41 protein-coding genes and 1 pseudogene are annotated in these 42,110 nt (G+C 73.9%); 28 read left to right on the forward strand and 14 right to left on the reverse strand.

Annotated elements, in window-relative coordinates:
- Window positions 1–75 precede the first annotated feature (75 nt).
- Window positions 76–894 (reverse strand): universal stress protein, encoded by an 819-nt coding sequence (locus AB0P24_RS40815; protein WP_365803253.1) that lies wholly within the window; start codon window positions 892–894, stop codon window positions 76–78.
- 173 nt (window positions 895–1,067) lie between these two features.
- A complete protein-coding gene (locus tag AB0P24_RS40820) occupies window positions 1,068–1,277 on the reverse strand; it encodes a hypothetical protein (RefSeq protein ID WP_365803255.1) in 210 nt (69 codons plus the stop codon).
- Between the two features lie 333 nt (window positions 1,278–1,610).
- On the opposite strand from AB0P24_RS40820, the gene AB0P24_RS40825 reads away from it, so the two are divergent.
- Window positions 1,611–2,276, forward strand: coding sequence for a CBS domain-containing protein (locus AB0P24_RS40825; protein WP_365803257.1), 666 nt, complete (start codon window positions 1,611–1,613; stop codon window positions 2,274–2,276).
- Between the two features lie 96 nt (window positions 2,277–2,372).
- Here AB0P24_RS40825 and AB0P24_RS40830 read toward each other — a convergent pair whose 3' ends face one another.
- Both AB0P24_RS40830 and AB0P24_RS40835 read right to left on the reverse strand, forming a co-directional pair.
- Window positions 2,373–3,002: a hypothetical protein gene (locus AB0P24_RS40830; protein WP_365803259.1), complete on the reverse strand. Its 630-nt coding sequence runs from the start codon at window positions 3,000–3,002 to the stop codon at window positions 2,373–2,375.
- Complete coding sequence (locus tag AB0P24_RS40835) at window positions 2,999–3,157, reverse strand: hypothetical protein (RefSeq protein WP_365803262.1); 159 nt, start codon at window positions 3,155–3,157, stop codon at window positions 2,999–3,001. Before AB0P24_RS40835 ends, AB0P24_RS40830 begins: the two co-directional genes overlap by 4 nt.
- A 296-nt stretch (window positions 3,158–3,453) precedes the next feature.
- Between AB0P24_RS40835 and AB0P24_RS40840 the strand changes: the two genes are divergently transcribed.
- Together AB0P24_RS40840 and AB0P24_RS40845 are read left to right on the forward strand one after the other, a co-directional pair.
- A complete protein-coding gene (locus AB0P24_RS40840; RefSeq protein WP_365803264.1) occupies window positions 3,454–3,909 on the forward strand; it encodes a pyridoxamine 5'-phosphate oxidase family protein in 456 nt (151 codons plus the stop codon).
- 104 nt (window positions 3,910–4,013) lie between these two features.
- Window positions 4,014–5,162, forward strand: coding sequence for a site-2 protease family protein (locus AB0P24_RS40845; RefSeq protein ID WP_365803266.1), 1,149 nt, complete (start codon window positions 4,014–4,016; stop codon window positions 5,160–5,162).
- A 58-nt stretch (window positions 5,163–5,220) separates the two neighbouring features.
- On the opposite strand, the gene AB0P24_RS40850 is transcribed toward AB0P24_RS40845, so the two are convergent.
- Together AB0P24_RS40850 and AB0P24_RS40855 are read right to left on the reverse strand one after the other, a co-directional pair.
- Complete coding sequence (locus AB0P24_RS40850) at window positions 5,221–6,810, reverse strand: oleate hydratase (RefSeq protein WP_365803268.1); 1,590 nt, start codon at window positions 6,808–6,810, stop codon at window positions 5,221–5,223.
- A 141-nt stretch (window positions 6,811–6,951) separates the two neighbouring features.
- Window positions 6,952–8,007 carry a YbhN family protein gene (locus AB0P24_RS40855; RefSeq protein WP_365803270.1) on the reverse strand — a complete coding sequence of 352 codons (1,056 nt, stop codon included), beginning with the start codon at window positions 8,005–8,007 and terminating at the stop codon, window positions 6,952–6,954.
- Window positions 8,008–8,370: 363 nt separating this feature from the next.
- Here AB0P24_RS40855 and AB0P24_RS40860 point away from each other — a divergent pair, with 363 nt between their 5' ends.
- Window positions 8,371–8,832: an avidin/streptavidin family protein gene (locus AB0P24_RS40860; RefSeq protein WP_365803272.1), complete on the forward strand. Its 462-nt coding sequence runs from the start codon at window positions 8,371–8,373 to the stop codon at window positions 8,830–8,832.
- Between the two features lie 49 nt (window positions 8,833–8,881).
- On the opposite strand, the gene AB0P24_RS40865 is transcribed toward AB0P24_RS40860, so the two are convergent.
- Entirely contained in the window at window positions 8,882–9,934 is a 1,053-nt protein-coding gene (locus AB0P24_RS40865) for a class I fructose-bisphosphate aldolase (protein WP_365803274.1), read from the reverse strand.
- Window positions 9,935–10,204: 270 nt separating this feature from the next.
- Between AB0P24_RS40865 and AB0P24_RS40870 the strand changes: the two genes are divergently transcribed.
- The gene (locus AB0P24_RS40870) at window positions 10,205–11,095 is read left to right on the forward strand and encodes a universal stress protein (RefSeq protein ID WP_365803276.1); all 891 of its coding nucleotides are present in this window, start codon (window positions 10,205–10,207) and stop codon (window positions 11,093–11,095) included.
- Between the two features lie 49 nt (window positions 11,096–11,144).
- Here the strand turns inward: AB0P24_RS40870 and AB0P24_RS40875 are convergent, their stop codons facing one another.
- The gene (locus AB0P24_RS40875; RefSeq protein ID WP_365803278.1) at window positions 11,145–12,170 is read right to left on the reverse strand and encodes a 6-phosphofructokinase; all 1,026 of its coding nucleotides are present in this window, start codon (window positions 12,168–12,170) and stop codon (window positions 11,145–11,147) included.
- 303 nt (window positions 12,171–12,473) lie between these two features.
- On the opposite strand from AB0P24_RS40875, the gene AB0P24_RS40880 reads away from it, so the two are divergent.
- The 15 genes from AB0P24_RS40880 (at window position 12,474) to hypE (ending at window position 26,742) form a co-directional block, all read left to right on the forward strand.
- Window positions 12,474–13,694 (forward strand): PAS domain S-box protein, encoded by a 1,221-nt coding sequence (locus AB0P24_RS40880; RefSeq protein WP_365803280.1) that lies wholly within the window; start codon window positions 12,474–12,476, stop codon window positions 13,692–13,694.
- Between the two features lie 20 nt (window positions 13,695–13,714).
- Complete coding sequence (locus AB0P24_RS40885; protein ID WP_365803332.1) at window positions 13,715–14,071, forward strand: STAS domain-containing protein; 357 nt, start codon at window positions 13,715–13,717, stop codon at window positions 14,069–14,071.
- A 2-nt stretch (window positions 14,072–14,073) separates the two neighbouring features.
- Complete coding sequence (locus tag AB0P24_RS40890; protein ID WP_365803282.1) at window positions 14,074–14,502, forward strand: ATP-binding protein; 429 nt, start codon at window positions 14,074–14,076, stop codon at window positions 14,500–14,502.
- On the forward strand, window positions 14,490–15,506 hold the full coding sequence (locus AB0P24_RS40895; protein WP_365803284.1) for a SpoIIE family protein phosphatase: 1,017 nt from the start codon (window positions 14,490–14,492) through the stop codon (window positions 15,504–15,506). The genes AB0P24_RS40890 and AB0P24_RS40895 overlap by 13 nt, the downstream gene beginning before the upstream one ends.
- Window positions 15,507–15,547: 41 nt before the next feature.
- The gene (locus AB0P24_RS40900) at window positions 15,548–16,723 is read left to right on the forward strand and encodes a PAS domain S-box protein (protein WP_365803286.1); all 1,176 of its coding nucleotides are present in this window, start codon (window positions 15,548–15,550) and stop codon (window positions 16,721–16,723) included.
- A gap of 123 nt (window positions 16,724–16,846) precedes the next feature.
- A complete protein-coding gene (locus tag AB0P24_RS40905) occupies window positions 16,847–17,353 on the forward strand; it encodes a hydrogenase maturation protease (RefSeq protein ID WP_365803289.1) in 507 nt (168 codons plus the stop codon).
- Window positions 17,350–19,638: a carbamoyltransferase HypF gene (hypF, locus tag AB0P24_RS40910; RefSeq protein ID WP_365803291.1), complete on the forward strand. Its 2,289-nt coding sequence runs from the start codon at window positions 17,350–17,352 to the stop codon at window positions 19,636–19,638. Before AB0P24_RS40905 ends, hypF begins: the two co-directional genes overlap by 4 nt.
- A gap of 6 nt (window positions 19,639–19,644) precedes the next feature.
- On the forward strand, window positions 19,645–19,902 hold the full coding sequence (locus AB0P24_RS40915; protein WP_181806650.1) for a HypC/HybG/HupF family hydrogenase formation chaperone: 258 nt from the start codon (window positions 19,645–19,647) through the stop codon (window positions 19,900–19,902).
- Window positions 19,903–20,013: 111 nt separating this feature from the next.
- Window positions 20,014–21,153 (forward strand): 4Fe-4S dicluster domain-containing protein, encoded by a 1,140-nt coding sequence (locus tag AB0P24_RS40920; RefSeq protein ID WP_365803293.1) that lies wholly within the window; start codon window positions 20,014–20,016, stop codon window positions 21,151–21,153.
- Window positions 21,150–21,614: a cyclic nucleotide-binding domain-containing protein gene (locus tag AB0P24_RS40925; RefSeq protein ID WP_365803295.1), complete on the forward strand. Its 465-nt coding sequence runs from the start codon at window positions 21,150–21,152 to the stop codon at window positions 21,612–21,614. Before AB0P24_RS40920 ends, AB0P24_RS40925 begins: the two co-directional genes overlap by 4 nt.
- Complete coding sequence (locus tag AB0P24_RS40930; RefSeq protein WP_365803297.1) at window positions 21,611–22,417, forward strand: FAD/NAD(P)-binding protein; 807 nt, start codon at window positions 21,611–21,613, stop codon at window positions 22,415–22,417. The genes AB0P24_RS40925 and AB0P24_RS40930 overlap by 4 nt, the downstream gene beginning before the upstream one ends.
- Before the next feature lies 1 nt (window position 22,418).
- Entirely contained in the window at window positions 22,419–23,210 is a 792-nt protein-coding gene (locus AB0P24_RS40935) for an oxidoreductase (RefSeq protein ID WP_365803299.1), read from the forward strand.
- Complete coding sequence (locus AB0P24_RS40940; protein ID WP_365803301.1) at window positions 23,207–24,568, forward strand: nickel-dependent hydrogenase large subunit; 1,362 nt, start codon at window positions 23,207–23,209, stop codon at window positions 24,566–24,568. The genes AB0P24_RS40935 and AB0P24_RS40940 overlap by 4 nt, the downstream gene beginning before the upstream one ends.
- A gap of 45 nt (window positions 24,569–24,613) precedes the next feature.
- A complete protein-coding gene (hypD, locus tag AB0P24_RS40945; protein WP_365803303.1) occupies window positions 24,614–25,711 on the forward strand; it encodes a hydrogenase formation protein HypD in 1,098 nt (365 codons plus the stop codon).
- The gene (gene hypE, locus AB0P24_RS40950) at window positions 25,708–26,742 is read left to right on the forward strand and encodes a hydrogenase expression/formation protein HypE (RefSeq protein ID WP_365803305.1); all 1,035 of its coding nucleotides are present in this window, start codon (window positions 25,708–25,710) and stop codon (window positions 26,740–26,742) included. Before hypD ends, hypE begins: the two co-directional genes overlap by 4 nt.
- 43 nt (window positions 26,743–26,785) lie before the next feature.
- On the opposite strand, the gene AB0P24_RS40955 is transcribed toward hypE, so the two are convergent.
- Entirely contained in the window at window positions 26,786–27,790 is a 1,005-nt protein-coding gene (locus AB0P24_RS40955) for a hypothetical protein (RefSeq protein ID WP_365803308.1), read from the reverse strand.
- A 159-nt stretch (window positions 27,791–27,949) separates the two neighbouring features.
- Entirely contained in the window at window positions 27,950–28,681 is a 732-nt protein-coding gene (locus tag AB0P24_RS40960) for a CBS domain-containing protein (RefSeq protein ID WP_365803310.1), read from the reverse strand.
- A gap of 296 nt (window positions 28,682–28,977) precedes the next feature.
- Here AB0P24_RS40960 and AB0P24_RS40965 point away from each other — a divergent pair, with 296 nt between their 5' ends.
- The 7 genes and pseudogenes from AB0P24_RS40965 to AB0P24_RS40995 all read left to right on the forward strand — a co-directional run bounded on the left by AB0P24_RS40965 (window position 28,978) and on the right by AB0P24_RS40995 (window position 36,292).
- A complete protein-coding gene (locus AB0P24_RS40965; RefSeq protein ID WP_365803312.1) occupies window positions 28,978–29,967 on the forward strand; it encodes a nitroreductase family protein in 990 nt (329 codons plus the stop codon).
- A gap of 584 nt (window positions 29,968–30,551) precedes the next feature.
- Window positions 30,552–32,861 (forward strand): heavy metal translocating P-type ATPase, encoded by a 2,310-nt coding sequence (locus tag AB0P24_RS40970; RefSeq protein WP_365803314.1) that lies wholly within the window; start codon window positions 30,552–30,554, stop codon window positions 32,859–32,861.
- 346 nt (window positions 32,862–33,207) lie between these two features.
- Window positions 33,208–33,822, forward strand: a complete 615-nt coding sequence (locus tag AB0P24_RS40975) for a universal stress protein (protein ID WP_365803316.1) — start codon at window positions 33,208–33,210, stop codon at window positions 33,820–33,822.
- A 191-nt stretch (window positions 33,823–34,013) separates the two neighbouring features.
- Window positions 34,014–34,904, forward strand: coding sequence for a universal stress protein (locus AB0P24_RS40980; RefSeq protein WP_365803318.1), 891 nt, complete (start codon window positions 34,014–34,016; stop codon window positions 34,902–34,904).
- A gap of 144 nt (window positions 34,905–35,048) precedes the next feature.
- Window positions 35,049–35,315 (forward strand): annotated as a pseudogene (locus AB0P24_RS40985) (2-oxoacid:acceptor oxidoreductase family protein); the annotation flags it as partial.
- Window positions 35,316–35,487: 172 nt separating this feature from the next.
- A complete protein-coding gene (locus AB0P24_RS40990; RefSeq protein ID WP_365803320.1) occupies window positions 35,488–35,823 on the forward strand; it encodes a hypothetical protein in 336 nt (111 codons plus the stop codon).
- Between the two features lie 292 nt (window positions 35,824–36,115).
- Window positions 36,116–36,292: a ferredoxin gene (locus AB0P24_RS40995; protein WP_365803322.1), complete on the forward strand. Its 177-nt coding sequence runs from the start codon at window positions 36,116–36,118 to the stop codon at window positions 36,290–36,292.
- Between the two features lie 86 nt (window positions 36,293–36,378).
- On the opposite strand, the gene AB0P24_RS41000 is transcribed toward AB0P24_RS40995, so the two are convergent.
- From AB0P24_RS41000 to AB0P24_RS41015, 4 genes are all read right to left on the reverse strand, one after another.
- Complete coding sequence (locus AB0P24_RS41000; RefSeq protein ID WP_365803335.1) at window positions 36,379–37,005, reverse strand: hypothetical protein; 627 nt, start codon at window positions 37,003–37,005, stop codon at window positions 36,379–36,381.
- 170 nt (window positions 37,006–37,175) lie between these two features.
- Window positions 37,176–37,691: a DUF2231 domain-containing protein gene (locus tag AB0P24_RS41005; RefSeq protein ID WP_365803324.1), complete on the reverse strand. Its 516-nt coding sequence runs from the start codon at window positions 37,689–37,691 to the stop codon at window positions 37,176–37,178.
- A gap of 87 nt (window positions 37,692–37,778) precedes the next feature.
- Entirely contained in the window at window positions 37,779–40,166 is a 2,388-nt protein-coding gene (locus tag AB0P24_RS41010) for a glycosyl hydrolase family 65 protein (RefSeq protein ID WP_365803326.1), read from the reverse strand.
- Between the two features lie 61 nt (window positions 40,167–40,227).
- On the reverse strand, window positions 40,228–41,100 hold the full coding sequence (locus AB0P24_RS41015; RefSeq protein ID WP_365803328.1) for a universal stress protein: 873 nt from the start codon (window positions 41,098–41,100) through the stop codon (window positions 40,228–40,230).
- Window positions 41,101–41,331: 231 nt separating this feature from the next.
- On the opposite strand from AB0P24_RS41015, the gene AB0P24_RS41020 reads away from it, so the two are divergent.
- Window positions 41,332–42,042, forward strand: a complete 711-nt coding sequence (locus AB0P24_RS41020) for a CBS domain-containing protein (RefSeq protein WP_365803330.1) — start codon at window positions 41,332–41,334, stop codon at window positions 42,040–42,042.
- Window positions 42,043–42,110 lie beyond the last annotated feature (68 nt).

Consider the following 42,110-nt stretch of genomic DNA (forward strand, 5'->3'; position numbering starts at 1 on the left):
CATCAAGCCGGAACTGCAGAAACTCATCACCGGCCGCGAAACCGGAGCGGGTTTCGCGAAGAAGCTCCAGGCCGATTACGAGAAGGAGCTGTCGCCGACGACGAGCAGGCCCGCCTCGGCCGCGGCCCGGACCAGTACCGTCGAGGCCTTGTCCTCGGCCACCGTCTCCAGCACCTCCACGTCGGGGTACTTGTCGCGCCACACCCGCAGCACGGCCCTGAGGAAGCCCAGCCACTCCTCGGCCTGCCGTGGGTCGTCCACCAGGCCGATCTCACCGGCGCCGAGACTGAGCGGGCCGGGCCGGTGCCAGGCGTGCACCGCGCGCAGCCGGGCGTGCCGGAGCCGGGCCGCCTCGAAGGCGAACTCGATGGTCTCGTCGCAGGCGTCGGCCACGTCGACGGCGAGGACGACGTCCCGGTAGCCCGTGCGGGTCGAGGCGCTGCCGTCGGCCGCCGTAAGGTGTTCGTCCGCCGCGTCCTCGTCCGCACGGATCAGGACGACGGGACGGGTGGCCTCGGCGACCACGCCCAGCGCGACCGAGCCGACCAGGAAGCCGGTGAAGCCGCTCAGCCCGCGCGAGCCCAGCACCAGCAGCTCCGCCTGCTCGGCCTCCTTGACCAGAGCCGAGACGACCGGCCCCTCCACCAGCTCGTCCTGGAGCCGGATGTCCGGGCAGCCGGCACGCACCCACTCCTCGGCCTGCCGCAGCGTCCGCCGGGCCAGGTGGCGCCCCGCGGCGGCGGCGACCGCGCCGTCCTGCCGGCGTGGATGCCAGTCCCAGACGTGCACCAGACGCAGCGGCAGATCACGCCGCAGGGCCTCACGGCCCGCCCACGCGGCGGCGGCCAGACTCTGTTCGGACCCGTCGACTCCGGCGACCAGGCAGGGCACCATGACGACACCTCCTCGTAAGGGTTTCTCCTGCTGCCAGCCTCATGCGGCGAGCCGTCGGCGGGCAGAGGCCGTCAGGGCCTCACCCGGACCGACCGGCCCGCCGGTGCCCCCCTGGCAGCGCGGGGGCACAGGGCCCGCCAGGAACCGGGCCCTTCGGGTCCGGTTCATCCGGTTCAGTGGTGGACGGGGGTCGGCCGGTCGTGCGGCACGCGCGGACGCGGGATCCGTGACGTGGTGCGGTGCGGCCGCCGGCCGCGCAGCCGGGCGGTGAACGCGTCGAACAGCGCGGTGAAGACCGCGGTGAGGATCGCCGTCATGGCCAGCGCCAGCACCAGCAGGACCGAGAAGCGCTCCCAGAACTCCGTTGTGAGGCTCGTGCCCACTGTTCTCGCCCTCCCTTGTCGGGGTCGTTCCCCTCCCTTACAGCCAACTCCGCCGGCCCCGGGGGCGCTTGAGCCGAGCGGTCCGGCCGACGGTGCGGACCGTCCTGACCCGGGGGGCCGACCGGCCCACCTCCTTCCCGCCTCCCGCCGGTCGTCCGCAGGGCCGAGGCCCGCGCCGCCGGCCGACGAGCTGGGCCGCGGGTCTCTCCGGCGTGCGGGGGTACGGGCGGGCCGCCATGGGGCCGAAGAGTCCCTTCGGGATGGTCTGGGCGGCCCTTGGCCCCGGTCCGTACCGGGCCCACGCTGGGACGGGAAGACCCCGAGGAGGCAACCATGCACGGCAGTCCGCACACCGTCGGCGACGTGATGACCCGCGCCGCCGTGGCCGTCGGCCGTGACGTCCCGTTCAAGGACGTCGTCGCGCTGCTGGACCAGTGGAAGATCAGCGCCCTTCCCGTGCTGGAGGGCGAGGGCAGGGTGATCGGTGTCGTGTCCGAGGCCGATCTGCTGCCCAAGGAGGAGTTCCGGGACCGTGATCCGGACCGGTTCGTACAGCGGGAGCGGTCGGCCGACCTGGCCAAGGCCGGCGGCCTGACCGCGAAGGATCTGATGAGCACGCCCGCCGTGACCGTGCACGCCGACGCCACCTTGGCCGAGGCCGCCCGCATCATGGCGCGGCGCCGGGTCAAGCGGCTGCCGGTCGTCGACGGCGTGGGCCTGCTCCAGGGCGTCGTCAGCCGCGCGGACCTGCTCAAGGTGTTCCTCCGCGAGGACGAGGAACTCACCGAGGAGGTTCGCCGGGAGGTCGTCGAGCGGCTGTTCCCCCTGTCGGCCGACCACATCCAGGTCGAGGTCACCGAGGGGGTGGTCACCCTCACCGGATGGGTCGACGGCACGGATCTGGTGCCGGTCGCCGAGCGTCTGGCACGCGCCGTGGAGGGCGTGGTGGACGTGCGCTGCCATCTGTGCCCCGTCCCCGTCCGCAGCGACGCCGGCTGAGACGGCGCCGGGCTCCGGTCCCGCGAGGTGTGCGGGACCGGAGCCCGGTGCGTACCCGCCCAGACCGGTGTCCGGCAGGCAGCCCTTGTGCGCGGGTCAGCCCTTGCCGCCGCTGAAGTTGCGCCACTGGGGGCCGACTCGCCGCCACTCGTCGTCCCATTCGGCGAGACGGCGCCCGAGCAGCCGCCGGCGGACCAGCCAGCCGCCGCCGTAGACCGCGGTCACGGTCAGCTGCCAGACGAGCACACCGGTCGCGACCGTCTCGAAGGTCGACTCCGCCTTGCTCGGCGGAGCGCTGACCAGCTGCTCGCCACGGTTCACCCAGACCTGGACATGGCTGCCGGCGGCGGCCGTGGGGACGGCCTTGGCCCGGCCGGTGCGCACGGTGCCGTCCGCGGCCGTCCACCGGACCGCGACCCATGTCTTGCCGACGTCGTAACCGGCCGTGACGGGCGAGCCCTCCGCCGCGTCCTCGGTCAGCACGGCGGACACCGAACGGGTATCGGCCCGCCGTTCGGCGAACGCGTGATCGACGGTCTGGGCCACGGCCCAGCCGGAGAGCGCTCCGCCGAGAAGGGCTACGGCCCAGACGGCGAGCACGATCCAGGCCTCCACGACGTCGCTGTGCCGCCGCAGCGGATTGCGCCGCCATCGCCACCACCACGACCTGCCCCGCCTCCGGCGGCTGCCGGCGCCTGCCTGCTTCCGGGAGCTGTCGCGGTTCATGACTCGGCACCTCCCCGCGCGGAGACGGCCGGGGTGTTCATCAGCAACCGCCGCATGGCCTCGGCCTCGACCACGCCGTTGAACGCCGCGTCGCGGCGCGGGGCGACGACTTCGCGGGTCATCACGTCGTCCACCACGGACGAGGTGCCGGTCATGGCGGCCTCCAGCGGTCAGATGCCGTACTTCGGCACCTTCAGCCTCAGTCACCCGGCCGCGCCGGGGCATGGGCCGAGCGGCCCCGGGCAGCGGTCCGGATTTCCTCTCCCCGTGCATAAGGGCCGATCGGCCCCCGTCGCGGGACCAACGGCACCTGCGCCGGAGCACGTCCGGGAAGAGAGTTGAGTCAGGAGCGGCGCCGATCCCCCGCGGTGTCGCTCCGTACACCCGACTTCTTCACCTCGACGAGGCACGTCCGCCGCGCCGGGGGACGACTCACCGACGGAACCCCGCCATGGTCAACGACGACAGCGCACCCGCCCGTCTCACAGGTGCGCGCCGGAGCGTCGAGCTCGACAGCTCGGAGGCGCTGCGACTGCTGGGCACGGTGTCGCTGGGGCGGATCGTCTTCACCCGGCAGGCCCTGCCCACCGTCCGGCCGGTCAACCACGTGCTGGTCGACGGCGACATCGTCATCCGTACCCACGAGGGGGCCGCCCTGACCTCCCGCACCCGGCAGGCCGACGGCACCGGGGTGGTGGTCGCCTACGAGGCCGACGTCATCGATCCGGACACCCACCTGGGCTGGAGCGTGGTGGTCACCGGCTTCGCGCACCTGGTGACCGACCCGCGCGAACTCGCCCGCTACGAGTCGCTGCTGCGTCCCTGGCTGGACCGGACCATGGAACACGCGGTGCGCATCCACCCGGACCTGGTGACCGGCATCGCCGTCGTCGGCGACGACGGCTGAGCGGTCACTCGTGCGCTGCGACCGCGACCGGTGCCCCGCAGACCCGGGCACCGCAGCCGTGTGCACAGGGCCGTGAGTCCGTGAGAGACGAGCGAGGCGAGCCGATGGAAGAGACACTGTCACTCGGCCGGATCGCGGGGGTGCGCGTCGGCCTCCACTGGAGCGTGCTGGTCATCGTCGTCCTGGTGACCCTCGCGCTCGCACAGGGCCGCTTCCCCGCCGCCCATCCCGGCCATTCCGCCCTGCTGTACTGGGCGCTGGGGCTGTTGACCGCGGTGGTCTTCCTCGCCTCCCTGCTGGCGCACGAGCTGGCGCACGCGGTGGTCGCCCGCCGCAACGGCGTGCCGGTCGAGGGCATCACCCTGTGGATGCTCGGCGGCGCCGCCCGGCTGAGCGGTGAGGCTCCCACGCCGGCCGCCGAATTCCGTATCGCCGGTGTGGGTCCGCTCACCAGCCTGCTGGCCGGCGGCCTGCTGGCCGGCGCGGCCGTGGGGCTGGAAGCCCTGCACACCTCGGCGCTGCTGGTGGAGGCGGTCGCCTCGCTCGCCGCGATCAACGTCGTACTGGCCGTCTTCAACTCGCTGCCCGCCGCCCCGCTCGACGGCGGCCGGCTGCTGCGGGCGTACCTGTGGCAGCGCACCGGTGACCGGCTGCGGGCCACGCGGGGCGCGTCGGCGGCGGGCCGGGCGCTGGGCTGGTTCATGGTGGTCACCGGGTTCGCCGCGGTTCTCCTGCGCGGTGACCTCTCCGGGCTGTGGGCCGCCCTGCTCGGCTGGTTCCTCGTCGCCGCCGCCACGTCCGAGGCCCGGCAGGCGGAGATCCGGGGGGTCCTGGACGGAGTCCCGGTGAGCCGTGTCATGACCGGCGGCCCGGTCACCGTGCCGGCCGACGCGACGCTCGCCGGTTTCCTGGCCGAGGGACCCTTCGGCCACTACCGGCATTCCACATTCCCCGTCACGGCGGCGGACGGAACGGTGATCGGGCTGCTGACGATCCGGCGCCTGGACTCCACACCGCCCCAGGAGCGGGCGAGGACCACGGTCCGCGAGGCGATGCTCCCCCTGTCCGAGTGCGTCGTCGCCACCCCCGAGGAGCCGGTACTGGACGTGCTCGCCCGCTTGGAGGCGAGCCCGGTCCGCCGCGCCCTGGTCCTCACGGACGGCCGTCCCGCCGGCATCCTCGCCCTGTCCGACATCGCCCGAGCCCTGGCCTGGCCGACCGGGTCCGGCCGGCCGGGGCCGCGGCAGCCGTGAGCGCACCGGTCCGGCCTCGGTGCCGGGAAGCCGGACCGGTGCGGTCCCGGACCGGGGCTCAGGCCAGGGCCGCCTTCAGCACACCGAACGCCGTCCTCGGGTCGGCGAGGGCGTGGTGGATGCCGGGGATCTCGCGGTCGAGGCCGAGCAGGCCGTAGACGGCGTGCATGGCGCCGCGCACGGAGTACTCGACGGTGAAGACGACGTCCTCCGGTATCTCCGTGAACTGGCCGAGGAAGGCGAAGTTCGCCGCGCCGCGCGGAATGACCAGGGGGCGGTCGTGCGGGGTGCGCGGGGCGAACTGGCTGGTGATGTAGGGCAGCATCACCGGGATCACGGTCGTGGTGGCCGCGACCTGTTCCTCGATGTCGGACATGCCGAGGTGGCCGAGGAGTTCGGTGAGGATCTCCCGGCCGGTGGCCTGTGCCATCGGTTTGCCGACGAAGTCGCCGTCGCGGTCGACGAGAAGGCCGTACCCCCACAGGGTGCGGACGTCCTCCGGCTGGCCCTCGAAGTGCGGGGCGTGCGGGACGACGACGGACATCAGCCAGGCGGAGTGCTTGAACGTCATCAGCCCTCCGGTGCCCGGAAGGTTGCCGGACAGCTCCTCGATGCGGTGCAGCAGGAGCGGGCTGCGCAGGGTGAGGGTGAAGGACTCCCACTTGGCCTCGTCGACGTTGCCGTGGAAGACGGCGGGGCGCCCGAAGTCGTCGGCCTTGGCGGCCAGGGTCTCCCACAGCCGCCAGCCGCCGTCGCGCTTGTCGCGGATCAGCTCGGGCGCGGTGTCGTCGTCGCCGTACGCCGCGTCGGCGGTCATGGAGCCGAGGGTGAGGAAGGCGTAGTCGGTGGTCCTGAGGTCGATCGTGTCGGACTGCCCGGCGCGGTCGAGGCGGAGGCGGCGCACCCGCCGGGTGCCGTCCGTGCCGGTGGTGAGGTCGACGTCGGTGACCCGCACGCCGTACTCGAAGCGCACGCCGAGTTCGGTGAGCCAGGTCTGCAGGGGGCGGATGATCGAGTCGTACTGGTTGAGCCGGGTCCGGCGCACGCCCGACAGGGTGTGCATGCGGGGGAACTCCTGCATGAACCGCAGGAAGTAGCGCCGGAGCTCGATGGCGCTGTGCCAGTTCTGGAAGGCGAAGGTGGTGCGCCACATCGCCCAGAAGTTGGTCGCGAAGAAGTGCGGGGAGAAGAACTCGTCGATCCGGCGGGCCCCGATCACCGGTTCGGGGAGCACGAGCAGCCGGGTCAGCTCCATGCGGTCGCGGGTGTCGAGGCCGTAGTCGGAGGCGTCCAGGATCTCGGCGCCCTTGCCGATCAGCCGGGCCCTGGCGTCGGTGGGCCACCGGGCGCTGAACGCGCGGATCTCCTCGCGCACGGACACGGTCTCGTCGGTGAGGGTGGGGATGGTCTCCAGAAGGTTCCACAGGCAGGTGTACGCCTCGTCCTCCAGCATGCGGCCGCCCCGGCTGACGTAGCCGTCGGGTCCGCCCCGGCCGTCCATGGAGCCGCCGGCCACCGGGAGCTCCTCCAGGATGTGGATGTTGTGTCCGGCGAGGCCGCCGTCGCGGACCAGGAAGGCGGCGGCCGCCAGCGAGGCGATGCCGCCGCCGACGAGGTAGGCCCGGGACTGCTGCGGAGCGTCGGTCATGACGTCCCTCCGTTCTGCCGCCCGCGCGCGACGGCGGCCGGCTCGTATCGGGGTCGTCAGTCAACTCGCGGGGCGTCCGCGCGCGCAGGGGCCGGATGTCCCTGTTCGCCCGCCGACGGTCCCCGGCCCGGGGACAGGACGTCACAGACCGCCGCGCGCCGCGTGTGCCTCTTCGAGGGCGAGGCCGACCCAGCAGGTCCAGCCGACGGGTTGCAGCGCCCAGTAGCTGATGATGCGGTAGAGGAACGTCGCGGCGATCGCCTGTGCGGTGGGCAGTCCGCAGACGACGAGCAGGGCCGACAGCGTCGCTTCGGCGATGCCCAGGTTCCCCGGTGTCAGGTGCAGGCTGCCGGCCAGCTGGGTGAGGGCGTAGGAGAGAAGCAGTCCCCGCCAGGGCACCTCGATGCCCAGGGCCGACATCCCGGCGGCCAGGGCGGCCGCATCGAACATCCAGTTCAGGAAGGCGTACCAGAGCGGCCACAGCCAGGGCAGCGGCCGGGGCTGTGCGGCGCGGGCCTGGCGCAGCACTCCGGCGAAGTCCGACTCCGCGCGGCGTACCCGCGGGAACCGCCGGCCGGCGCCCGCCCAGACCCGGCGCAGCAGGCGGCGGAAGCCGCCGTAGCGGGACAGAGCGAGGAGCACGAGCGCGGCGAGGAGAACAGGCAGCAGCGCGTCCACGACGGGGCGTACCAAGGCGCCGGGACCGGCCCGGCCGGCCACCGCCACGCCGAGGGCGAAGACGAGGAAGAGGCCCGCCGCCGACGCCGCGCCCGCGGTCACCAGGACGGCGGCGGCGAGCACCCCGCCCGCACCGCGGCGGGACAGGCGGCGCAACAGCCAGGCGGCCGAGAAGGCCGCGCCGGCCGGCAGCGCACCCGCCATCGCGTTGGCGGCCACGGTGGTACACGTCATCCTGGCCATGCTCCACCGCACGCCCCCCACCCTCAGCAGCCACCGCGGCACGGCCGCGAAACACAGCAGGGACATCACCTCGAGTGCGACGGCGCCGCCGAGGCCGGCCGGCCGTACGCGGGCGACCAGGTGATACGCCTGCGCGATCTCGCTCCGCCGGAAGACGGCGGCCACCACCGCGCCCGCCACGATGAGCGCCGAGCAGAGCCACCAGATCCGGCTCGGCCGGGTGGCTTCGCCCGGCGCCGGTCCGGTGTCCCCGGCTCGGGTCCCCGGCTGCGGCATGGAATCCCTTCGAGGGTCGACGCGAGAGGCGGAGCTGGTCGCGGCAGCGGGACCGGTACGCCGTCGCACCGGGGTCACCCCGCTGCCACGGACCACGATGCCGCCCGGCGCCGACGCCCGCAGCCGGGTACGGCCTGCCGAGCGTCACCGGCCCAGGGACGTCGCGCGGGACTCCTGAGGCCAGGTGGCCGCGGAGACGGTCTCTTCGGCCCTGGTGGCCGGGGAGTGGCACATCTGTACTGGGAGGAGGACGGGGGCGGACGACGCCACCCGCCGCCGGACGCCGGGAGGCACCTCGTGCCCGGCCCGTTGACCGCGGTGCCGAACGCGGCGCCCCGCGTCGCCTCCGAGGAAGGACGAACGATGAGTATCAGCGGAGACTGGTACAACGAGATCGGCTCGCACATGCGGATCACGGTCGACCCGGCCGGGGGTGTCCAGGGCACCTACTTCTCGGCGACCGGTCACGCGGTGGGCGGGTACCCGCTGGTCGGGCGCTACGAGGCGGCTGCGGCCGCGGACCGCGGGACGCCGCTCGGCTGGACGGTGGCCTGGCGCAACGAGCGGACCGACGCCGAGTCGGTGACCAGCTGGAGCGGCCAGTACCACGAGGACGGCGAGGAGCGGATCTGCGCCGCCTGGCTGCTCACGGTGTCCGCGATCGCGGCCAACACCTGGGAGTCCACGGCCGTCGGACAGGACGTCTTCACCCGGCAGCCGCCCTCCCCGGAAGACGCCGAGCGGCGTCTGCGGCATGCCGGGGCCGCCTCCCGCCCGGGCCCGGCCGGTATCGGCACCGGCATCGGCGAGGTGACGCCGGTCTGAGACGTCCGGGACGCCCACTGGGCGCCGGGCCCCCGGCCACGCCTCCACGTCAGGCGACGGTGACACTCTCGTCGAGGTAGACGTCCTGGACGGCGTGCAGGAGCCCGACGCCCTCCGCGGTGGGGCGCTGGAAGGCTTTCCGGCCGGTGATGAGGCCGGTGCCGCCGGCCCGCTTGTTGATCACCGCGGTCCGTACCGCCTGGGCCAGGTCCCCCTGGCCGGCCGAGGCGCCGCCGCTGTTGATCAGGCCGACGCGGCCCATGTAGCAGTTGGCGACCTGCCAGCGCGTGAGGTCGATCGGGTGGTCGGTGGTGAGCCGGTCGTACAGCAGCGGGTGGGTCTTGCCGAAGTCCAGCGCGCGGTAGCCGCCGTTGTTCTCGGCCTGCTTCTGTTTGACGATGTCGGCCTCGATCGTCACGCCGAGGTGGTTGGCCTGGCCGGTGAGGTCGGCGGAGACCGCGTAGTCCACGCCGTCCTTCTTGAACGCGGAGTTGCGCAGGTAGCACCACAGCACCGTGAACATGCCCAGTTCATGGGCCCTGGCGAAGACCTCGCTGGCCTCCCGCAGCTGGCGGTCCGACTGCTCCGAGCCGAAGTAGACCGTGGCGCCGACGCCGATCGCGCCGAGGTCGAAGCACTGCTGGACGTCGCCGAACAGGATCTGGTCGTAGTGGTTCGGGTAGGTGAGCAGCTCGTTGTGGTTGAGCTTGACGATGAAGGGGATCCGGTGCGCGTAGCGCCGCGACACCGCGCCGAGCACGCCGAGTGTGCTGGCCACCGCGTTGCAGCCGCCGTCGATGGCGAGTTCGACGATGTTCGCGGGGTCGAGGTAGCGGGGGTTGGGGGCGAACGCCGATGCCGCGGAGTGCTCGATTCCCTGGTCGACGGGCAGGATCGACACGTATCCGGTGCCGGCCAGCCGGCCGTGGTCGAAGACTGACTGAAGGTTGCGCAGCACCCGGGGCGAGCGGTCGGTCCCGGACACCACCCGGTCGACGAAGTCCGGGCCGGGCAGGACCAGGTCGTCCCGCGGGATTCCCTGGGCGGAGTAGGTCAGCAGGTCCTTCGCCTCGTCGCCCAGCAGCTCTTGGATGTCGGTCATGGTCTCCGCCTCTCCTGTCCCGCGGAATGCCGAGGGAGACGGCCGCACACCTGCGGGCAACGGGACGTGCCACGGTCCGTGCGGCCGTGTCGCGGGTTCCCTGCCCATCATCCGCGCGGGCGGACCGTCCGGCAGAGCCGGTCGGGTCCGTCGTCGGGGCCGAACGGCCCGCGTGCGGGCGAACGTCTCGTCCGCCGGGACTTCCGTGCGCCCCGCGGTGGAACAGTGCAGGAGCGCGTGAACGGGCCCGGCGGGCGAAGGAGGAACACGATGGATCACCCCGTGCTGGCGGGTGTCGACGGATCCGGGCACAGTCTCGCCGCCGCCGAGTGGGCGGCGCGGGAAGCGGTGCTGCGCGATGTTCCCCTGCACCTCGTGCACGCCGCCCCGCCACTGCCCGGCGGTGAGGTTCCCGACCAGGCCCGGGAAACGCTGCGCCGCGTGGGCGAGCGCATCGTCCAGGGCGTGCTCGCCGACCTCGGTGCCCGTCACCCGGAACTGCGGGTGCGCGGCGAACAGAGCGCCGGCGCCCCGGCCGAGGCGCTGCTGTCCCTGGCGCGCGATGCCGGGCTGCTGGTGGTCGGGGCACGGGGCTCGGGCGGCTTCGACGGCCTCGCGGTCGGCTCGGTGGCCCTTCGGGTGGCTGCCGCGGCCGGCTGCCCGGTCGTCGTGGTGCCCAGACGGCGGCTCGGCGGTTTCGGGAACGGCACCCGTCCGGCGGGCGCCGTTCCTCAGGTGGTGGTGGGTTTCGACGCGCATCGCCCGGTCGCGGAGGTGGCGGACTTCGCGTTCGGAGCGGCCCGAAGGCGCGGTGCGGTCCTCCGGGTGGTGCAGTCCTGGGCCTTTCCCGCCGAGGCCGTGTCGCCCCGGACGCTGTTCGTGACCGAGGAGGACCGTGCCACCTGGGAGGACCAGGAGGTTCTGCGGTTGTCCGACGCCCTGCGCGCCCCGCAGGGGAAATGCCCGGAGGTGACGGTCCGCGCGGATGTCGTCCTGTTGCATCCCGCGGAGGCGCTCCTGAACTCCTCCCGCGAAGCCGGCCTGCTGGTCGTGGGCCGCGGTGCCGGCCCGGGCGGCGGCGAGGGCCGGCTGGGACCGGTCACGCACGCCGTACTGCACCACGCCGGCTGCCCGGTGGCGGTCGTACCGCACGGCGGCTGACGCCCACAGGCCCGCGGGCCTGTGGGCCGATCCCGGGGTTCCTCGGCCGTCAGCCGAAGAACACCTCGAACTCGTCGTACAGGGACGGATCGACCACCTTGGTCCGCGTCTCGGCGTCGGGGATCGGCACCCGTACGATCCGGGTGCCGCTCAGGGCGACCATCGTCCCGAAGGCGCCGTCCTTGACCGCGTCGACGGCGTGCAGCCCGAAGCGCGTGGCCAGCCACCGGTCGAAGGCGCTCGGCGTGCCGCCGCGCTGGACGTGGCCGAGCACGGTCGTGCGGGCGTCCGTGCCGGTGCGCTCCGAGATCTCCCGGGCCAGCCAGTCGCCGATCCCGGACAGCCGCACATGGCCGTACTCGTCCAGCGACTGGTCCTTGAGGACCATCTGCCCCTCCTTGGGGACGGCTCCCTCGGCGGTGACGACGATCGGCGCGTAGTGGAACTCGAAGCGGCTCTTCACCCAGGCGCACACCTGATCGATGTCGAACGGCCGTTCCGGGATGAGGATCACGTTGGCCCCGCCCGCGACCCCGGCGTGCAGGGCGATCCATCCGGAGTGCCGCCCCATCACCTCCACCACCAGGGTGCGCATGTGCGACTCGGCGGTGGTGTGCAGGCGGTCGATGGCCTCGGTCGCGATGCCCACGGCCGTGTCGAAGCCGAAGGTGTAGTCGGTGCCGGGCACGTCGTTGTCGATGGTCTTGGGCACGCCGACGATCGGGATTCCCTGGCGGCTCAGCTCGGCGGCGACGCCCAGCGTGTCCTCGCCGCCGATCACGACCAGGGCGTCGATGCCGTGCGCGGCGAGGGTGTCCCGGATGCGGCGCACGCCGTCCTCGTGCTTGAACGGGTTGGTGCGGGACGACCCGAGGATCGTTCCGCCGCGCGGCAGGATCCCCCGCACCTCGGGGACGCCCAGCGGCACCACATGGCCCCGGAGCGCGCCGAGCCAGCCGTCCCGGAGGCCGGCGAACTCGAAACCGTACTCCTGGACGCCCTTGCGGACGACGCTGCGGATCACGGCGTTGAGACCGGGGCAGTCACCGCCGCCGGTCAGTACTCCCACCTTCATGGTCCCCTCCCCCTCTGTGCCTGGGTGAGGTGCGGTGTCGATCGTGAGATCCATTCTGGGCGACAGGGCTCGCGTCGGCGACTCGCGCGAGGAGCAGGCCGGGGCCGTACGGCGACGAGGACCGGCCCCAGGAGCCGTGCGGGCACCACAAAAGCCCAGCGCAAAGGCACGGTGGAGCATGCGGAAGCAGGCCTGACCGGCGGTTCCCGGCGGGTAACATCAGCCGCGCGGTGATCGGGAACACGTGTACGATCATGGGGACCGGTCGGCGGATCGCTGACAGATGAAGGGCGGGGCCTGAGGATGACTGCATCATCGGCGGACGAACAGGATCCGCAGCCGAGACTGCGCGATCTGGAGGCGATGCTGGACGCGCTCGCCGATCACGCCGTGATCAAGCTGGGCCCGGCCGGCGAGGTGGCGCGCTGGAGCCGCGGCGCTCAGGCGCTGACCGGCTACACCGAGGCCGAGGTCCTGGGGCGGTCGGTGTCGGTGCTACAGACGGCGGAGGACCGGGACGCCGGGCTGCTGGCGCAGGAACTGGAAACGGCACGGCAGCACGGCCGACGCGAGTTCGAGGGCTGGCGGGTCACCAAGAGCGGTGAGCGATTCCTGTCCCGCATCACACTGACGCCGATCGTCGGGGACGACGGTTCGGTGACCGGGTTCGTCAAGGTCCTGCGGGACGTCACCGAGTCGGCGCGGGCCGAGTCGCTGTTCCACGGGCTGCTGGAGTCGGCCCCGGACGCCATGGTGATCGTGGGGCCGGACGCGCGGATCGTCCTGGTCAACCGGCAGGCCGAGGCGCTGTTCGGCTTCGAGCGCGACGAACTGATCGGCCAGGAGATCGAGGTGCTCGTCCCGACGCGCTTCCGCCGCAACCATGTCGGCCACCGCACCGGGTTCCTCGCCGCCCCCCAGGTGCGGCCGATGGGCGCCGGTCTGGAGCTGTGGGGGCTGCGGCGGGACGGCAGCGAGTTCCCCGTGGAGATCAGCCTGAGTCCGCTGGAGACCGCCGAGGGCCGGCTGGTCGCCGCCGCGATCCGGGACGTGACCGAGCGCCGGGAGACCGAGCAGCGGCTGCAGCGCCAGCGCGACGAGATCCTGGAGCTGTCCACGCCGGTGATCCAGGTGTGGGACAAGATCCTGGTGCTGCCGATCATCGGCACGCTGGACACCCTGCGCGCCACCCGCCTGACCGAGGGACTGCTCGACAGCATCGCCCGGTCCCAGGCCGAGGTCGCCATCCTGGACATCAGCGGCGTACCCACCATCGACACCCAGGTGGCCCAGCATCTGCTGAAGACGGTGCAGGCGGCCGCGCTGATGGGCACGGTGAGCATCATGAGCGGGGTCCGCCCGGAGACCGCTCAGTCCATGGTGCACCTGGGCATCGACATGGGCCGGCTGCGCTCCCGCGGCACCCTCCAGGACGCGCTGCAACTGGCACTCGCCGTGCTGGCCGAGCGGTCCGGGACGGCACAGACGGCCGCGCGGGCGCTGACGTCCGGGGAGCCGCGGTGAACGAGGACGTGGTGCCGGTCATGCGGATCGGCGACACACTGCTGGTGGCGCTCCAGGGCGACCTGGACGACACCACCGTGATCAGGATCGAGGAACAGCTCACCCGGGAGGTCTCCCGTACGGCCGCGACCGGCATGCTCATCGACGTCAGCCGGCTGAGCATGGTCGACTCCTTCATCGCCCGGGTCCTGGCCCGCATCGTGGCCATGGTCCGGCTGCTCGGGGCGCAGGCGGCGGTGGTCGGGATCCAGCCCGCCGTCGCCATCACCCTGGTCGAACTCGGCGTTCCCATGGGCCACCTGGACACCGCGCTCAACGCCGAGCAGGGCCTGGCCCTGCTGGAGCGGCTGCGCCGCGGCGACACCGGTATGGAATGACCATGCCGACGGAGACGGAAACGGGCCGCGGGCCGGCCGTGTTCGACATCGTCGACGAGTCCGACCTGATCCGCGTCCGCAAGGTGCTGCGCACCGAGGCGGAGGCGGCGGGGCTCAACCTCGTCGACACGACCAAGCTGATCACCGCGGGCAGCGAACTGGCCCGCAACATCCTCAACTACGCCACCGGCCGCCGCGGGCGGGTCCGCGTCGAGCAGGTGTACCGCCAGGGCAAGCTCGGGGTACGGGCCACGTTCGCCGACGACGGCCCGGGGATCGACGACATCGAGCTGGCCATGACCGACGGCTTCAGCACCCGCGGCAGCATGGGGCTGGGGCTGCCGGGCGCGCGCCGGCTCGTGGACGAGCTGACCCTGACGTCCGCGACCGGATCGGGCACGACCGTGGTGATCGTGAAATGGCAGCGGTGAGCGAGGCCGCGCACCGGCTCTGCGCCGTCGGGCCCGAGGAGGACGTGGGCGCGCTGCGCCGCACGGTGGCCCGGCTGGCGGTCGGCCAGACCGGGCTGCGTCCGGGCACGGCCGAGCTGGTGGCCACCGAACTGGGCACCAACCTGGTCCGGCACGCCCACCCCGGCGGTTATGTGCTCGTCCGCAAGGCCGGGGACGGGATCGAGCTGATCTCCGTCGACCGCGGTCCCGGGATGCCGGTTGGAGCCCTCGCTCCCGCCGCCGTGGCCGCTCCCCCCGTCCGCGGGCGCGGGCTGAACGCGGGACTGAGCGTCGTACGCCGGCACGCCGCCGAGTTCGACTGCTACTCCTCCAGGCGCGGTACGGTCGTCTACGCCCGGCTCGGCACCGGCCACGCGTACCCGGCCGGCAGCTGGCGGTTCGGCGCCGTGAACGTCCCCCTCGGCGGCGACGGCGAGTCCGGGGACGCCTGGGCCGTCGCGCCGGGCGGCAGGCCGGCCGCCATGGTGGTCGACGGCCTCGGGCACGGTCCGGCCGCCGCCGTCGCGGCCCGCGCCGCGGTCACCGTGTTCGGGCGTGACCCGGCCGCCGCCCCGGACACCCTGGTCAAGCGCGCCCACGAGGCGATGCGGGGCACCCGGGGTGGTGTGCTGGGCACCTGTCTGATCGATCCCGAGCGCGGCGAACTCACCTACTCGGCGGTCGGCAACATCACCGGACGCGTTGTCACCGCGGGCCGCAGCGTCCATCTGCTGGACCGCCCCGGAACCCTCGGCACCCACCTCCCGCCGCCCACCATCCGCTCCCAGCACTGCCCGTGGGAACCCGGCAGCGTCCTCGTCCTGGCCAGCGACGGGATCCGGTCCGGCTGGCACCTCGACGAGCACCCACGTCTGCTGGAACACCACCCGGCCGTGGTGGCCGCGGTCCTGCACCGCGACCACGGCCGGCCCACTGACGACGCCACCGTGCTCGTGGTCCGCACCGGCGGCGGCACGGCATGATGGAACAGCCTCAACCCACCTCAGGCGAAGGACGGTCAGCCATGGGAGATCCCGGCGACCTCCGCCAGCTCGACGGCCCCCACGACACCCCCCCGCAGACCGCTTCGGCAGGTCAGGCTGACCTGATCGACGAGCTGCGCCAGGAGCTGGAGGACACCAACCGGGGCCTGATCGCCCTGCACACCGAGCTGGAGGACGCCCGGCTGGCCGAGGCCCGGCTGGCGGCCATCGTCGCCTCCTCCGACGACGCCATGCTCTCCCTGGACCCCGATCTGCGCGTGCGGACGTGGAATCCGGGCGCCCGCCGCCTGCTGGGCCACACCGAGGAACAGATCGCCGGGCAGGCGGTAGGCACCCTCATGTCGGCCGCGGCACGCGCCGAGTTCGACACGGCGGTGGAGCAGATCCGCTCCGGTGGGCGTGCCGAGTCCCACCAGTGCCGCTGGCGCCGCGCGGACGGCACGGAAGTCGACGTCGCCGTCACCGTGTCGGCGCAGCGGGATGCCGACGGGGCGCTGGTCGGATACTGCGCCACGGCCCGGGACATCACCCACCAGCTCGCCGCCCAGGCCGAGTTGGCCTCGGCCCGGGCCGACCGGGAGGTGATGGCCGAACGCGACCGTATCGCCCGTGATCTGCACGACATGGTCATCCAGCGGGTCTTCGGCGCCGGGCTCGCCCTACAGAGCACCGCCGCCCGGCTACAGGGACCCGATGCCGACCGGCTGCACACCGTCATCGACGAACTCGACGCCACCATTCGCGAGTTGCGCACCACCATCTTCGATCTCCACCAGCCCGCGCAGAAGGCGGCCAGCCTGCGCGCCCAGGTCCTCGACGAGGCCGCGGCCGCCCAGCCCCGGCTCGGCTTCGCCCCGGCCGTCGCGTTCGAGGGCCCGGTGGACGCGTCCCTCCCGGACGCGACCGCCGCCCATCTGCTGGCCGTGCTGCGCGAGGGCCTGTCCAACGCGGCCCGGCACGCCCAGGCCTCCGCCGTCACCGTCTTCGTCCGTGCCGACGCCGATCTGCTGCTGGAGGTCACCGACGACGGCCGCGGGATCGACCCGGCCGTCACCCGCAGCAGCGGGCTCACGAACCTGCGCCGCCGCGCCGAGAAGCTCGGCGGTACGTTCGCCGTCGGCAGCGCCCCGGCAGGCGGCACCCGCCTGCGCTGGCGCATCCCCCTGGCCGGCGCCGACCCGGCGGCCACGACCTGACGCGACGCGGCCGCACCGCGGGGGCGGCCCCGGGGCCGCCGGTACCGGGCAGGGCGCACCGGCCCCTCGGATGGGTCGTTCGGCCCCTGTGAGACCCTCGCGGCGCGCCGCAGTGTGGGGACCATGAGGGAACGCACGCGCGTCACCGTGGTCGGCGTCGGGAACGAGTTCCGGCACGACGACGGCGTGGGCTGGGCCGTGGTCGCCGGGCTGCGGGAGCGGGCCGGCGAGCGGTCGCTGCCGTCCGGCACCCGGCTCGCCACGAGCGACGGCGATCCCGGGCGGCTGATCGCGCTCTGGGAGGACGCCGGTCTCGCCGTGGTCGTGGACGCCGCCCACGCGCACCCGGGCTCACCCGGGCGGGTGCACCGGCTCGAACTCGATTCCGGGCACGTGGCGCCGCCGTCGGCCACCAGCACCCACGGTCTGGGGCTGGGCGAGGCGGTCGAACTCGCGCGCGTCCTGGGCCTGCTGCCGGAGCGTCTGGTCGTGTACGCCGTGGAGGGCGCCGACGGTTCGTTCGGCACCGGCCTGTCGCCCGCCGTCGCGGCGGCGGTGCCCGGCCTCGTCGAAGCGGTCGAGGGCGAGATCGCCCGTCACCTGGGCCAGGTGTCCGGGGGGCGGTCATGACCGTGCGGCACTTCCGGGTCGAGGGGATCGTCCAGGGCGTGGGCTTCCGGCCCTTCGTCTACCGCACCGCGGCCGAACTGGGGCTGGACGGCTGGGTGGCGAACGTCAACGGGCACGTCGAGGGCGAGGTCGCCGGTCCGCCGGGCGCCGTCGACGTCTTCGCCGCCCGCCTGCGCCACGACGCGCCGGCGCTCGCGCTGGTCCGCGCAGTGCGGCTGACGGAGAGCACCCGTCACGCGCCGTACACCCCGGGCTTCCGGGTCCGGCACAGCCCGCCGGCCGCCCACGACACGGCCCCGCGGGAGATTCCGCCCGACGCGGCGATCTGCGCCGCCTGTCTGCGCGACCTCCGTGACCCCGCCGACCGCCGCTACCGGTATCCGTTCGTCAACTGCACCGACTGCGGTCCCCGGGCCACGATCATCGAGGACCTGCCCTACGACCGGATCCGTACCACCATGCGCCGCTTCCCGATGTGCGGGAGGTGCGCGGTGGAGTACGCCGACCCGGGCGACCGGCGCTTCCACGCCGAGCCCGTGGCCTGCCCCGTCTGCGGCCCCTGCCTGGCCTGGGAGGACCTGCGCGGTGAGGAGGCGCTGCGCGCGGCGGTCAAGACCGTCGCCGACGGCGGGATCGTCGCGCTCAAGGGACTCGGCGGCTACCAGCTGGTGTGCGACGCGCGCGATCCACGCGCCGTGGCCGAGCTGCGGCGCCGCAAGCGCCGTCCGGCGAAGCCCTTCGCCGTGATGGTGAAGGACGTGCGGGAGGCGGCCCGGCTGGCGCGGATCGGTGCCACGGCCCGGAAGGCCCTCACCTCTCCGGAACGCCCCGTCGTCCTGCTCGCCCGCCTCCCCTGGCACGGCACCCCGCCCCTGGCCGACGGCGTGCATCCGGGCCTGCCCCGGGCCGGTCTGTTCCTGCCCACCACCGGCCTGCACCACCTCCTCCTCGACGACCTGGACCGCCCGCTCGTGGTCACCAGCGGCAACCTCGGCGACGAGCCCATCGCCGTCGACGACGACGCCGCCCGCCGGGACCTGGCCGGTGTCGCCGACGGCTTCCTGACCCACGACCGGCCGATCCGGGCCCGCTACGACGACTCCGTGGTGCAGTTCGCGGGCCGGACCCGGATCACCGTCCGCCGCGCCCGCGGCCTGGCCCCGGCCCCGCTGCCGCTCGCCGTACGGGAACCGGTGGCCGGGGCGGGCGCACACCTGAAGCACACGTTCACGCTGGCCGCCGACGGCCGGGCCCACCTCGGCCCGCACACCGGCGACCTCTCCGGCCTGGCGGTCTTCGAGGCGTTCCGGGCGTCGTACGACCATCTCAGGCACCTCACCGGCATCAGGCCACAGGTCCTCGCGCACGACCTCCATCCCGGCTACCTGTCCACGCAGTGGGCGGCGCGGCAGCCGCTGCCCCGGATCGCGGTGCAGCACCACCACGCGCACGTGGCCGCCTGCGCGGCCGAGCACGGGGTGCGCGGGCCGTTCACCGGGGTGGCCTACGACGGGCTGGGCCTCGGCGACGACGGCACCCTGTGGGGCGGCGAGATCCTCGTCGCCACACTGAGCGGCTACCGCCGCGTGGGCAGGTTCGCGACCGCGCCGCTGCCCGGCGGCGACGCGGCGGTGCGCCATCCGTCCCGTACGGCCCTCGGGCACCTGTTCGGCGCCGAGACGCCGTGCTGCCCGCGCCCGGACCCCCGGCTCGTCCGCGGCTTCACCGACCGCCTCGACGCGGCCGAGGTCGCCGCCGTGCGCGCCATGGTCGCGCGGAACGTCAACTGCCCGCGGGCCTCCAGCGCGGGGCGGCTCTTCGACACCGTGGCCGCGCTACTCGGCCTCGCCGACCGGGTCTCCTACGAGGGCGAGGCGGCCGTACTCCTCGAAGCCGTGGCGGGCGAGGAACACGCGGTGCCGCTCGCCCACCGCCTGGTCCGCGCGGGCGGGTTGTGGGTGTACGACAGCACGGCCACCCTCACCGACCTGCTGGAGCGGCGGCTGAGCGGGGAGCCGGTGCCCCGGCTGGCCGCCGCCTTCCACCTGACCCTCGCGATCGTCACCGCCGGACTCGTCGCCCGGGCCGTGGCCGACGGCGCGCCCCGCACGGTGTGCCTGGGCGGCGGCTGCTTCGTCAACCGCCGGCTGCTGACCGAGGTGAGACGCCGGCTGCACGCGCAGGGGCTTCGGGTGCTGGTCGGCGAGCAGGTACCGGTCGGGGACGGCGGCATCAGCTACGGCCAGGCGGCGGTCGCGGCCGCGCGGCTGGCCGGGGAGAGGTGAGTCCGCATGTGCCTGGGCATCCCGGGACGCGTCCTGGAGATCCACGACGACGCCGGTCTGCGCATGGCCACCGTCGACTTCGGCGGCGTCCGGCGCGAGGTCTGTCTCAGCTGCACGCCCGACGCGGACGTCGGCTCGTACGTGATCGTGCACGTCGGCTTCGCGATCACCCGGGTGGACGAGGCCGAGGCACGCCGAACGCTGGACGTGCTGCGTGCCATGGCCGGGGCGGTGGAAGGAGAGCTGGGTGAGCCGCTCCCCTGACGGTCCTGACCGGCCTCTGCCGAGGGCCGGTCGGCCCCTGCCGCGGCCGCCGTGGGAGCCGGAAGCTGACGGTGGACGACTCCGGCACCGCCGCCGACGAGGAGGACCGACATGACCGTCTCCGCGCCCTGCGCCGTCATCGACAAGGAGGGGCTGGACGCGCTCGTCGCGGCTCTGGTGGCCGAGGGCCGGACGGTCGTCGGGCCCACGGTGCGTGACAACGCGATCGTGCTCGCCGAACTGACGTCCGCGGACCGGCTGCCGTACGGCTGGGGAGTCGAGCTCGACGCGGGCCGCTACCGGCTCGTGCCCCGCGAGGACGGCGCGGCCTTCGCGCACAGCAGCGGACCGCAGTCCTGGAAGTCCTTCCTGCACCCGGCCCGCGAGCGGCTGTGGAGCGCCGACCGGACACCGCAGGGCGGCCTGTCCTTCACGGCCGACGACGCCGAGCCGCCGTCGTACGCCTTCCTCGGCGTGCGCCCCTGTGACCTGCGGGCCATCGCGATCCAGGACCGGGTGCTGACCGGCGGGCGGTTCGAGGACTCCGGATACGGCCGGCGCAGGCGGCGGGCGCTGCTGATCGCCGCCGAGTGCACCGAGCCCGGCGCGACCTGCTTCTGCGTCTCCGCCGGCGGCGGGCCCGCGGCCGGCCCCGGGTACGACCTGGCACTCACCGAGGTCGTGGACGGCTACGGCCACCGCTTCCTGGTGCGCGTCGGCAGCGAGGAGGGCGCCCGGCTGCTGGCCGAGGTGCCGCACCGCTCCGCCGACCAGGTCACCGAGGCCACCGCCTGCGGCGCGGTGGACGCCGCCCGGAGCCGCATGGGCCGCGCCCTGCCAACGGTGGACCTGCGGACGCTGCTGGGCGCGAGCCTGGAGGCCGAGCGCTGGGACGATGTCGCCGCCCGCTGCCTGACCTGCGGCAACTGCACGATGGTGTGCCCGACCTGCTTCTGCACGACGACCGAGGAGGTCACCGACCTCACCGGCGACCACACCGAGCGCTGGCAGCGCTGGGACTCCTGCTTCGACCTGGACTTCTCCTACCTGCACGAGGGTTCGGTCCGCTCCTCGGGGCGGTCCCGCTACCGGCAGTGGCTCACCCACAAACTGGGCACCTGGCACGACCAGTTCGGCAGTTCCGGATGCGTCGGCTGCGGACGGTGCATCGCCTGGTGCCCGGCCGGCATCGACATCACCGAGGAAGTCGCCGCGCTGCACACCGAACTCGGGACGGAGACGGAGCGATGACCCCCTCGATCACCCTGCGCGTGGAGCACGCGCTGCCGGCCGAACATCGCGACCGGCTGCTGCGCCTGGCCCGCGAGGTCGATCTCAAGCCGGGCACCCGGCTCTTCGAGGAGGGCCGCGACGCCGACCGCTTCTGGATCGTCCGCGACGGCACGGTCGCCCTCGACCTGCACGTTCCCGGCCGTCGCACCCCCGTGATCGAGACCCTCGGCACGGGCGACCTGGTCGGCTGGTCCTGGCTGTTCGAGCCGTACGTCTGGCAGCTGGGCGCGCAGGCGGTGACCCGGGTGCGGGCGTACGAGTTCGACGCGGTCGCCGTCCGGCTGATGTGCGACGGCGACGCCGAGTTCGGCCGCGACCTGTGCCGCTGGGTGGGCCGGGTGGTCTCCCACCGGCTGAACGCGGCCCGCGCCCGGCTCGTCGATCTGTACGGTGCCACCCCGGCGGGCGGTACGCCATGACCGCCGTGCCGGTGCCCTACCGCGTGGTCGAGCGCCGCCGGGAGACCGCGGACTCGGTCACCCTGCGCCTGGAGCCGGTCGGCGAGGCGCTCGCCGAGTTCGCTCCGGGGCAGTTCGCGATGGTGCACTGCTTCGGCCGCGGCGAGATCCCCCTCTCGGTGAGCTCCGTCCAGGCCACGGGCGGTCTCGCGCACACGGTCCGCGGCGTGGGCGCCGTCTCCGACGGGCTGTGCGAGACCCGCGCCGGAGACGTCCTCGGACTGCGCGGGCCGTACGGCACCGGCTGGGAGCTGGAGCGGGCCCGCGGCCGGGACGTGCTGGTGGTGGCCGGCGGCATCGGGTTCGCCCCGCTGCGGCCGCTGATCCTGCGCGCGCTGGCCGAACCGGAGGCCTACGGCCGGGTCAGCGTGGTCGTGGGCGCGCGCACCCCCGCCGACCTGCTCGCCCGCCAGGAGCTGGAGCGGTGGCGGACGGCGTACACCGGGGTGACCGTGGACTGGCCGGACACCACGTGGCGCGGGGACGTCGGGGTGGTCACCCAGGTGATCGGCCGGGCGCCCTTCGACCCCGGCAACGGCTGGGCGTTCGTGTGCGGACCCGAGCCGATGATCCGGGCCACCGCCCGCGATCTCGCCCAGCTCGGAGTCCCCCCGGAGCGCGTCCGGGTCTCGCTGGAACGCAACATGCGCTGCGCCACCGGGCACTGCGGGCACTGCCAGCTCGGTCCGGTGCTGGTGTGCCGCGACGGGCCGGTCGTCGGCTGGGACATGGCCGAACCCCTGCTGTCGGTGAGGGAGTTGTGACATGAGCGAGCAGCCCGAGCGGCCCACGCCCACGCTCGCCGTCTTCAAGCTGGCCTCCTGCGACGGCTGTCAGCTCACCCTGCTGGACTGCGAGGACGAACTCCTCGCGCTGGCGGGCGCGGTGGAGATCTCGCACTTCCTGGAGGCGTCCAGCGAGATCCGGCCCGGCCCCTACGACCTGGCGCTCGTCGAGGGCTCGGTCACCACGCCCCAGGACGCCGAACGCGTCCGCGCCATCCGCGCGGCCGCGCGCCGCCTGGTGACCATCGGCGCGTGCGCGACGGCCGGCGGCATCCAGGCCCTCAGGAACTTCGCCGACGTCAACGAATACCGGCGGGTGGTCTACGCGCACCCCGAGTACATCTCGACGCTCGCCACCTCCACCCCCGTGTCGGACCACGTGGACGTCGACTTCGAGCTGCGCGGCTGCCCGATCGACCGGCGGCAGCTGCTGGAGGTGATCACGGCGTTCCTCGCGGGCCGCAGGCCGGACGTCCCGAACCACAGTGTGTGCTTCGAGTGCAAGCGGCGCGGCACGGTCTGCGTGACCGTCGCGGAGGGCACGCCCTGCCTCGGGCCGGTCACGCACGCCGGCTGCGGGGCGCTGTGCCCGGCCTACCGGCGCGGCTGCTTCGGCTGTTTCGGCCCGTCCGGGTCGGTGAACCTGCCCGCGCTGATCCCGCTGCTGCGCCGCGACGGCCTCGACGAGGACGCCGTGGGGCGCTTCCTGCACACCTTCAACGCGGCGGCCTTCGACGCCTTCGCCGCCTTCGACAAGGAGCAGAACCCGTGACGCACCGAGGATCCCGTGTCCTGCACGTCGGCTCGCTGTCCCGGGTCGAGGGCGAGGGCGCCCTCAGCCTGCGCGTCCACGACGGCACGGTCACCGAGGCCCGGCTGGAGATCTACGAACCGCCCCGGTTCTTCGAGGCGTTCCTGCGCGGCCGTTCCTACACCGAGCCGCCGGACATCACGGCCCGGGTGTGCGGAATCTGCCCGGTGGCATACCAGATGAGCGCGTGCGCGGCGATCGAGGACGCCTGCGGGGTCACCGTCGACCCGGCGATCCGGGAGCTGCGCCGGCTGCTGTACTGCGGCGAGTGGATCGAGAGCCAGGCGCTGCACATCTACCTGCTGCACGCCCCGGACTTCCTGGGCCGGGCGAGCGCGATCGAACTGGCCCGCACGGACCGGGCGGCGGTGGAGCGGGGGCTCCGGCTGAAGAAGGCCGGCAACTCGCTGATGGAGCTGCTCGGAGGGCGCGCGATCCATCCGGTGAACGTCCGGCTCGGCGGTTTCCACCGGGTGCCGGAGCGCGACGAACTCCGGCCGGTCGAGGCGGAGTTGAGGCGTGCTCTCGACGACGCGTGGGACACCGTGCGCTGGGTGGCCGGCTTCGACTTCCCGGACGCCCGCACCGACGCCGACCTGCTGGCGCTGGCCGCCGCGGACACGTACGCCGTCGAGAGCGGCACCCCTACGGTACTGCGCGCCGACGGCACCACGAGTTCCTTCCCGGTCGGGGACTTCTCCGCACATGTCCGCGAGACCCACGAACCGCACTCGACCGCGCTGTACTCACGGCTCGACGGGCGCCTCCATCTGACCGGCGCCCTGGCCCGGTTCGCGATCGGCGGGCGGCGGCTGTCGCCGGTGGCCCGGCAGGCCGCGGTCGAGGCGGGACTCGGGGATCCGCACGAGGGTGCCGTGTGCCGCAATCCGTACCGGTCCATCCTGGTGCGGGCGGTGGAGGTGGTGTACGCGGTCGGCGAGGCGCTGCGGATCATCGCCGCCTACGAGCCGCCCGCGCACCCGTACACCGAGGTGCCGCCGGTCGCCGGCGTCGGCCACGGCGCCACCGAGGCGCCGCGCGGTCTGCTGTACCACCGCTACGCGCTGGACGCCGAGGGCATCGTCACGGACGCCCGCCTGGTGCCGCCCACCGCGCAGAACCAGGCCGCGATCGAGGACGACCTGCGCCGGCTGGCCCAGCGGGCGATCAGCGAACGCGACCCGGGCGACGACGAGTTGACGGCGCTGTGCGAGCGGGCGATCCGCAACCACGACCCGTGCATCTCGTGCTCCACCCACTTCCTCGACCTGACGGTCGTCCGCACCTCCTCGCCCGCGCCGGGAGGCCCCGATGCCTGAACACCGGCCCCGGGCCGTCCCCGCGTCGCCGGACGTGAGACACCGATGAAGTACCTCGACGAGTACCGCGATCCCGTTCTCGCCCGGCGGCTGCTGGACGAACTGCGGGACACCGCCACCCGCCCCTGGCGGATCATGGAGGTGTGCGGCGGCCAGACCCACACCCTCGTGCGCCAGGGCATCGACGAACTGCTGCCCGCCGGGATGCGGATGATCCACGGACCGGGCTGCCCGGTCTGTGTGACCCCGCTGGAGACCCTGGACCGGGCCATGGCGATCGCCGCGCGGCCCGGCGTGATCCTTACCAGCTTCGGCGACATGCTGCGGGTGCCGGGCACCGGCACCGACCTGCTGTCGCTGCGGGCGCGGGGCGCGGATGTGCGGGTGGTGTACGCCCCGATGGACGCCGTACGCCTGGCGGCCGCGCACCCGGACCGCCAAGTGGTGTTCCTGGCCGTGGGCTTCGAGACGACCGCCCCGGCCAACGCCACGGCCGTGCTGCACGCGGCCCGGCTCGGCCTGGCGAACTTCTCGATGCTGGTCAGCCATGTCCTGGTGCCGCCGGCGATGACCGCGCTGCTCGACGACCCCGACTGCGAGGTGCAGGCCTTCCTGGCGGCCGGGCATGTGTGCGCGGTGATGGGCTGGCGCGAGTACGAGCCGATCGCCGCCCGCTACCGGGTGCCGATCGTGGTCACCGGCTTCGAGCCGCTGGACCTGCTGGAAGGCGTGCTGATGGCCGTACGGCAGCTGGAGTCCGGCCGGTACGAGGTGGCGAACCAGTACGCGAGGGCGGTGCGGCGCGACGGGAACACCGCCGCCCAGGACGCCGTCCGCACGGTCTTCCGGATCACCGACCGGGCCTGGCGCGGGATCGGCACCCTGCCCGGCAGCGGGCTCGAACTCGCCGAGCAGTACGCGGGGTTCGACGCGGCCCGCCGCTTCGACGTCGGCGGCCTCAGTCCGGTCGAGGACCCGGAGTGCGTCGCGGGCGCGATCCTCACCGGTGCGTCAGTGCCCACGGACTGCGCCGCGTACGGCACCCGCTGCACCCCCCGTCATCCCCTCGGCGCCCCCATGGTGTCGTCCGAGGGCACGTGTGCCGCCTTCCACGCGGCCGGACGCGTCAGGAGTGACTCATGACCACCGAGTGCCCCACCCCCCGGCACGAGGACGAGGTGGTGCTGCTCGGCCACGGCGCGGGCGGCCGGCTGACCTCGGAGCTGCTCGACCGGCTGATCCTGCCCGCCGTGGACACGGAACAGGGCCCCCTGGAGGACGCCGCGCTGCTGCCCGGCTACCGGGAGCTGGTGATCAGCACGGACAGCTTCGTGGTCAGCCCGCTCTTCTTCCCCGGCGGGGACATCGGTTCCCTGGCCGTGCACGGCACGGTCAACGACCTCGCCATGCGGGGCGCGCGACCGCTCGCCCTGACGCTCTCCCTCATCGTCGAGGAGGGGCTTGCGCTGGCCGAACTCGGCGCCGTCATGGACTCCCTGGGGAAAGCGGCCCGGGACGCCGGGGTGCCCGTGGTCACCGGGGACACCAAGGTCGTGGGCCGCGGCGCCGCCGACAAGCTGTTCGTCAACACCACCGGTGTCGGGCAGCGGCACGGCGGGCTGCACCCGTCCGCGGCGCTGGCCCGTCCCGGTGACGCGGTGCTGCTGTCCGGCCCGATCGGGCTGCACGGCACGACCGTGCTCAGCACCCGCGAGGGCCTCGGCTTCGAGAGCGACATCGCCTCCGACTCCCGGCCGCTGCACCGGCTGGTGGCCGCGCTGGCACCGCTGGGCCCCGCCGTCCACGCGCTGCGCGACCCGACCCGGGGCGGGCTGGCGGCCGCCCTCAACGAGATCGCCCGTGACTCCCGGGTCGCCGTCGAGATCGAGGAGGCCGCCGTGCCCGTGCCGGAGGCCGTCGCGGGAGCCTGTGACCTGCTCGGTCTGGACCCCCTGGTGGTGGCCAACGAGGGCTGCATGGTCGCGTTCGTGGCCGCCGACGCCGCCGACGCGGCGCTGGCGGCACTGCGTTGCCTGCCGGAGGGCGCACAGGCGGTACGGATCGGGGAGGTGCTGCCCCAGGGGCCCGGCGGACGGGTGACGCTGCGGACACTGGTGGGCGCCCGGCGCATCGTGGACATGCCGCTCGGGGAGCAACTGCCCCGCATCTGCTGACGCCAGCCGTCCAGCGGCGGGCCGCCCGTCGCCCCGGTCCTGGTCAAAGCCCCGGTGCCGGCGCGCTCTCGTGCACGAGCAGACCGTCGAGCGGCCGCCGGGGCAGCCGCGGAGTGGGTGCCCCGTGACCGAGCCGCAGCACCATCTGCGGGAACCGACGCGGAGTGAACCACGTCCGCAACTCGCCGCGCAGGGCAGGCAGTTCCAGGGGCTGGGTGTGGAAGGCGGCCCTGACGTCGCGGGCGGCGGCGTACAGCAGGACGCGCTGGAGCGCCTGACCGGCCCGCAGCCAGTCCGCGCGGCCGTCGCGCGGAGTGGAGAGCACGAGGACGGACCCCGTCCCCACCCCGCGGCTGCGGACCGGCACGGTGTACCGGTGGGCCAGGCCGAGGTAGTCGCGGCCGGCCAGCAGTGTCAGGTCGGGGTGGCCGAGGCAGGTCTCGGCAGGCAGCCCCCACGGCCCGACGCAGCGCGCGAGTTCGGCGGCGTGCCCGGGATCCGTACGGTGCCGGTCCTCGGCGCTGCGCACGAGATCGGCCAGCAGTTCCAGCCGGTCCGTGCTGTCGACCGGCTGGAGTTCGGCGCCCTCGGCCCGGGCCTGAGCACACAGGTCGTCGAGCAGGGTCTCGGACAGCGCCCCCGACGCGAACCGACCGCGGTGGGTGCGCCGCTGCCCGATCGCCCGAACCAGCCGCGCCTCACCGCGGGTGACCGGAGCGTGCGCGCCGAAGCCCACGCGGGCGAGGAAATCCGGCCGTCCGGACACCGGCAGCACGTCCACCACGGGCCGGAAACCGAGTTGCCGTACGGCGAGCCGCACGTTGAACAGCGCGGCTCCCACGGCGATGGTGGCCTGCCGGCCGTCCGGGTCGGTCAGCGGCAGCCGCCTTCCGGTGTCGGCGTGCACCTCGAAGCCCCGGTCGTGCCCGACCTCCGCGAAGAGCCACGGCTGGACGTTGTGCGGCGAGGGCGCGAGGGAGGCGGCCCGCGCCAGATGGAGAGCCGCGTGGCCGGGGTTCCGGCACGGGATCCGGTACGCCGTGGTCATGGTCGGCACCGCCTTTCGGAAATGTTCCGCCGCCGGCATCCCCGGCCCGGTTCCCACGCCGCACGGGCCGTCCGGCCCCGCGTCCGGTCCGCGTGTCGCGGCCCCGTGGCCGTAGCGGTCATGACGGGGTCGTACCGCGGAGCCGATGCCGTGCGGCCGTCACAGCCGGCGCAGCCAGCCATCGGTCACGCCGTGGAAAGCCTGCTCGTCGGGCTGCACCCGGGAGTCGTCCAGCCGGTAGCCGAGCTTGTCGACGACCGCGACGACACCGTCGACCCGGCCGGTCATGGAGACGGCGATCTCCGCGTCGCTCCTGCGTTCCAGCTGCCCGGAGAGCGTCACCACGCCCTCGGTCACGGAGACGTGGACACTGCCCCTGGGCACCCACAGCCCGCGCACCAGCACCTCCTCGACGACCTCCTCGCGGATCTCCGTGTCCGGACGCAGGAAGACCTTCAGCAGGTCCCCGCGGGTGACGATGCCCACGAGCCGGTCCTCCTCGTCGACGACCGGCAGCCGCTGCACATGATGCTCCGCCATGATCCGGGCCGCCGCCACGACGGTCTCCTCGGCGTGGACCGTGACCGGCGGCGTGCTCATCAGCCGGTTCGCGGCAAGGGCCCGGGCCTTGGCGGCCCGCCGGCGCCCTCCGGGCGTCAGGCCCGCGAGCCGGTGGCGCCTCGCGGGCAGCCAGGGGTCCGGAGTCTCGGCCTGACGGAACATCAGATCCGTTTCGGACACGACCCCGACGACCCTGTCGGCCGCGTCGACGACGGGCACTCCGCTGATGCGGCGCTCGCCGAGCAGGCGGGCCACCTCCTTGAACGGGGTGCCGCGCTCGGCACGGACGACCTCCGTGGTCATCACGGAGCCGACCTTCCGGTGCTTCATGATCGCGCCTCCTCCGACTCGACTCCTCCTGAATTCATCGCACTTCGAGCGTCCCGCGGAAACGGGCCACCCTCCTATGGGCTGTACGGCGGTAACTCGGGCCGGTCGGCCCTGAGTACGGAGCGGGTGGCCCGAGTACGGAGCGGCCGGGCCGGTTCGCACACCGCTGCGCCATCCCCCGTACGGCACGGCTCCGGGGCCCTTCGGCCCCTCCCCGCCCCGCCCCCGGAAGCCCACGCTGGACAGGTCGCCCGACGGCCCGCCGCCGACCCGGCGCCGGACGCAGAGGAGGCCTCATGCCGACCACGGCCCTCGATCTCACGACCTTGGAGCGGCTGCTCTCGGCGGCCGTGGCCGCGCCCTCGGTCCACAACACGCAGCCCTGGCGGTTCCGGCTCACCCCGGACCCGGACACGCTGGAGATCCGTGCGGCCGTAGGCCGCACCCTGCGCCGCGCCGATCCGGCCGGGCGCGCGCTGCACATGTCCGTCGGCTGCGCGCTGCTCAACCTGCGGGTCGCGGTGGCGCACCACGGGTGGGAGCCGGTCACCCGGCTGCTCCCCCGGCCCGACGAGCCGGATCTGCTGGCCACCTTGCGCATCGGCGGGCCGGTACGGTTCCCGGTCGAGCCACGGCTCTACGACGCCGTGTGGCGCCGCCACAGCAGCCGCTGGCCGTTCTCCGGCCGGCCGTTGCCCGCCGCGCTGTTCGCCGAACTGGCCGAGACCGCACACGCGGAAGGCGCCCTGCTGAGCCTTTCGGAGCCCGCCGAATGCGACCGTCTGCTCCGTCTGACCTCGGAGGCCGAGCAACGCAACCGGGTGGACTGCGCACGGGCGGCGGAAAGCCGGCGCTGGGTGCACGAGCCGGACGGTTCGGGCCTCGGGGTGCCGCCCGGGGCGATCGGGCCGCAGGACTACCGGGACCGCGTCCCGATGCGGGACTTCGGCGCGCACCGCCGTGCCGCGGTGCTGCCCGCCCGCTCCTTCGAGGCGCGTCCGGTCCTCGCCGTGCTCTCCACCGCGCACGACCGGCGCGCCGACTGGCTGCGGGCGGGCCAGGCCCTGGAACGTGTCCTGCTGCTGGCCACCGCGCACGGCGTCCGCGCCTCGCTGCTGCACCAGGCGCTGGAGTGGCCCGACCTGCGCGCCCAGCTCATCCGGGTCCCGGACGACGGACGGGTGCACGCCCAGATGCTGATCCGGCTGGGCTACGGCCCCGAGGGAACCGCGTCACCACGGCGCAGGGCGGGTCGGACCCTGGAGGACCGCGTCCCCGGGGGCTGAGACCCGGACCACCGTGCCGCGCGCCGCCGGCCTGGCGGCCTCGAACGGTGAGTGCCCCGCGAAAGGCGCGGCCGTGTGCCGGTCCCCCGCGCAGGCCGTCGCGGCCCGCCCTTCCCCTTGTCCGCTTGTCCGCGTCCGCTTGTCCGCTTGTCCGCTTCCCGTTGTCCGCGGATCCGGTCCGCTGCGCCGGGACCGACGACGGCGTGCGGCCGGGCGGTCACCCCCCGCACGGTCCGGGTGCCGGCGGCCGTCTGACCGGCCCCGCGCGCACAGGGCCGTACGGTCCCGGCAGCGCACCGACCGGCCCTCCCGCGAAGGCTGTGCGGGCACGGAGGCTGGGAACGCAGACCACTACGCGGCGCGCCTGTCCCGGCCGTCGCTCCGACCCGGGAGGTGTGCGTCATGACCGGTTCCGCGTTCGCCGAGTCCGGCGGCTGCCACGGATCGCGGCCCGTCCGCTCGCCGGAACCGAAAGCGGCGGCCGCCGCCCCCTCGTACCGAACCGCCCCCGGCCCGTGCCGCGCGTCCGGTCACCGTCGTCCCACACGGCTGAAGGCGTGTGGTCACCCCAGCGAGGCCCGCCCATGAACCACGCACCACGCAACAGGCCGTTCCGGATCCCGGGAGCCGAACCGGCTCTCCTGGCGGTCACGACCGTCGCACTCGCCGCCGGCGCCATCGCCTGGCTGATGGACGCCCGCGGCCTCGCCGACCTCTGCTGGGCCCTCGGCACGGTCGCCGCCGTCGTCCCCGCCGTCGCCTGGGTCGTGCAGGCCCTGCGCCGGGGACAGGCGGGTGTGGACCTGATCGCGGTGGTGGCGCTGGGCGGCACCCTGGTCGTCGGCGAGTACCTGGCCGGGGCGCTGATCGCACTCATGCTCGCCACCGGCCGCACCCTGGAGTCGGTAGCGCAGCGGCGCGCCTCCCGGGACCTGCGTGCCCTGCTGGAACACGCGCCCCGGACCGCACGGCGGCGCACCGGCACCGAGGTGCGCACCGTGCCGTCGGCCGACGTCGTGCCCGGCGACCTGCTCGTGGTCGGCCCGGGCGAGGTCGTCCCCGTCGACGGCCATATCGCCGGTGACACGGCGGTGCTGGACGAATCGGTGCTCACCGGGGAGCCGATGACCGTGCGGCGCCCGGCCGGCGAGTCGGTGCGCAGCGGTGTCGTGAACGCCGGCGGTGCGTTCGAGATGCGCGCCACGGCGACCGAGCAGGACAGCACGTACGCCGGCATCGTACGGCTGGCCCGGCAGGCCGGTGCCGAGTCCGCGCCCGTCGTCCGGCTGGCCGACCGGTACGCGGCCTGGTTCCTGCCGCTGTCCCTGGTGGCCGCGGGGCTGGCCTGGCTGGTGTCCGGTTCCGCCGTGCGCGCGGTGGCCGTCCTGGTGGTCGCCACGCCGTGCCCGCTGCTGCTGGCGGCTCCGGTGGCCATCGTCTGCGGAATGTCGCGGACCTCGCGGCTCGGTGTGCTGGTCCGGGACGGCGGATCGCTGGAGGCCCTGGGCCGGGCCCGGACCCTGCTCCTGGACAAGACCGGCACGCTCACCGAGGGACATCCCCGGGTTCTCGACGTGATCGCCGCGCCGGGCTGGCAGTCCAGCCAGGTGCTGCGGCTGGCCGCCTCGATCGACCAGTACTCACCGCACGTGCTGGCACAGGCGGTGGTGGACTCGGCGCGGGAGCGGGGCCTGCGGCTGTCCGCGCCGTCGGACGTGTCGGAGGAGCCCGGCCGGGGCGCGACCGGCACGCTCGCGGGCCGACGGATGGCGGTGGGCCGTCTCGGCTCCGCCGCCGAGAAGCCGGAGTGGGTCCGCGCGGTGGACAACCGGGCCCTGCTCGACGGGGCGGCCGTCGCCTGGCTGAGCGTCGACGACCGGCCCGTCGGTGCCGTCCTGCTGCACGACCCGCTGCGCCCCGACGCGCCGCGCACCCTGCGCCGACTGCGCGCGGCGGGCGTCGAACGGCTCGTGATGCTCACCGGCGACCGGGCCGAGCCCGCCCTGGAAGTCGGCGCCGTGCTCGGCCTCGACGAGGTGCGGGCCGGGCTCGCCCCGGCCGACAAGGTCGCCGCGGTCCGCGCGGAACGTGCCCGCGCGGTCACGGTGATGGTGGGCGACGGCGTGAACGACGCCCCCGCCCTCGCGGCGGCCGACATCGGGGTGGCGATGGGGGCGCGCGGCGCCACGGCGTCCTCGGAGGCCGCCGACGTCGTGCTGACCACCGACCGGGTGGACCGCCTGGCCGACGCGGTCGCCGTCGCCGTACGGTCCCGGCGCATCGCCGTGCAGAGCGCGCTCGGCGGGATGGCGCTCTCGCTGGCCGCGATGGCCGCGGCCGCCGTCGGTCTGCTTCCGCCCGCCCTCGGCGCCCTCCTCCAGGAAGGGATCGACGTCGTGGTGATCCTCAACGCCCTGCGGGCGCTGGGCGACGACCGGGCGGCGCGACCGGCTCTGCGGCCCGCCACGGAGGCGCTCATCCACCGCTTCGCGGCCGAGCACGACGACCTGCGGGACGTGCTGGAGGCCGTGCGTTCCGCCGCCGACCGTCTCTCCTCCGACGCCGGACCTGACTCCCTCGCGGCGGTGGCGGAGGTCCACCGGCTGCTCACCGAGCGGCTGCTGCCGCACGAGCACGCGGAGGAGCACGAGCTCTACCCGGCGCTCGCCCCCGCCCTCGGCGGCCCGGAGGCCACCGCCACGATGAGCCGCGCCCATGTCGAGATCGAACGACTCTCCCGCCGCATCGCCACCCACCTCACGCTCGCCGGTACGGCGGGCCCGCTGGCCCCGGAGCAACTCGACGACCTGCGGGCCTGCCTGTACGGGCTGCACACCGTGCTGCGGCTGCACTTCACCCAGGAAGAGGAGAACTATTTCTCGCTGGCGCCGTGAGGCGAGGGCGTGAGGCGAGGGCGTGAGGCGACGGCGGGACCTCCCGGCCGGACCTCCCGGCGGTGCGCCCCGGAGGTCCCGCCACGGCAGAAGCCGGCACCCGCCCGGACGCCCGGGGCGCGGCGCGGCGTCCGCGACGAGGTGCCGCGCCCGGGCGGGCCGTCGTGATCGCCGCACTCGTCGCGGCCTTCCCGGTCGTGCGCGGTCCCGTCCCCCTCTGGCGGACGCACGGGTGAACCACCCCCTGGCAAGGGACCGTTCGGCACGGGCCGGGAACCCCTCGGCCCACGCGTCGCGCGGCGGGTCGCGGGCACTGTGGTCGTACGGCATGTCGAGGGAGGCCGCCATGGTGGAAGAGACAGGCAACAGCATCGTGGTGGGCGTCGACGGCTCCGAAGCGTCCCTGGCCGCGTTGCGGTGGGCGGCCGAACATGCCCGTTCGACGCACGCGAACGTACTCGCCGTACGCGCCTGGGAACCGGCCGGCACCCGGTTCGCCCCGTACGCTCCCACGCCGGTCCGGCCCACCCCCGCGGAGCAGCGTGCGGAGGCCGCCAGGGTGCTCGCCGCGACGGTACGAGAGGTCCTCGGCCCGCGAAACGGCCGGTCGGCACGGGCCGTCCTGGTGGAGGGGCCGCCCGCACGGGTGCTGCCGGCACAGGCGGCCGGAGCCCTGCTTCTCGTACTGGGGCGCAGGACGCACGTCCAGCGGGAGCTGCCCGAACTCGGTCCGGTCGGCCGCGCCTGTGTGCGCGGTGCCACGGTTCCCGTCGTCATGGTGCCCGCCGCGCCGCACCCGGCCGCGTCGCCAGGGGCCGCGCGGGACGCCGGGCGACACGGACCCGGGGCGCGGCACGCGCACGGCGGCCCGTGCCCGCCGGCTGAGCCGACGCGGGCCTCGCCGGCCTCGCGGGCCTCGCGGGAAGGGACGCCGGCGCCCGTGTCGGCGGTCGTCCGATGAACTCGGTGACCGGCGGGGCGAGCCGTACCGCATCGAGGAAGCCCACCTGGTGCGCCCGCCGGCCCTGAGGGACCTTCGGCCCGCTCACGGGGCCGGAGAGCCCCTGCCCAGGCCGGCGGCGCACGGAGACGCTGGTGGTACGGAGCCTGCACCACCCGGACGCGGGCGCGGATCCGAGAGAGGTGAGGATCGTGCTTCGCCCTGTAGTCGTAGGACTGGACGGATCGCGGGAGAGCCTCACCGCCGCCGACTGGGCGGCGCGCGAGGCCTTGCGGCGCGGCTTGCCGCTGCGCGTGGTGTACGCGGCCGAGGTACCGGCCGCCGGTGAGTCGGAACTGCCGGAGCTCTCGGTTCCGCGCCACTGGGCCCGGCGGATCCTGCGCGACGCCATGGCCCAGATCAACGAGCGGTATCCGAAGCTGTACCTCAGCGCGGAGCAGATCCCCCGGCCCGCCGCCGAGTCGCTCGTCGCCGCGGGTGACGCCGGGGAGATGCTGGTGCTCGGCAGCCGGGCGTTCAGCGGGTTCGGCGGGTTCCTGGCCGGTTCGGTGGCGCTGCAGACGGTGACCCGGACGGAACGGCCCGTAGTGCTCGTCCGCGCCGATCAGACCGTCGAGGACGAACACGTCCTGGACGCCGAGGGGCGCCCGTCGGCGGACACCCCGTACCGGCCCGTGGTCGTCGGAGTCGACGCGGTGCGGCCCGCCGAGCAGGTGCTCGCGTTCGCTTTCGAGAACGCGGCCCTGCGCGGCGCGCCCCTGCGGGTGGTGTACGCCTGGCGGCTGCCACTGGTGCGGGCCACCGCGGAGGCCGGGGCGCACCGGGCGGCGGAGGACGCGGCCCGGCAGGCCCTGAGCTCGGCGCTCGCCCCGTGGCGGGAGAAGTTCCCCGCCGTGGAGATCGTCGAACAGGCGGAGGAAGGGCATCCGGCGCAGCGGCTGCTGTGCGCCGCGCAGGACGCCGGTCTGCTGGCCGTCGGCCGCCGGATCCGTCCGGCCCGGCTGGGGCCGCACACCGGGCCGGTCGCACACGCCGTCATGCACCACGTCCGCTGCCCGGTCGCGATCGTGCCGCACGAGTGAGTTCCCCCAGGGCCGGGGCGCCGTACGGCACGGGTCCGATCCGGCGCCACGGCCCGATCCGCGCCTCAGGAGGGTGCCGCGTGCCAGGTCCGTATTCACGGCCGTGGCGGTCAAGGGGCCGTCACGGCCGCTGAGTTGCTGTCGGTGGCCGCGTTCGTGGAGGGCCGGTACGCGCAGGCGTTCCCCAGCTTCGGCTCGGAGCGGACGGGCGCGCCGGTGATGGCGTTCTGCCGGATCGACGACCGTCCGATCCGCGTCCGGGAGCAGGTCACCCGCCCCGACGCGCTGGTGATCCAGGACGCGACGCCGCTGCACCAGGTGAACGTCTTCGAGGGCCTGCGGCCGGCAGGCCCGGTCCTGGTGAACTCGCCGCGCGGCGCGGACGGCCTGGGCCTGGACACGCTCACCGGGCCCGTCGTCACCGTTCCCGCCACCGCGCTCGCGCTGCGCCATGTCGGCCGCCCGGTGCCCGGGGCCTCGGCACGGTGTACGACGTCGTCGACGAGATGCGCGAGCGCGGGGTGCGGACCGGCGCCCTGGCGATCACCTCCTTCCGTCCTTCCGGCCGTTCCCGCTGGAGGCGGTGCACGCCGCGCTCGGCGGCTCCCGTCAAGTGGTGCTGCTGGAGCGCGCGTTGGCGGTCGGCATCGGCGGGATCGTGTCGGCGAACGTACGCACCGCGCTGTCCGGGATCCAGCTGGACGGCCACACCGTGGTGGCCTGGCTCGGCGGGCGGGCGATCACCAAGGCCTCGCTGCACCGGCTGTTCGCGGACGCGATCGCCGGCCGGCTGGAACAGCTGACCTTTCTGGACCTCGACACCGAGCTGATGGAACGGGAGCTGGCGCGGATGGCCCGGAACCGGAGGTCCGGTCCGTCGGCGGAGAACATCCTGCGCGATGTGGGGAGCAACCGATGAGCGGCACCGACGTGAAGTTCTACCAGGTCGGCAGCTTCGCCGCCGGGAACCGGCTGCTGGGCCCCGATGTGCAGTCCGACCAGGCCGACCCGGACCGCTCCAACGCGCTCACCTGCGGACACCGCGCCCGCCAGGGCTGCGGCGAGGCACCCGGCGCGCCCTTCGGGCAGGGCAAGAACCTTCCGCTGATCGCGATGGCGCACGAGATCCCGTATGTGGCCACCGCCACCGTCACGGGCCTGCGGGACCTGGAGGCCAAGGTGCACCGGGCGATGGGGATGCGCGGCGCTGCATGTCGTGCGGCAACTGCTTCGAGTGCGACAACTGCTACGGCGTCTGTCCCGACAACGCGATCACCAAGCTGGGCTCGGGCAAGGGGTTCTCGATCGACCTGGACTACGGCAAGGGGTGCGGGCTGTGCGCGGCCGAGTGCGCGTGCGGGGCAATCGACGTGGTGCCCGAGGAGTGAGGTGAGGCAGAGGCCGCGTTCGGCCACCGGCACAACACGGCAGGCCCCGTCGCGGGGCCTGCCGTGTCGCTGTGTGTTTCCGGAGGTCAGAGCAGCCAGCGGTTGCGGCTGACGAAGGGCAGCCGGGCCCAGACCTTGCCCAGGCCCCAGACCGTGCCGGCGCCCATGGCCGCGAGGGCGATGAGGACGACGGCGTAGACGAGGTGGTAGTCGGCGAACGGGTTGGGGGACATGCTCGCCGAGCCGTCCGAGAGGTGCTTGGCCGGCGGCCACTCGGCGATCCACATGAACGCCATCATCAGCGTGCCGGCGGCCGCGGTGATGCGTAGGCCTATGCCCGCGATCAGCGCGAGGCCGATGCCGAGCAGACCGAGCATGAACAGCCAGTCCGCCCAGCCCTGTCCGGCCCAGTCGTGGAATGTCGACTCCATCGGGCCCGCGGCGACACCGCTCAGGAAGCCCTTGGTGGGCGAGCCGCCGTCGATCCAGCCCTTGCCGGACGGCGTGGCGTAGCCGAAGCCGAACGTCTTGTCCAGGAACGCCCACAGGAAGACGAACCCGGTCAGCATGCGGAGCCCGGCGAGCACGTATGCGCTGGTCGCCGTCGCCGTCGCGGTCGCCACCTCACCGGTCGCGGGCGCCGTCCCGGTCCCGCGCAGGGACGGGAGGTGGAACCCGAGGTGCCGGCGGGGGTGGTCGTGGTGGACTGCCATGATGGTCATCCCTTCCAGGGGGTGGTGCGTGGGAATCTGACGACTCTCGTTGCACCTTCAATGTCCCCCTGTCGTGGCCGCCCCGCAGGGGGCCGCACCGCCCGTCGCACGGGGCCGAACGTCCCTCTTCGCGAGGGACGTTGAGTACCCGTCAGCTAGGGCAGGGAACCTCAGTCGTCCGAGTTACCCTGTGAGGCGGTCTTGGAGAAGCCGTCGTGCCATGCCGCCTTCGCACCCGAGTCGCCGATGCGGTAGACGTCCACCACGGCGCCCGCCGCCACCGCGAGCGAGAGGACCACCGCCGCCACGCGCATCGGCATGGCGGACCAGACGCCCGTGCCCTTGGCGTCCGTCCGGGGCTCGGCGGTGGCGCGGGCACCCCACCAGACCAGGGCCGCCAGGACGAACAGGCCCGCGGCCCAGGGGAGCAGACCGTCCCCGAGCTCGGCGTGCCGTTCCACCAGGGCGTCCTCCGTGACGTGTCGCTCCAGCCATTCACCGGCCTGGGTCGTGAGCGGCACGCAGACCAGCGAGACCAGGGCCAGGACCGGCAGCACCACGCCCATGCGCCGGGCGACTCGGGGAGAGATCGCCGCGACCACGAGCGCCAGCGCGGCCAGCGGAACGAGCACTACGACGAGGTGCACGAGCAGGATATGGGCGGGCAAGCCGTTTATCAGGGTCATGAACAGATCCTCGGATGAGATGATCACGTGGGTACACGGGCGCCTCAGCTTTGCACAGGAACCTCTCAGTCACCTCTGAGACGGTTCTCACTCCTCAGCCCCGTCCGGAAGCACCAGTCGGCAGGTGTCCCCGGGCTCCACGCGGATCGCGCGTCCCGGGAGGCGGATGCAGATCGACGACCGGTCCGAGGCGGGCACCAGCATCTCCAGCCGTCCTCGCCGCAGGCGCAGCCGTACGCCCCAGTGCCCCTGGTAGCGAAGGGACACGGCGTAGGAGGAGAGTTCCGGCAGCGGCACGGGATCGAGCCAGAGCGCTCCTTCGCGGGTCTCCAGTCCGGTCAGTCCCCGCTGGACGAGGTCGAGGGTGCCCGCCATCGCACCGAGGTGGATGCCCTCTCCGGTGGTGCCGCCCTGGAGGTCGGCGATGTCGCCGCGCAGGGCCTCCTGGACGAAGGTCCACGCGTTCGCGCGCCGGGCGCGGGCCAGGACCCAGCCGTGGACCAGGCCGCTGAGGGTGGAGCCGTGGCTGGTGCGGCGCAGGTAGTAGTCGACCGTGCGCGCCCAGGTCCCGTCGTCCAGCGGGTGCCCCAGCCGCTCGAAGAGTGACCGGAGTTCGGCTGGTGAGAACAGATAGCCGAGCATCAGGACATCGGCCTGCTTGGACGCCTTGTAGCGGTTGACGCTGTCGCCTTCCGCCTCCAGGATCCGGTCGAGGCGGCGGATGTCGTCGTAGCGCTCGCGGTAGCCGCCCCAGTCGAGTTCGGCGAGGTCGCCGTAGCCCTCGAACTGGCTGATGACGCCGTCGTGGAAGGGGACGTGCAGGGTGTGGGACACCTCCTCCCAGTGTTCGAGTTCGCCGTCGTCCAGGCCGGTGCGGCCGGCGAGTTCACGGCGACGTGGCTCGGGCAGCGTCCGCAGCAGTTCCAGGGCGCGGGTGAGCACCCAGGCGGCGGTGATGTTGGTGTAGGCGTTGTCGTCGAGGCCGGGTTGTGGTGCGTCCGGGTAGGCGTCGTGGTATTCGTCGGGCCCGACCACACCTCGGATGCGATGGCGGCCGAGCCGGTCGTCCCAGGTGGCCGAGTCGGCCCAGAAGCGGGCGATCTCCAGGAGCGTCTCGGCGCCCTCGGTGTCCCGGAAGCCGGTGTCGCCGGTCGCCTCGCAGTACTGCCACACGTTGTAGGCGACCGCCGAGCCGACGTGCCACTGGAGCCGTGAGTGGTCCGGGAGCCAGCGCCCCGAGCGGGGGTTCAGGTGCAGTTCCTGGGACTCCTCACGGCCGTCGCTGCCGCTCTGCCAGGGGTACAGCGCACCGCGCCGGCCCATCGCGCCGGCGGCCGCGCGGGCCTGGCCCAGTCGCCGGTACCGGTAGCGGAGCAGCGCACGCGAGACCTCCGGGAAATGCAGGTTGAGGAAGGGCAGGACGAACAGCTCGTCCCAGAAGACGTGGCCGCGGTACGCCTCGCCGTGCAGTCCGCGGGCCGGTACGCCCACGTCCAGGTCCGCCGTGTGCGGGGACAGGGTCTGCAGTACGTGGAAGAGGTGCAGCCGCAGGATCCGTCCGGCCCGGCCGGGGACGTCCAGCTCGGCCTGCCGCCAGAGGTGTTCCCACGCCCTGCGGTGCGATTCGAGGAGAGAGCCGAAACCGGGAGCGCCGGCGACCCGGTCGAGGGCGGCCCGCAGGGGATCGCCGATCGCGGGGTCGCGTGAGGTGTGGACGGCCGCGATCTTGTCGACGACGAGGGTCCGTCCGGGGGTGAGCCGGAGCAGGAGGTGCTGTACGGCGCGCAGCGGTGCCGAGGCCGCCTCGGTGATCGGCGCGTCGGTCACCAGCCGGGCCGCCAGGCCGATCCGGATGTCCGAGGTACTGGTACGGCAGTGCAACCACACGGTGTCCGGGGTGGCGGCCACTCCGCTGTGCACGTCGGTCAGATGGTGCCCGTCGAGGTCGCGGTAGCGCGCCACCCCGGCATTGGTGACGCTTCCGTCGAGCGCGGCCTCGACCTCCAGGTCCCCGGCGTAGCCCTGGGCGGTGAACTCGGTGCGCAGGGCGGCCAGATGCGGGTCGGACATGTGGACGACGCGCTGCTGACGGACGTAGAGCACGCCGCCGTCGCCGAGGGCGAAGCGGGTCCGGCGCTCCAGGAGGCCGGTGGCGAGGTGCAGGACCTGCCGGTGGTCGAGCACCGTGGCGGTGTCCGGGGTGAGCCAGTCACCGCCCGGCAGCCGGAACCGGAGCGGCAGCCAGTTCGGGAGGTTGACCATGTCCTCGTTCTCGACCCGGTGTCCCGCGACGTCCGAGGTGAGCCGGTTGTAGCAGCCGGCCACGTAGGTGCCGGGATAGTGCACGTCGTCGACGGCGCACTCGGGCAGGGCGCCGCGAGTGGCGAAGTAGCCGTTGCCCACCGTGCACAGCGCCTCCCGCAGCCGTTCGTCGGCGGGCAGGTAACCCTCGTACTCCCATGTCCAGCCGCTCACTTCGGCTCCCGGCCCTCGCACTGCTGTCCCGGATGCGGTACGGCGATCCGCGCCGCGACGATCACACCGACTGCGGCACGATCGCCACCGGGCACGCCGCGTGGTGGAGCAGGGTGTGGGCCACCCGGCCCAGCTGAAGGCCGATGTGTCCCTGCCGGCGCCTGGCTCCCACGACGACCAGGTCGGCGGCGGCCGTACGGTGCACGAGAATCCGGTGGGCCGGTCCCTCGGCGGTCACGCTGCGGACCCTGACCTTCGGATGGTCGACCATGGCTTCGCCGAGCAGCGTGTCGAGCAGCGCCGACGCCTTTTCCTCCTGTCGGCGGGCGACCTCCGCGAGCGATGCACGGTCGGCGATCTCGTGGGCGGGGCAGCGCCAGGTCCGGACGACGTCCAGGGTGCTCGCGCGGACCTCGGCCTCACGGAAGGCGAACCGTACGGCCTCCCCCGCGGTGGCGGGCTCCCCCGCGCCCAGCAGGATCCGCTCGTGGCCGCCGGCCAGGCCGATCCTGTCGCCGCGGACCACGATCACCGGGCAGTGTGCCTTGGCCGCCACCGCCAGGCCGACCGAGCCGAGGAGCAGCCCGGCCAGCTCACCCCGGCCGCGTTCACCGGTGACCAGGGCATACGCGTCGTCGCCCGCGCGCAGGAGGGCGCGCACCGGGTCGTCGGCGAGGATGTCGGTGGTGACCTTCACATCCGGGCCGCGCTGTGCGGCGCGCTCGGCCGCGGAGGCGACGATGTGTTCGGCCAGCACACGTTCCGAGGGCCGCTGCGTGCCGTCGAGCGGCACTCCGGCCTCGTACCGCTCCCACCGGGAGGCGTACACCAGCCGCAGCGGGACGTCGTGGCGGGCCGCCTCCTCCACCGCCCAGTCGACCGCGAGCAGGCTTGCGTCCGATCCGTCGACGCCTACGACCAGGGGGAGGGTCATGGTCCCCACCGCCTTTCGTCGGACTGCCACGTCGTGCAGCAGGGGGCTCCACTGTCACCGTGCCACCTTCCGGCAACGGGTTGGAGGGGCCACTCGGCCCGTTCGCGTACCCGATCAGCCCCTGTCGGCGTGGAGCCGCGCGCCCGAGGCTGAGGCCCGGGCCCGCCGGAGTGGAGGGCTCTCGCTACGGCCCGTCCTGGCACGGGCCATGGCCCTGGAGGAGGCTCGGACATGAAGCCCACGAAGGTCGGCGCCGTGATGGTGACCGACGTCGTCACGGCCGGGTACGGCACGCCGTTCAAGGAGCTGGTGCGGCTCCTTGAGGAGCACCGCGTCAGCGGCCTCCCGGTGGTCGACGAGGACGGCAAGGTGATCGGCGTGGTCTCCGGGACCGACCTCATGCTGCACCAGACCCGCGACCCCGGGCACGATCACGCGCACCTCGGGGGGCGCGCCCGGCGGGCGGCCGTCAAGAGCAACGCGACCACGGCGAGCGGTGTCATGTCTTCGCCGGCCGTCACCGTCCGCTCCGATGCCACGGTCACCGAGGCGGCCCGGCTGATGGCCGCACGCCGTGTGGAGCGCCTGCCCGTGGTGGACGTACAGGACCGGCTGGTCGGCATCGTCACCCGTGGCGACCTGCTCCGCGTCTTCCTGCGTTCCGACAAGGAGATCGTCCGGGAGGTCCGGGAGGAGGTCCTCGGCAACACTCTCTGGCTGGCCCCGCAGGCCATAGAGGTCACGGCGCGGGACGGCGTGGTCACCCTCAGCGGTCAGCTGGAGCGGCGCAGCGAGATCCCGGTCGCGGTCGGCATGACGCGCCGGCTGGACGGGGTCGTCGATGTCGTCGACCACCTCTCCTACCGGATCGACGACAAACACCTGCGGCCGACCGAGCAGAAGCTGCACGGCGTGGCCGACGACTGGCTCCGCAGGCTCTGACGGGCGGACACGCGCTCCGCGCCCGGCGCCACCCCGGTGGGGGTGGCGCCGGGCGCGGAGCGCGTGTC

It is taken from the genome of Streptomyces sp. NPDC086519 (assembly GCF_040686075.1).
Lineage (GTDB): Bacteria > Actinomycetota > Actinomycetes > Streptomycetales > Streptomycetaceae > Streptomyces > Streptomyces shenzhenensis.

Excerpts from the sequence above, each read along its gene's own strand:
- AB0P24_RS40815 (WP_365803253.1), bottom strand. The coding sequence starts at position 894 with ATGGTGCCCTGCCTGGTCGCCGGAGTCGACGGGTCCGAACAGAGTCTG.
- AB0P24_RS40825 (WP_365803257.1), top strand. The coding sequence starts at position 1,611 with ATGCACGGCAGTCCGCACACCGTCGGCGACGTGATGACCCGCGCCGCC.
- AB0P24_RS40830 (WP_365803259.1), bottom strand. The coding sequence starts at position 3,002 with ATGAACCGCGACAGCTCCCGGAAGCAGGCAGGCGCCGGCAGCCGCCGG.
- AB0P24_RS40835 (WP_365803262.1), bottom strand. The coding sequence starts at position 3,157 with ATGACCGGCACCTCGTCCGTGGTGGACGACGTGATGACCCGCGAAGTC.
- AB0P24_RS40840 (WP_365803264.1), top strand. The coding sequence starts at position 3,454 with ATGGTCAACGACGACAGCGCACCCGCCCGTCTCACAGGTGCGCGCCGG.
- AB0P24_RS40845 (WP_365803266.1), top strand. The coding sequence starts at position 4,014 with ATGGAAGAGACACTGTCACTCGGCCGGATCGCGGGGGTGCGCGTCGGC.
- AB0P24_RS40850 (WP_365803268.1), bottom strand. The coding sequence starts at position 6,810 with ATGACCGACGCTCCGCAGCAGTCCCGGGCCTACCTCGTCGGCGGCGGC.
- AB0P24_RS40855 (WP_365803270.1), bottom strand. The coding sequence starts at position 8,007 with ATGCCGCAGCCGGGGACCCGAGCCGGGGACACCGGACCGGCGCCGGGC.
- AB0P24_RS40860 (WP_365803272.1), top strand. The coding sequence starts at position 8,371 with ATGAGTATCAGCGGAGACTGGTACAACGAGATCGGCTCGCACATGCGG.
- AB0P24_RS40865 (WP_365803274.1), bottom strand. The coding sequence starts at position 9,934 with ATGACCGACATCCAAGAGCTGCTGGGCGACGAGGCGAAGGACCTGCTG.
- AB0P24_RS40870 (WP_365803276.1), top strand. The coding sequence starts at position 10,205 with ATGGATCACCCCGTGCTGGCGGGTGTCGACGGATCCGGGCACAGTCTC.
- AB0P24_RS40875 (WP_365803278.1), bottom strand. The coding sequence starts at position 12,170 with ATGAAGGTGGGAGTACTGACCGGCGGCGGTGACTGCCCCGGTCTCAAC.
- AB0P24_RS40880 (WP_365803280.1), top strand. The coding sequence starts at position 12,474 with ATGACTGCATCATCGGCGGACGAACAGGATCCGCAGCCGAGACTGCGC.
- AB0P24_RS40885 (WP_365803332.1), top strand. The coding sequence starts at position 13,715 with ATGCGGATCGGCGACACACTGCTGGTGGCGCTCCAGGGCGACCTGGAC.
- AB0P24_RS40890 (WP_365803282.1), top strand. The coding sequence starts at position 14,074 with ATGCCGACGGAGACGGAAACGGGCCGCGGGCCGGCCGTGTTCGACATC.
- AB0P24_RS40895 (WP_365803284.1), top strand. The coding sequence starts at position 14,490 with ATGGCAGCGGTGAGCGAGGCCGCGCACCGGCTCTGCGCCGTCGGGCCC.
- AB0P24_RS40900 (WP_365803286.1), top strand. The coding sequence starts at position 15,548 with ATGGGAGATCCCGGCGACCTCCGCCAGCTCGACGGCCCCCACGACACC.
- AB0P24_RS40905 (WP_365803289.1), top strand. The coding sequence starts at position 16,847 with ATGAGGGAACGCACGCGCGTCACCGTGGTCGGCGTCGGGAACGAGTTC.
- hypF (WP_365803291.1), top strand. The coding sequence starts at position 17,350 with ATGACCGTGCGGCACTTCCGGGTCGAGGGGATCGTCCAGGGCGTGGGC.
- AB0P24_RS40915 (WP_181806650.1), top strand. The coding sequence starts at position 19,645 with ATGTGCCTGGGCATCCCGGGACGCGTCCTGGAGATCCACGACGACGCC.
- AB0P24_RS40920 (WP_365803293.1), top strand. The coding sequence starts at position 20,014 with ATGACCGTCTCCGCGCCCTGCGCCGTCATCGACAAGGAGGGGCTGGAC.
- AB0P24_RS40925 (WP_365803295.1), top strand. The coding sequence starts at position 21,150 with ATGACCCCCTCGATCACCCTGCGCGTGGAGCACGCGCTGCCGGCCGAA.
- AB0P24_RS40930 (WP_365803297.1), top strand. The coding sequence starts at position 21,611 with ATGACCGCCGTGCCGGTGCCCTACCGCGTGGTCGAGCGCCGCCGGGAG.
- AB0P24_RS40935 (WP_365803299.1), top strand. The coding sequence starts at position 22,419 with ATGAGCGAGCAGCCCGAGCGGCCCACGCCCACGCTCGCCGTCTTCAAG.
- hypD (WP_365803303.1), top strand. The coding sequence starts at position 24,614 with ATGAAGTACCTCGACGAGTACCGCGATCCCGTTCTCGCCCGGCGGCTG.
- hypE (WP_365803305.1), top strand. The coding sequence starts at position 25,708 with ATGACCACCGAGTGCCCCACCCCCCGGCACGAGGACGAGGTGGTGCTG.
- AB0P24_RS40955 (WP_365803308.1), bottom strand. The coding sequence starts at position 27,790 with ATGACCACGGCGTACCGGATCCCGTGCCGGAACCCCGGCCACGCGGCT.
- AB0P24_RS40960 (WP_365803310.1), bottom strand. The coding sequence starts at position 28,681 with ATGAAGCACCGGAAGGTCGGCTCCGTGATGACCACGGAGGTCGTCCGT.
- AB0P24_RS40965 (WP_365803312.1), top strand. The coding sequence starts at position 28,978 with ATGCCGACCACGGCCCTCGATCTCACGACCTTGGAGCGGCTGCTCTCG.
- AB0P24_RS40970 (WP_365803314.1), top strand. The coding sequence starts at position 30,552 with ATGAACCACGCACCACGCAACAGGCCGTTCCGGATCCCGGGAGCCGAA.
- AB0P24_RS40975 (WP_365803316.1), top strand. The coding sequence starts at position 33,208 with ATGGTGGAAGAGACAGGCAACAGCATCGTGGTGGGCGTCGACGGCTCC.
- AB0P24_RS40995 (WP_365803322.1), top strand. The coding sequence starts at position 36,116 with ATGTCGTGCGGCAACTGCTTCGAGTGCGACAACTGCTACGGCGTCTGT.
- AB0P24_RS41000 (WP_365803335.1), bottom strand. The coding sequence starts at position 37,005 with ATGGCAGTCCACCACGACCACCCCCGCCGGCACCTCGGGTTCCACCTC.
- AB0P24_RS41005 (WP_365803324.1), bottom strand. The coding sequence starts at position 37,691 with ATGACCCTGATAAACGGCTTGCCCGCCCATATCCTGCTCGTGCACCTC.
- AB0P24_RS41015 (WP_365803328.1), bottom strand. The coding sequence starts at position 41,100 with ATGACCCTCCCCCTGGTCGTAGGCGTCGACGGATCGGACGCAAGCCTG.
- AB0P24_RS41020 (WP_365803330.1), top strand. The coding sequence starts at position 41,332 with ATGAAGCCCACGAAGGTCGGCGCCGTGATGGTGACCGACGTCGTCACG.